This window comes from Kribbella sindirgiensis, from assembly GCF_004331435.1.
Lineage (GTDB): Bacteria > Actinomycetota > Actinomycetes > Propionibacteriales > Kribbellaceae > Kribbella > Kribbella sindirgiensis.
This window is the reverse complement of sequence record NZ_SJKA01000032.1, coordinates 1-53558: the sequence shown is the minus strand read 5'-3', so window position 1 is coordinate 53558 and position 53558 is coordinate 1. Positions and strand designations below refer to the sequence as shown.

General features: G+C 67.9%; 51 protein-coding genes, 1 tRNA gene, 1 pseudogene and 1 riboswitch. Of the genes and pseudogenes, 35 read left to right on the top strand and 18 right to left on the bottom strand.

Features of this window, described 5'->3' with window-relative positions; genetic code table 11:
- Window positions 1-521: 521 nt before the first annotated feature.
- The 5 genes and pseudogenes from mobF to E0H50_RS41705 all read left to right on the top strand — a co-directional run bounded on the left by mobF (window position 522) and on the right by E0H50_RS41705 (window position 7689).
- Window positions 522-4211 carry a MobF family relaxase gene (gene mobF / locus E0H50_RS44360; RefSeq protein WP_337590398.1) on the top strand — a complete coding sequence of 1230 codons (3690 nt, stop codon included), beginning with the start codon at window positions 522-524 and terminating at the stop codon, window positions 4209-4211.
- 183 nt (window positions 4212-4394) lie between these two features.
- A pseudogene (locus E0H50_RS44675) lies at window positions 4395-4722 on the top strand (DUF3024 domain-containing protein).
- A 367-nt stretch (window positions 4723-5089) separates the two neighbouring features.
- A complete protein-coding gene (locus E0H50_RS41715) occupies window positions 5090-5623 on the top strand; it encodes a helix-turn-helix domain-containing protein (protein ID WP_131296767.1) in 534 nt (177 codons plus the stop codon).
- Window positions 5624-5635: 12 nt separating this feature from the next.
- Complete coding sequence (locus tag E0H50_RS41710; protein ID WP_131296765.1) at window positions 5636-6211, top strand: PIN domain-containing protein; 576 nt, start codon at window positions 5636-5638, stop codon at window positions 6209-6211.
- Window positions 6212-6477: 266 nt separating this feature from the next.
- Window positions 6478-7689 (top strand): hypothetical protein, encoded by a 1212-nt coding sequence (locus tag E0H50_RS41705; RefSeq protein ID WP_131296764.1) that lies wholly within the window; start codon window positions 6478-6480, stop codon window positions 7687-7689.
- Between the two features lie 268 nt (window positions 7690-7957).
- On the opposite strand, the gene E0H50_RS41700 is transcribed toward E0H50_RS41705, so the two are convergent.
- Window positions 7958-9388 (bottom strand): helix-turn-helix domain-containing protein, encoded by a 1431-nt coding sequence (locus tag E0H50_RS41700; RefSeq protein WP_131296762.1) that lies wholly within the window; start codon window positions 9386-9388, stop codon window positions 7958-7960.
- Window positions 9389-9633: 245 nt separating this feature from the next.
- Window positions 9634-9706 (bottom strand) — tRNA-Lys (locus tag E0H50_RS41695).
- 261 nt (window positions 9707-9967) lie between these two features.
- On the opposite strand from E0H50_RS41695, the gene E0H50_RS41690 reads away from it, so the two are divergent.
- Complete coding sequence (locus E0H50_RS41690; RefSeq protein ID WP_202868574.1) at window positions 9968-10507, top strand: G5 domain-containing protein; 540 nt, start codon at window positions 9968-9970, stop codon at window positions 10505-10507.
- Window position 10508: 1 nt separating this feature from the next.
- Here E0H50_RS41690 and E0H50_RS41685 read toward each other — a convergent pair whose 3' ends face one another.
- A complete protein-coding gene (locus tag E0H50_RS41685; RefSeq protein WP_131296758.1) occupies window positions 10509-11009 on the bottom strand; it encodes a YceI family protein in 501 nt (166 codons plus the stop codon).
- A gap of 31 nt (window positions 11010-11040) precedes the next feature.
- Window positions 11041-11445: a pyridoxamine 5'-phosphate oxidase family protein gene (locus E0H50_RS41680; protein ID WP_165547481.1), complete on the bottom strand. Its 405-nt coding sequence runs from the start codon at window positions 11443-11445 to the stop codon at window positions 11041-11043.
- An 86-nt stretch (window positions 11446-11531) separates the two neighbouring features.
- Here E0H50_RS41680 and E0H50_RS41675 point away from each other — a divergent pair, with 86 nt between their 5' ends.
- The 3 genes from E0H50_RS41675 (at window position 11532) to E0H50_RS41665 (ending at window position 13578) form a co-directional block, all read left to right on the top strand.
- On the top strand, window positions 11532-12476 hold the full coding sequence (locus E0H50_RS41675; protein WP_131296754.1) for a DUF5937 family protein: 945 nt from the start codon (window positions 11532-11534) through the stop codon (window positions 12474-12476).
- 16 nt (window positions 12477-12492) lie between these two features.
- Window positions 12493-12605, top strand: a riboswitch (TPP riboswitch).
- Window positions 12596-12799, top strand: a complete 204-nt coding sequence (gene thiS, locus E0H50_RS41670) for a sulfur carrier protein ThiS (RefSeq protein WP_131296752.1) — start codon at window positions 12596-12598, stop codon at window positions 12797-12799. Its footprint overlaps the riboswitch before it by 10 nt.
- A gap of 5 nt (window positions 12800-12804) precedes the next feature.
- Complete coding sequence (locus E0H50_RS41665) at window positions 12805-13578, top strand: thiazole synthase (RefSeq protein WP_131296751.1); 774 nt, start codon at window positions 12805-12807, stop codon at window positions 13576-13578.
- On the opposite strand, the gene E0H50_RS41660 is transcribed toward E0H50_RS41665, so the two are convergent.
- Entirely contained in the window at window positions 13553-15415 is a 1863-nt protein-coding gene (locus E0H50_RS41660; protein WP_202868573.1) for a DUF6807 family protein, read from the bottom strand. The two genes, E0H50_RS41665 and E0H50_RS41660, sit on opposite strands and share 26 nt — an antisense overlap.
- A gap of 60 nt (window positions 15416-15475) precedes the next feature.
- Here E0H50_RS41660 and E0H50_RS41655 point away from each other — a divergent pair, with 60 nt between their 5' ends.
- Window positions 15476-15862, top strand: coding sequence for a RidA family protein (locus tag E0H50_RS41655; RefSeq protein ID WP_131296749.1), 387 nt, complete (start codon window positions 15476-15478; stop codon window positions 15860-15862).
- Here the strand turns inward: E0H50_RS41655 and E0H50_RS41650 are convergent.
- Window positions 15859-16731 carry a serine hydrolase gene (locus tag E0H50_RS41650; RefSeq protein ID WP_131296748.1) on the bottom strand — a complete coding sequence of 291 codons (873 nt, stop codon included), beginning with the start codon at window positions 16729-16731 and terminating at the stop codon, window positions 15859-15861. The genes E0H50_RS41655 and E0H50_RS41650 overlap by 4 nt on opposite strands.
- Window positions 16728-17600 carry a LysR family transcriptional regulator gene (locus tag E0H50_RS41645; protein WP_131296746.1) on the bottom strand — a complete coding sequence of 291 codons (873 nt, stop codon included), beginning with the start codon at window positions 17598-17600 and terminating at the stop codon, window positions 16728-16730. The genes E0H50_RS41650 and E0H50_RS41645 overlap by 4 nt, the downstream gene beginning before the upstream one ends.
- A gap of 109 nt (window positions 17601-17709) precedes the next feature.
- Here E0H50_RS41645 and E0H50_RS41640 point away from each other — a divergent pair, with 109 nt between their 5' ends.
- The gene (locus E0H50_RS41640) at window positions 17710-18645 is read left to right on the top strand and encodes an MBL fold metallo-hydrolase (protein ID WP_238151703.1); all 936 of its coding nucleotides are present in this window, start codon (window positions 17710-17712) and stop codon (window positions 18643-18645) included.
- Here the strand turns inward: E0H50_RS41640 and E0H50_RS41635 are convergent.
- Together E0H50_RS41635 and pdxR are read right to left on the bottom strand one after the other, a co-directional pair.
- Complete coding sequence (locus E0H50_RS41635) at window positions 18635-19366, bottom strand: GNAT family N-acetyltransferase (protein ID WP_131296744.1); 732 nt, start codon at window positions 19364-19366, stop codon at window positions 18635-18637. The two genes, E0H50_RS41640 and E0H50_RS41635, sit on opposite strands and share 11 nt — an antisense overlap.
- A gap of 55 nt (window positions 19367-19421) precedes the next feature.
- Window positions 19422-20807 (bottom strand): MocR-like pyridoxine biosynthesis transcription factor PdxR, encoded by a 1386-nt coding sequence (pdxR, locus tag E0H50_RS41630; protein ID WP_238151702.1) that lies wholly within the window; start codon window positions 20805-20807, stop codon window positions 19422-19424.
- A gap of 84 nt (window positions 20808-20891) precedes the next feature.
- Between pdxR and E0H50_RS41625 the strand changes: the two genes are divergently transcribed.
- The 3 genes from E0H50_RS41625 to E0H50_RS41615 are packed head-to-tail and all read left to right on the top strand — an operon-like array spanning window position 20892 to window position 22897.
- A complete protein-coding gene (locus E0H50_RS41625) occupies window positions 20892-22178 on the top strand; it encodes an FAD-binding oxidoreductase (RefSeq protein ID WP_131296741.1) in 1287 nt (428 codons plus the stop codon).
- Between the two features lie 16 nt (window positions 22179-22194).
- Window positions 22195-22386 (top strand): hypothetical protein, encoded by a 192-nt coding sequence (locus E0H50_RS41620; protein ID WP_131296739.1) that lies wholly within the window; start codon window positions 22195-22197, stop codon window positions 22384-22386.
- Between the two features lie 7 nt (window positions 22387-22393).
- Entirely contained in the window at window positions 22394-22897 is a 504-nt protein-coding gene (locus E0H50_RS41615; RefSeq protein WP_238151701.1) for a tetratricopeptide repeat protein, read from the top strand.
- Between the two features lie 20 nt (window positions 22898-22917).
- Here E0H50_RS41615 and E0H50_RS41610 read toward each other — a convergent pair whose 3' ends face one another.
- From E0H50_RS41610 to nhaA, 3 genes are all read right to left on the bottom strand, one after another.
- Complete coding sequence (locus E0H50_RS41610; protein WP_202868572.1) at window positions 22918-23760, bottom strand: SAM-dependent methyltransferase; 843 nt, start codon at window positions 23758-23760, stop codon at window positions 22918-22920.
- A gap of 112 nt (window positions 23761-23872) precedes the next feature.
- Window positions 23873-24310: a rhodanese-like domain-containing protein gene (locus E0H50_RS41605; RefSeq protein ID WP_131296737.1), complete on the bottom strand. Its 438-nt coding sequence runs from the start codon at window positions 24308-24310 to the stop codon at window positions 23873-23875.
- Window positions 24311-24368: 58 nt separating this feature from the next.
- Complete coding sequence (gene nhaA / locus E0H50_RS41600) at window positions 24369-26255, bottom strand: Na+/H+ antiporter NhaA (RefSeq protein WP_131296736.1); 1887 nt, start codon at window positions 26253-26255, stop codon at window positions 24369-24371.
- Window positions 26256-26396: 141 nt separating this feature from the next.
- Here nhaA and E0H50_RS41595 point away from each other — a divergent pair, with 141 nt between their 5' ends.
- From E0H50_RS41595 to E0H50_RS41585, 3 genes are all read left to right on the top strand, one after another.
- Window positions 26397-27095: a GAF and ANTAR domain-containing protein gene (locus E0H50_RS41595; protein WP_238151700.1), complete on the top strand. Its 699-nt coding sequence runs from the start codon at window positions 26397-26399 to the stop codon at window positions 27093-27095.
- A 142-nt stretch (window positions 27096-27237) separates the two neighbouring features.
- Entirely contained in the window at window positions 27238-28401 is a 1164-nt protein-coding gene (locus E0H50_RS41590; protein ID WP_131296732.1) for an ROK family transcriptional regulator, read from the top strand.
- A gap of 35 nt (window positions 28402-28436) precedes the next feature.
- Window positions 28437-29087 carry a GNAT family N-acetyltransferase gene (locus E0H50_RS41585; RefSeq protein WP_165547480.1) on the top strand — a complete coding sequence of 217 codons (651 nt, stop codon included), beginning with the start codon at window positions 28437-28439 and terminating at the stop codon, window positions 29085-29087.
- Here E0H50_RS41585 and E0H50_RS41580 read toward each other — a convergent pair.
- Window positions 29025-29567, bottom strand: coding sequence for a CGNR zinc finger domain-containing protein (locus E0H50_RS41580; RefSeq protein WP_131296728.1), 543 nt, complete (start codon window positions 29565-29567; stop codon window positions 29025-29027). The genes E0H50_RS41585 and E0H50_RS41580 overlap by 63 nt on opposite strands.
- Window positions 29568-29679: 112 nt before the next feature.
- On the opposite strand from E0H50_RS41580, the gene alr reads away from it, so the two are divergent.
- The 12 genes from alr to E0H50_RS41520 all read left to right on the top strand — a co-directional run bounded on the left by alr (window position 29680) and on the right by E0H50_RS41520 (window position 42426).
- On the top strand, window positions 29680-30816 hold the full coding sequence (gene alr / locus E0H50_RS41575) for an alanine racemase (RefSeq protein WP_131296726.1): 1137 nt from the start codon (window positions 29680-29682) through the stop codon (window positions 30814-30816).
- Entirely contained in the window at window positions 30813-31778 is a 966-nt protein-coding gene (locus tag E0H50_RS41570; RefSeq protein WP_165547479.1) for a D-alanine--D-alanine ligase family protein, read from the top strand. The genes alr and E0H50_RS41570 overlap by 4 nt, the downstream gene beginning before the upstream one ends.
- Entirely contained in the window at window positions 31775-32398 is a 624-nt protein-coding gene (locus tag E0H50_RS41565) for a M15 family metallopeptidase (protein WP_131296721.1), read from the top strand. The genes E0H50_RS41570 and E0H50_RS41565 overlap by 4 nt, the downstream gene beginning before the upstream one ends.
- Window positions 32399-32616: 218 nt before the next feature.
- Window positions 32617-33477: a phosphotransferase gene (locus tag E0H50_RS41560; protein ID WP_131296719.1), complete on the top strand. Its 861-nt coding sequence runs from the start codon at window positions 32617-32619 to the stop codon at window positions 33475-33477.
- Between the two features lie 75 nt (window positions 33478-33552).
- Window positions 33553-34047 carry an NAD(P)H-dependent oxidoreductase subunit E gene (locus tag E0H50_RS41555; RefSeq protein WP_165547478.1) on the top strand — a complete coding sequence of 165 codons (495 nt, stop codon included), beginning with the start codon at window positions 33553-33555 and terminating at the stop codon, window positions 34045-34047.
- Entirely contained in the window at window positions 34044-35576 is a 1533-nt protein-coding gene (locus tag E0H50_RS41550) for a formate dehydrogenase beta subunit (protein ID WP_131296717.1), read from the top strand. The genes E0H50_RS41555 and E0H50_RS41550 overlap by 4 nt, the downstream gene beginning before the upstream one ends.
- A complete protein-coding gene (gene fdhF, locus E0H50_RS41545) occupies window positions 35573-38395 on the top strand; it encodes a formate dehydrogenase subunit alpha (RefSeq protein WP_131296715.1) in 2823 nt (940 codons plus the stop codon). Before E0H50_RS41550 ends, fdhF begins: the two co-directional genes overlap by 4 nt.
- Complete coding sequence (locus E0H50_RS41540) at window positions 38392-38613, top strand: formate dehydrogenase subunit delta (protein ID WP_131296713.1); 222 nt, start codon at window positions 38392-38394, stop codon at window positions 38611-38613. The genes fdhF and E0H50_RS41540 overlap by 4 nt, the downstream gene beginning before the upstream one ends.
- A gap of 149 nt (window positions 38614-38762) precedes the next feature.
- On the top strand, window positions 38763-39959 hold the full coding sequence (locus tag E0H50_RS41535) for a molybdopterin molybdotransferase MoeA (RefSeq protein ID WP_202868571.1): 1197 nt from the start codon (window positions 38763-38765) through the stop codon (window positions 39957-39959).
- The gene (gene fdhD, locus E0H50_RS41530) at window positions 39947-40804 is read left to right on the top strand and encodes a formate dehydrogenase accessory sulfurtransferase FdhD (RefSeq protein WP_131296708.1); all 858 of its coding nucleotides are present in this window, start codon (window positions 39947-39949) and stop codon (window positions 40802-40804) included. The genes E0H50_RS41535 and fdhD overlap by 13 nt, the downstream gene beginning before the upstream one ends.
- Window positions 40801-41292: an SRPBCC family protein gene (locus E0H50_RS41525; protein ID WP_131296706.1), complete on the top strand. Its 492-nt coding sequence runs from the start codon at window positions 40801-40803 to the stop codon at window positions 41290-41292. The genes fdhD and E0H50_RS41525 overlap by 4 nt, the downstream gene beginning before the upstream one ends.
- An 18-nt stretch (window positions 41293-41310) precedes the next feature.
- Window positions 41311-42426 (top strand): MerR family transcriptional regulator, encoded by a 1116-nt coding sequence (locus E0H50_RS41520; protein ID WP_202868570.1) that lies wholly within the window; start codon window positions 41311-41313, stop codon window positions 42424-42426.
- 1 nt (window position 42427) lies between these two features.
- Here E0H50_RS41520 and E0H50_RS41515 read toward each other — a convergent pair whose 3' ends face one another.
- Together E0H50_RS41515 and E0H50_RS41510 are read right to left on the bottom strand one after the other, a co-directional pair.
- Window positions 42428-42853 (bottom strand): MerR family transcriptional regulator, encoded by a 426-nt coding sequence (locus tag E0H50_RS41515; RefSeq protein WP_131296704.1) that lies wholly within the window; start codon window positions 42851-42853, stop codon window positions 42428-42430.
- Window positions 42854-42862: 9 nt separating this feature from the next.
- The gene (locus E0H50_RS41510; protein ID WP_131296702.1) at window positions 42863-43903 is read right to left on the bottom strand and encodes an aminotransferase class V-fold PLP-dependent enzyme; all 1041 of its coding nucleotides are present in this window, start codon (window positions 43901-43903) and stop codon (window positions 42863-42865) included.
- 145 nt (window positions 43904-44048) lie between these two features.
- On the opposite strand from E0H50_RS41510, the gene E0H50_RS41505 reads away from it, so the two are divergent.
- The gene (locus E0H50_RS41505) at window positions 44049-45086 is read left to right on the top strand and encodes an aldo/keto reductase (RefSeq protein WP_131296700.1); all 1038 of its coding nucleotides are present in this window, start codon (window positions 44049-44051) and stop codon (window positions 45084-45086) included.
- A 16-nt stretch (window positions 45087-45102) separates the two neighbouring features.
- On the opposite strand, the gene E0H50_RS41500 is transcribed toward E0H50_RS41505, so the two are convergent.
- Window positions 45103-46224 (bottom strand): peptidoglycan-binding protein, encoded by a 1122-nt coding sequence (locus E0H50_RS41500; RefSeq protein ID WP_131296697.1) that lies wholly within the window; start codon window positions 46222-46224, stop codon window positions 45103-45105.
- 92 nt (window positions 46225-46316) lie between these two features.
- On the opposite strand from E0H50_RS41500, the gene E0H50_RS41495 reads away from it, so the two are divergent.
- The 5 genes from E0H50_RS41495 (at window position 46317) to arfA (ending at window position 52051) form a co-directional block, all read left to right on the top strand.
- Window positions 46317-47327, top strand: a complete 1011-nt coding sequence (locus tag E0H50_RS41495; protein ID WP_131296695.1) for a LacI family DNA-binding transcriptional regulator — start codon at window positions 46317-46319, stop codon at window positions 47325-47327.
- A 92-nt stretch (window positions 47328-47419) separates the two neighbouring features.
- Complete coding sequence (locus tag E0H50_RS41490; protein WP_131296693.1) at window positions 47420-48709, top strand: extracellular solute-binding protein; 1290 nt, start codon at window positions 47420-47422, stop codon at window positions 48707-48709.
- Between the two features lie 11 nt (window positions 48710-48720).
- On the top strand, window positions 48721-49662 hold the full coding sequence (locus E0H50_RS41485; protein ID WP_131296691.1) for a carbohydrate ABC transporter permease: 942 nt from the start codon (window positions 48721-48723) through the stop codon (window positions 49660-49662).
- Window positions 49659-50516 (top strand): carbohydrate ABC transporter permease, encoded by an 858-nt coding sequence (locus tag E0H50_RS41480; protein WP_131296689.1) that lies wholly within the window; start codon window positions 49659-49661, stop codon window positions 50514-50516. The genes E0H50_RS41485 and E0H50_RS41480 overlap by 4 nt, the downstream gene beginning before the upstream one ends.
- A 35-nt stretch (window positions 50517-50551) precedes the next feature.
- Window positions 50552-52051: an arabinosylfuranosidase ArfA gene (arfA, locus tag E0H50_RS41475; RefSeq protein ID WP_131296687.1), complete on the top strand. Its 1500-nt coding sequence runs from the start codon at window positions 50552-50554 to the stop codon at window positions 52049-52051.
- 19 nt (window positions 52052-52070) lie between these two features.
- Here the strand turns inward: arfA and E0H50_RS41470 are convergent, their stop codons facing one another.
- On the bottom strand, window positions 52071-52532 hold the full coding sequence (locus E0H50_RS41470; protein ID WP_131296685.1) for a GNAT family N-acetyltransferase: 462 nt from the start codon (window positions 52530-52532) through the stop codon (window positions 52071-52073).
- A gap of 89 nt (window positions 52533-52621) precedes the next feature.
- Window positions 52622-53558: HNH endonuclease signature motif containing protein (locus E0H50_RS41465; protein ID WP_238151699.1), on the bottom strand; the 937-nt coding region annotated here is incomplete at its 5' end.

Genomic DNA, 53558 nt, shown 5'->3' with positions numbered 1-53558 from the left:
CCACCCGCCGAAGCCGAGGCCGACTACTATGCACAAACCCGAGACGACCAACCGGTCGCACTCACATAACCGAGGGCGCACCAAACCCGGGACGGTTCAAGATGCGATCTGGCTACGGTGCGAGATGTGGCGGGTTTCTGACGTTCCTGCTGGTCAGCGGGGAGTCGTTTGTCGCCGCGCGGGTTTGACGTTATCGGACTTCGCGTCGGTCGGGAACCACGATCCTTTGCTGGGTTGAGGTTGTTCACAGCGACTCGCATCTGATGCGACGATCCCGCATCCGATGCGGGTAGGCGGAGAGTGGTTTCCGTCGCCGATCGCGGTGCGATCCCGGCACGACCGGCCCGGTTCTGGTCGATGGCGTGACGCTGTTTCGCAATGAGGAGCACGAACACCCCACACCACCACAGCAGCCCTGACAACGACCACAACCAACGCCAAACGTTGAGCACCGAGGATTGGTGACAGTCGAATAGGACTCACCACCGGTCGGCATTGCGAGCACCGTAGGGATCAGACTCGTGACCGCTCAGCCGTTGAGCCTGCATGACCGACTTGGCGAACCCACAGTACCGCGACGTTTTGGGCGGGCAACTGTGCTGAGTATCCACCGGTTGAACGCCGGAGAGGGCTACCAGTACCTGCTTCAGCACGTCGCTGCAGGAGACGTTGACCGGCGGATGGCCACGCCGTTGACGGCGTACTACACCGCGTCTGGATACCCGCGGGGCCGTTGGATGGGCCAGGGTCTCAGCGGCCTGGGCGATGGCAAGTTGCCGCCCGGAAACGAGGTGACCGAGGCTCAGATGGCTGCGCTCTTCGGGCGTGCGGAGGATCCGCTGACCGGCCGGCCTCTCGGCGAGCCGTATCGCGTTTTCAAGAGCCCTGAGGAGCGCATCCGCGAGCGGATCCGCGACCTCGCCCCAGCTCTGTCTGACTCCGAACGCGAACGTGCAGTGACGCAGATTCGCCAGGAAGAGATGCGGAAGAAGTCCCGACGGGCTGTCGCCGGTTTCGACCTCACGTTCTCGCCGGTCAAATCGGTCTCGGCGCTGTGGGCGACTGCCGATGTCGGCACGCAGGAGCAGATCGTTGCTGCCCATCACGAGGCTGTCGCTGACGTGCTGTCACTGATCGAGCAGCACGCGGCGTTCACCAGGAGCGGCGATGGCGGTATCGCGCAACTGGATACCCGCGGGTTGATCGCGGCGGCGTTCGATCACTGGGACAGCCGCAGCGGCGATCCCCAACTGCACACCCACATGGTTGTAGCGAACCGCGTACAGGGCCCGGACGGTGCTTGGCGGACCCTGGATGGGCGGGTGCTGTACCGAGCCGCGGTGGCGATGTCGGAGATCCACAACGTGCTCCTGGCCGACCACCTAACCAGGCGTCTGGGCGTGAATTGGGAGCTGCGCGAACGCGGTTCCCGGCGGAATCCGGCGTTCGAAATCGACGCCGTTCCCGACGAACTGATCCGCGAGTTCTCGGCCAGAACCGCACAGATCGAAGCCAACCTCGGCGCCCTTCTCGACGATCGCACCGACCAGATCCACCCACCCGACCGCCGCGAAATGTACGCCCTACGGCAGCAAGCGACCCTGATGAACCGCCCATCCAAGCACCTCGCCCAACCCCTTGCGGTGCTGATGGCGCAGTGGCGCAAACGCGCCGACCAAGCGATCGGGCATGACGCCGTCGCCGCCATCCAACGGTCCCTCAACGCAGCCGGCGAGCGCCCGTTGGCGGCGGCAGACCTGAGCCCGGAAACGCTCGACGCGTACGGCGCCGCGGCCGTCCTGACACTGCACACCAAGCGCGCGACCTGGACGCGCTGGAACCTCCTCGCCGAGGCCGCACGCCAAACCCGGCTGCTCAGATTCGTCTCCACGAACGACCGCTTCGCCGCGCTGCAGGCGATCGTCGAACGCGCCGAGCAACACTCGATCAGCCTCACCACACCCGACCTCGTGACCATCCCCGTCACGCGCGCCAGCGGCGAGAACGTGTTCACCGTCCACAACGGCCAGATCTACACCTCACCCGTCATCCTCGGCGCCGAAGCAATCCTGCTCGACCTCGCCTGCGACACCACCGGACCCACCATCGCCCTCGCCACTATCCACACGGCCGGTCTCAGCCCCGACAAGGCCGCCGCACTCCGCAGGATCGCCACCAGCGGCCAGAAGCTCGAAGCCCTGATCGGCCCAGCCGGCACCGGCAAAACCAGCCTCTTGTCCGCCCTCGCCGCCAGTTGGGAAGCCGAGTACGGCGACGGATCTGTCATCGCTCTCGCACCATCGTCAGCCGCCTCGACAGTCCTGGCCGACGCCATCGGCACCGCTGCTGAGAACATCGCGAAATGGATCTATGAATCCGCCGGGCTCGGAGCCGAACAACGCCGTGACCAGATCCTGCAGACCGAACACGCCGCCAGCCTCGCCCACCGAACTCGTCGCCGTCATCGGCATCAGCGATTGATCGGGCAGCTCGCAGCCCTGAGAGCCGACCGCGATCGATGGGGCTTCCACAAGAACCAGCTCGTCATCATCGACGAAGCTTCCATGGCGAGCACCATGGAACTGGCCACTATCGCCCGCGCAGCCAACACCGCCGGCGCCAAACTCCTGCTCGTCGGCGACGACGCACAACTATCCGCCGCCGACACCGGCGGTGCGTTCCGCCTCGTCGCCAAAGACACCCAGGCCGCCGAACTCACCGACGTCTGGCGCTTCTCCAACCCGTGGGAACGCGACGCCAGCCTCGCCCTCCGCAGCGGAGACCTCACCGCCATCGACGCCTACGACAACCACAGCCGACTCACCGCCGGCTCCAGCGACGAGATGGAGGACGCCGCGTACAAGGCCTGGCTCGCCGACACGCGCACCGGCCGAACCAGCCTGCTCATCGCCGCCGACAACACCACCGTCGCACGCCTCAACGCCCGCGCCCGCCTCGACCGCATGACCACCGGCGAGGTCGAACCCGACGGCATCGAACTCCACAACGGCAACCACGTCGGCCTCGGCGACCACATCGTCACCCGCCTCAACAACCGCCGCCTCCCCTACGGCCACCGCCAGTTCGTGAAGAACGGCGACCACTGGACCGTCATCCACCGCTGGTCCGACGGCTCCCTCACCGTCCAAAACCGCAACAGCGAAACTGTCACCCTGCCAAGCGCCTACGTCCAAGAATCTGTCGAACTCGCCTACGCCACCACGGCCCACCGAGCCCAAGGCGCCACCGTAGACACCGCCCACCTACTCGCGACTGAGCAGCTCACCCGAGCCCTGATGTACGTCGGCATGACCCGCGGCCGCAGGTCCAACAACGCCTACGTCGCTACCCACCAGACGAACTCGGACCTCCACGAACCTCACCCCGAGCAGACCATGCAGGACGTCCTCGAAGCCGTCATCAATGATCCTGGCGTCGAACGATCTGCGCACGAGGTGATGCGCCAAGAACTCGACAACGCCACGCGCCTCGACCGGCTCGTCCCGATCCACGAACACCTGTGCCAACTCGACGCCAAGAGGCGCTACCAACCCGCCATCGCCGCCTCCGGACTCGACCCAGCAGACCAGGCAGCGCTCCAAGCCTCCCCCGCCTACGGCCCGCTCATCGCCGAACTCCGCCGCGCCGAAAACGCCGGCCTGAACGTCGCCGACGTACTCCACCGCGCCGTCAACCAATCACCGCTCACAACCGCCGACGACGTCGCCGCAGTCATCCACAGCAGAGTGGAACGCCTGATCTACCGATCGCTGCGCCGCGCAGGGCGCCACTCGGCACAGATCGTCGGCCTCGTCACGCCGGCTACCCACGTCAGCAACCCCGAACTGATCCGGCCCCTCCGCGAACTCGAATCCCAGATCATCGAACGCGCCATCTGGCTCGCCGACGACCTCTTCGCCAAACCACCAGGCTGGTACGGCGAAATGAGTCGCCTTGCCGGCACGACGCCAGGTCGGGAACTCGCCGAGCTTGCCCGCGACATCGCCGCGTACAGGGAGCGCTACCAGATCCACGCTCACTCGATCCTCGGAGACGCGCCACCTGCGAAGGCAGTCGAACGATGTCGTCAACACGCCCGGCTCACGAAGATGGTCGCCACCCTGACATCCGAGATTGCCGAACGATCGCCCGACGGAGCGGGCATAGCTGAGGTACCGGCACAGCCCGTCTCACTACCGCAGCCAGACTGACATCGCCACGTCCGGCGATCGGCCAGGCCCTACCGACCTCGTCGGGTCGGGCCTGACGTATGACGGTCGCCCACCTGCATGGTTCCATCGACGCTGCCAGCCAGACTCCTGCTCTCCGCTAACCGATCAGCCAAGTCGCCGAACGCCGACTGCTGAGGCACGTCCGACAATTGGTGATCTGAAATGCCTCTTCCCGAAATGGACATCGCACGAGCACAGCGATGGTGCGCCGCACGAGTCCCGGCGCACGTCCGTGACCAATTGCGCATCGAGTGCGAGCTCGCTCCGCGCCACCTGACGCTCGTGGAACGACGCCCGCCATCGCACGAGAACCTCGGGCCGGTTTGGACTAGCTCGTCTGCAGTACAACGCCGCTGACAAGTCGTGGACGTTGTACTGGGCCGACCGCCACCAGCACTTCCACACCTACGGCCGACTCGCCCCGTCGCGAAGTATCGATGACCTACTAACCGAGATCGACCGCGACCCCACGAACGTCTTCTGGGGCTGACCGCAACCCAGCGGCGAGATTGTTCTGTTCCAACGAGAGACGTATCACTCCGCGTGACTGATCGATAGGCCTCGTCTAGATCGAGCGTTCAGCAAGCAGACCGTGTCTCGCATGGCCCCTATCGTGCGTCTGTCCTGTAGCACCGCCTGTGTCTAGCACGCCGTCCTGCATCGCCAAATCGGCTGCCTGCGTCAGGTGCTACATCAAATCTGACACCTTACAACCGACTCAGCTGGCATACAGTATCAACGGGCGCTAGTTGCGGCACCGACCCCACGCTCAGCAGCTTGTTTAAACACCTCAAGGTGTGCGATGATATTCGCACGTTGCGAAAGGTGGTTCGCAACGTGCGAAAACGGAGGTCGTCATGGCTGCTGAACTACTCGAGTCGCAGACGTACCTGCCCGAAGAGCAGGAGCAGTTGGCGACGGTCGCCAGCTTCCTCAGCGCACACGAAGGAAAGACTGGAGAGCGCCCGGAGCCTCGGTACTTCCTTGCGGGCGCCGAGGAGCACGACCAGATCGAGCTTCCCGAGGCGCTCCATAAGGTGCTTGTACAAGCGGTGGCAGCGCTGACCGCGGGCAAGGCGGTCACGATCTCACCGACCGTGCCGAAGTTGACGACCCAGCAAGCCGCAGATCTGCTCGGCGTCAGCCGGCCCACTGTTGTGAGGTTGACCGATTCCGGGGACCTTCCCTTCGAGCGGGTTGGTAGCCGCCGCAAGATTCTGCTGAAGGATCTGCTGGCCTATCGTGAAGCACGTCGCCAGCGGCAGTACCAGGCGATCGCGGACACATCGCTGGATGTGAGCGACGACGAGGATCCAGCAGCCGTGAACGAGCGGCTTAAGCGGATCCGGAGGCAACGCGCCGAACAGAGGCGGCAGGCCGCCGGTCTCTGAGAGTATCGAGGAGTGTTCACCGCACTCCTCGATACTTGCGTCCTCTGGCCCAGCAGACAGCGAGACTTCCTCCTCAGCCTTGCCGTGGAGAATCTCTATCGCCCGCTCTGGAGTAGCGCGATCCTCGATGAGCTCCACTATCACGAGATCGAGAAGCTCGCGGAGGACCGCGGTTTCGCTCGGGCCGAAGCGCAGCGACGCGCAGCACATCTCATCGAGCAGATGCGTAGCAATTTCGATGATGCCGAGGTCCCGAACTGGGAGCCCTACGAAGGCACGTTCGGGCTGCCAGACCCCGATGACGAGCATGTCGTCGCGGCCGCTGTCGCAGGTCATGCAGGCGCCATCGTGACGGTCAATCTCAAAGACTTCCCACAGGACAAGATCCCGCACGGCATCGAGATCGCAGTACCGAGCGAGTTCGCAGCCAACACAGTGGCTGTCTCGCCGCAGGCGGCATTGGAGGCGGTGGTCAAACTGACCCAGCGCCGGCAGAACCCACCGATTTCGATCGACGATTTCCTCACAACACTACGAGACCTGTACGGGATGCACGAAGCTGTCGAGCTCATCCAAGACGTCCGATAGTCGCTGGTCAGTGACACAGCAGTTGCGCCGCATGCTGCAGGTCACCACCTGAAGGTCGAGTTGGCTGTGATGCCGGTCGTGTCCAGCAAAAGCCAACAGCATACGAACGAGCGCGCTCCCCAGACGGCGATCCTTACCGCCCACAACCGTCAACTCGTGCTCCTCGAGGGCTGAAGTTTCGGCTATCCAGAAGAAGCAACTGCCGATCCCTCGATCGATGTCGGCGGGTCCCGATACGCTGGCCGCAGGGCACGAAGGGGCGGGAAATGGCAGGCCAAATCGAACTGTTCAGCGACGGCGACGGTGTCGTGGTGGCCGGTCAACGGACTGCCGTCGAACGCTTCCTCGATCACGCTGGCTTGTTGATGCAGGCGCAGGAGTTCGGCCTGAGCAGGCTAAGCGGTGTTCTGAAGGCGGGCGCTGACGTCGCGACGACGGCCTCTGGCGTCATGGCGCAGTCGGCACTCTACTTGAAATTGACCCCCGAGTCCGCACAGCGACTTAGGGACGCGGGCGGTCTGATGAAGACCAAGACTGAGGGCATCAGCCACGCCATGCTCGGTGAGACGGGCAAGCATTCACTCAAGTGGCTCCAAGTCGAGGATGGCCTGGGCTCTCGGCTGACGAATCCGGCGGTGCTCTCCGGCATCGGTGGGCTCATGAGTCAGTTTGCGCAACAGTCCGAAGCGCAAGAACTCAGAGCACTGCTCGTCAGGATCGACGAGAAGCTCGATGACGTACGACGTTCCCAGCGTGATGCCGTGCTCGCCAAACTGAAGAGCGCAGTAGCAGCAATCGAGGAGGCCATGACGATCCGCGGGTATGGCGGTGATCCGAAAACGCTGTGGGACAAGGTGAGCGGTGTATCCGAGACGATCCTGAACGTGCAGGAGGAGGCCTTGCTTGCGCTCCAGGCCCTCGCCGACAAAATCGACGGCAAGAGCAAGACCGGAGAGTTGAAGAAGGCGACACAACAGATCGCGCGAGAGGCGGCGATCCAGCTCTCGATCCTCGCGCGTTGCTTCGAACTTCAAGACGAGTTCCGAGTCGTCGAGCTTGATCACGTGCTCGCCACAGCGCCGGAGAGGCTTGAAGGGCATCGGCTCGGTGTAGCAAATGCTCGCGAGATTCGACGGGCGATCGTCCTTAAAAGCACCGAGCGACTCATGGCTCAGATGGATGTCGCGGGTGGCCTCGCAAACGAGAACGTGATCCTTCACGCGAGTGCAGCACGGTCCGTGATCCACTCACTCAACTCGACGGCGGCGCTGCTCGATGAGTTCCATGCCCCGCTCGGCATCGAATCCACGCGCGCCCCACTCAGTGCTACCTCCTGGCGAGACGCGTTGCGTGATCCTCAGCAGCTGAAGGTCGCTGGCAAAGAAGCCGGAACTAAGGCACTCATCGGCACAGTGGGAGCCCTTGGGGTGTCCGCTCTCGCTGTGGTTGCGAAGAATGGCTCCAAGCCTGGAGCGTGAACGCCGGTCAGGCGGCACCGACGGCTCGCGTGGGAGTACAGGTTCGCCGTGTTCAGACCTCGCGTGCCCGGGAACTCAGCGCGCATGTCGCGTGCGAGCTGCAGGATGCCTAGCAGGCAGCCCGGGGGCCTGCCGTCGAAGGATTTCGCTGCCGATCGCCCAGATGACGTGAACACTTCGGTGTTGACGGCCAGTTGCGCCCGGGTCCGCCGGCGCGGACCTCGACCTGCGTGGGGCCACGGGTGCGCGGGGCGGCCGACAGCGGTTCTCACCAGAGGTCGAGGTCGGCGAACTCCTGGTCCAGGGCGGTTGCTGCGGAGGGGTTGTGGATTCGGCGGCCCATGTAGACGTCTTGGGTTATGGAGACTTGGGCTTGGCCTAGGTGGTCGGCTATTTGGCGGGCGGATTGGCCTCGGCGGTCTAGGGCGGTAGCGGTGGTTTTGCGGAAGGTGTGCGAGCGGATCCAGGTGAGGGCGTCTGAGGGTGAGGGCTGGGCTGCTTGGTCGACTTGGGCGCTGAGGGTGGGGGATGCGTCGAGGTTTATGCGGTAGGTCTTGACGAGGATGGCTACGAGTTCGCGGTCGAGCTTGATGCGGCCGTTCTCGATGAGTTCGAGTCTGGTCTTTGGCCAGCCGAGCTTCGTGACGACCTGTTTGCGGGTGAGGCCGGCTTGGAGGCGGGCGGATCGGAGGGTATTGCCTAGGTCGCGGCGGGCGGTGCTGGCTACGGGGGACAAAGCGCGGCGGAGGGCTCGGCGGACGTTGGACGGGTCTCGGAAGCCTCCGAGGGAGTCTGCGAAGATGGGTTCGTCGGGGAGGACGCCGGCCGCGTGGCGTCGGCGGAGCATGGTGACGGCCCAGTCTGGGAGGGGTAGGGCGCGTACGCCGGCCTTGGACTTCGGGGCCTTGCGGATCAAGCCTTGGCCTGGGACGCGGACCATGGTGTGAGTGATCTCGACTGCGCTGGACTCGAGGTTCACCTGGGACCAGAGGACTGCGAGCGACTCGCCGATTCGGACGCCTGTGCCGAGCATGAAGATCACCAGGTCAGGAAGGTCGGCTCGTACGGCGGCTTCGTCGGTGGTCAGGAGTTGCCGTAGGCCGGCGATCTCTTCGTTGGTGAGTGCTCGGGGCGGGTCCTTCGGGCGGGCCTCGATCGCTTCGACCTCGCGGACCGGGTTGACGGTCAGAGCGCCGTACCGGACGGCGAGTTGCATCATGCCGGACACGACTGCGCGGCAGGTCTTCGCTGTGGATCGACCGGCGTTGCGCTTGATGGTTCCGATGACTCTGTCGATGCGTGGTGTGGTTGCCTCACCGATCAACAGGTCGCCGAGGGCGGGGCGTACGTGGTTCTTGATGGCTGTGCGGTACGTCGTCAGCGTCGTCGGTGATCGACGGCCGTCTTCGATACGTTCCTCGAGCTTCTCGATCCACAGATCGATGAGGTCGTTGATCTTGTCCGTCGGGCTCAGCTCGCCGTACTGCGTGATCTTTGCCCGGTCTCGCAGCTTCGTGAGTAAGCGGTGCTCGGCTGCGCCCTTGGTCTTGGCGGACGCGGTGACCTCACGGGTACGTCCGTCGTGGTCACGGAAGTACGCGGACGCGCGCCAGGAGACGACCTTGCCCTCGGCGTCCTTCCTCTCAGCACGGGATCGGACGTTGCCCCACGTTCCGATCGGAAGGTGCGGTCTGCTCATCTCAGCCCTCCACAGTCCAGCTGCGTGTGGAAGCTCAACGGCTGGGCGGGCCGGAGATCGGGCAAAACGAGAGCAGTGCGACAGGATGCGATACGTCGCTCAGCAACGCGCCGCCAGCTGGCTACGCGGAGCCGCCGATCCCCGTCAGATGGGCATGCATCGGCCACTCTGAGTATTGGCAGAGTTTGCGCAGACCCAACTTTCCAGACCGAGGCGCCGATGTGCGCCTGACCTGCGGAAAGAGGTAGGCCCCGTGGGACTCGAACCCACAACCCGCGGATTAAAAGTCCGCTGCTCTGCCAATTGAGCTAGAGGCCCTCATCTGGTGAGGGGAACAGTGTGTCAGGTTTGGTGGGGGTTTGCTTGGTTGGGGGGTTGGGGTGAGGGGTTGTGCGGGGGGTGGGGTGGTGGTACAGATCGAAGTTCGCTCGGGTTGTCCGGGTGCTGGCAATCCTGCCGCGGGGGGAACCGACGGCGGGTTTGGGGGGATGGATCGTGTTGTTGTTGCGTGCTGCGGTGGGGACGTTTGCGGTGGTGGGGCTGGTTGTGGGGTGTGGGGCGGATTCGACTACGTCGGGGGTGGGTGAGCCGGCTGCGATTGCCAGTGTGCGGGTCAGCGTGACGCCTACGCCGGTCAGGACGGCGACATCCGCTCCGGTGACGACGCCGAAGACGACGCCCAAGGTGAGCGCCAAGCCGAAGGTCACGACCAAGGAGGTCGTGGAGGTTCGGGTGATTCCGTTCAAGAAGAAGACTGTGACGGATGACTCGTTGGCTAAGGGTGAGCGGACGATTCGTACGGCGGGGGTCAACGGGACGCGGCGGCTCATCTACCGGGTCACGTTCGTGAACGGCGTGCAGACGGGTAAGCGGTTGGTTCGGCAGGAGGTGGCGAAGGAGCCTCGGTCGCAGGTGACGGCGGTGGGGACGAAGGTTGAGGAGCCGGAGGAGTCCGGCGGGTGTGACTCTAACTACTCCGGTTGTGTGCCGATTGCCAGTGACGTCGACTGTTCGGGCGGGAGCGGGAACGGGCCTGAGTACGTCGACGGTCCGATCGAGGTCGTCGGCACCGACATTTACCGCCTCGACGCCGACGACGACGGGATCGCCTGCGAGTAGTTCACGCGCGGCGGGTGGCGGTGAGGGATAGGGACAGGGCCACGTGCGGGTGGATGAGCGCTGTGGTCAGGGGGTTCCAGTTGGCGTTCCAGGTGTGGCGGTTGATGGGGTGGGACGTCTCCAGAAGGACTTCGTCGGGGGTCGCGGTCAGAGTGAAGGGGATGGTGACGGGGTGGGTTACGCCGCGGATTGTCAGGTCGCCGGTTACGTCGACGTGGTCTGGGTCGGTCGGTACGACGTCGGTTGCGACGAACGTCATCGCCGGGTACGTCGACGTACCGAAGAAGTCCTGGCGTAGTTGAGAGTCGCGGCGGGCGTTGCCGGTGTCGACGCTCTCCAGCTGAACGGTGAGCCAGCCGGTCGACGCCGCCGGGTCCGTGGCGTTCACAAAAAACGCGCCTTCGAACGTCGTGAATCGGCCGTGCACCTTGCCGCCCACGCGGTGCGCGGCCACGAACCCGATCCGGGTCCGCTCCCCATCGAGTACGTAATCGTCGCTCATACCCCGTACGACGAGGTAGCCCGCGGAACTGTCAGTCGATCACCGCTGTGGTGATGCGCCGTGGCGTGATGTCGAACATAGAGTCCTCGGGTGGGTGCGCCAGGTACGCCGCGCGGGCTTCCTCCGGGAGGTACTTCGAAACCATCGCGTTCAGCAGGTCCGGGTCGAGGGGGAGGAAGCGCGCCACGCCCTGCATGTTGACGTACCGAGCCGTCGCCCCCTCGACCGACTGGATCGAGAGGGACAGCTCGCCGGTACCAGTCCGGTGGAGCCTGGTCTTCCTAGAAGAAGACGGTGTCATCACCTGGAATCTGTTCTCGTCAGGCAGGTGGTGGAACCACACCGGCGTCACATGCGGCGACCAGCCCGGGTCGTCGACGGCCAGCACGGCCACCAGCGGCTGCGCCAGGAACTCTGCTACTTCCTCGTCTTTCATCGCTCGAAACCCCATGAAAACCACGTTCCCACCAGCCACCGACACTATTCGGCCATACTTCGTGTCGTGACGGAAAGCGAGGCGCGGTGCTCACCTATGTCCTGAACTCACAGGACCTGGCGGACGTCAGGTTCGCGGTGTCGCCCGTCGCAGAGATGGTGCTGTCGTTGCGCGCGCTGAAGGATCCCGGCCGGTTTCCGCTGCAGCTCGGCTGGGTTCGCGCCGTTCAGCCGCAGGTCGCCGCGCTGGATTGGTCCGTACTGCGGTGGCTCGTCAACGACACCATGGGCAGCCCGGACTTCCTGACACCACGACCGACCTCACCGCTGACCCAGCTCTCCGACGAGCTGGAGGTGATCGCAAACGTAAAAACAGACACGTTCGAGCGCCAACTCGCAGCGGTCAACGGAGAAGTCCCGCAAGATCTGACCATCGACAAGGTGGTCCAGACCCTGAGCCAGTACTGGGACGCCGTCATGGCGCCGTACTGGGGCCGCATGCGCACCCTCCTCTCCGCCGACATCAGCTACCGAGGACACGTCGTCACCCAGCAAGGAACCGGCGCGATGCTCAACGGTCTGGGTCCGGCGATCACGTACGCCGACGGGCTGCTCGAGGTCGACCGCGTGGCCGAGCAGAGCCGCACCGAACACGTCGACGGTCGCGGGCTCGTACTGCAGCCGACCCTGTTCGGGCCGCACGCCGTCATCCCGTTCGATCCCGGCGCCGAACCGCTGCTGGGCTACCCGCCTCGCGGTCAGGCCCATCTGTGGTCGGTCGTCGAGCCGCCGTCCCGCCATGACCTCGCCCAGTTGATCGGTACGCCGAGAGCGCACATCCTCGCGCTCCTCACCCATCCCCGGACGACGACCGACCTGGCCAGCGAGCTAAAAGTCACCCCGTCCGCGGTTAGCCAGCACCTGCAACTCCTCCGGCGTACCGGTCTGGTCGAGCCGCAACGCACCGGAAAACAGGTCCTCTACCGCCCCACCGAACTGGCCGTCCTTCTGACTGGTGAGACCGTCGACTGACCCGTCAGCTATAGTCGAAAGCGTCCGCGGGAGCTCGCATGGGAGTGGGCTGAGAGGGTGACCGATCTGTCACCGACCGCTGAACCTGAATCGGGTAATTCCGGCGTAGGGAGGAAGCGATGGAATCGGTCTGGGTGAACGGTGCGGCGGTCGACGTACCGCCCGGCAAGTCGGTGGCCGAGCTGATCGCGGAGTACTCCGATCGCGCCACCGGGATCGCGGTCGCGGTGAACCAGAACGTGCTGACCAAGGCCGAGTGGGCGCAGACCACGCTCGAGCCGGGCGACCGGGTCGAGATCGTCAGCGCGACGCAGGGAGGCTGACTGGCATGGATGATCCACTGGAGCTCGGCGGGCGGACGTACACGTCGCGGCTGATCATGGGGACCGGCGGTTCGGCCAACCTGGAAGTGATGGAGGAGGCATTGATTGCCTCTGGCACCCAACTGACCACGGTCGCGATGCGCCGGCTCGGCACCGGGCACGAGGGCTCGGTGCTCGACGTACTGAAGAAACACAGCATCGACGTCCTGCCGAACACAGCCGGCTGCCACACCGCGGCCGAGGCTGTGCTGACCGCGAAGCTGGCCCGTGAGGCGCTCGGGACCGACCTGATCAAGGTCGAGGTCGTGGCCGACGACCATCTGCTGCTGCCGGACCCGGTCGAGCTGCTCGATGCCGTGGATGCCTTGGTGGCCGACGGTTTCACCGTGCTGCCGTACACGAACGACGACCCGATCCTGGCCCGCCGCCTGGAGCAGGCCGGTTGTGCGGCCGTGATGCCGTTGGCCGCACCCATCGGTTCGGCGCTCGGGATCCGGAACCCGCACAACATCGCGCTGATCGCCGAGGCGGCGAACGTCCCGGTGATCGTGGACGCCGGCATCGGTACGGCGAGTGACGCCGCGCTGGCGATGGAACTCGGCTGTGCCGCGGTCATGCTCGCGACCCCGGTGACCCGCGCGGAGAAGCCCGCCCTGATGGCGGCCGCGATGCGCGACGCCGTCTCGGCAGGCCGGAACGCGCGCCTCGCCGGCCGCGTGCCGAAGAGGTGGCAGTCGGCGCTGGCGTCATCGCCTACAACTGGCCTGCCAACGTTTTAGCCTCCGCCGCGTCCACCGCACGGTCCAGCAGGAGCGCGGTGAGCGACAGCGTCAGTTCCTGGTTCGGCTGCAGTGTCAACGGCTCGTCCCACGCGAGCGCCGGGCACGCGCCGACGTACTCGGCGGTGCGCAGGAACCACGGCCGCACCCGCTCCGGCTGGAACAACAGCAGGCTGACATCGCCCTGAACGAGGGCGAGCCACGGACTGCTCGATCCGAACGCCGCGTCCCGCCCGTCGCCGTCGGCGCTCAGCACGGTCGTCGCTCCGGACGGCAGTCGCCAGAAGATCCCGCCGTACCCTGCGCCCTCGCGTCCACAGGTCGCCGGGCTGTCGATCCGGATCGAGCCGTACCGGGCGGTCAGCACGCTGTGCCAGTCGAGGCGCCAGCCACCGAAGGCGAGGTCGCCGGTGAGGCGCCGGCGTTCGACCAGTTGGGGCCGGCCCTGTTCGTCGTACCAGGTGATGTCGTCGACCAGCTCGTGACGGTCGACGGTGACGCCTCGGCTGCGTTGCTGACCGTGGTTCGTCAGGAAGGTCGGGCCTTGACCGCGGACGTACGTCCGGCCGCCCCAGTGCGACGTGCCGTTGACCTGCGCGATCGACAGTGAGAGCCCGTAGTGGTGCCGATGGTCGACCGGGCTGACCTCGGTCAGCGGGTGCCCGCCGAGCGTCCGGACCGGGTGCAGGTACGGCCGCGGGGCATGCACCTGCGGCATCCGCCGGCCGAACTCGTACCGCGCAAGCAGCCCCGCCGAGCTTCCGAGCGCGAAGATGTCCCCCTGCTGCTGCCACCCGATCCGGTCGGCCGCACCGTCGCCCTGCATCCGCGGCTCCGGCGGCACCGGACCGGTACTCGCCCGCACCGCCAGCCGCAACTCAGGTACGGCGCCCTCGTCGTCAGACCCTGCCGTGATCGACGCGTGCATCCGCTGCCACGCGAGCTCGCCGAGGTCCGTCTGCGGCACCCGCACGGTCGTCAGCGACGGTACGGCGAACCGCGCGAGGCCGATGTCGTCCATCCCGGTCACGGACAGATCGTCCGGTACGGCGACCCCGACCTCGTTCAACCGCGCCAGCAACCCGAACGCCACCAGGTCGTTGAACGCGACGACCGCGGTGACCTGCGCGTCGAGCACCCGCTCCACGGCGGCGTACCCGTCCTCGATCGACCGGCCGCACTCGAGCCGGACGAGCTCCAGCCCCGGGATCTCCCGCTCGGCGACGGCAAGCGCCTGCAGCCGCAGCACGTTGGACGCGCTCGCCGCCGGGCCGGACAGGAACGCGAGCCGCCGGTGTCCGAGACCGACCAGGTGATCGACGACGATCCGTACGCCGCGGCCGTAGTCGACGACCACCGACGCCACCTCCGCCGGGCCTTGACGGTTGACCAGGATCACCGGCTGCACCTGCGGCAGGAGCTCGAGCAACGCCTCCTCGTCCATCCGCGGCGAGACCATGATCAACGCGTCGCAGCGGCGCCGCGCCTCGATCGCGATCGCCGCCTCGGCGTCCGGGTCCTCGTCCGTCTCGGCGACCAGCACCTTGTAGCCGGCCGCCGCGGACGCGTTCGTGATGCCGCGCAGGATCTGCTGGAACAACGGGTTGCCGAGGTCCGGGACGACCAGCGCGACCATGTTCGTCCGGCCCAGCGACAGGCTCCGGGCCAGGTCGCTCGGCCGGTAGTTGAGCCGCTCCGCCGCGGCGCGCACCCGGGCGACGATCTCGGGTGCGACACTGAGCCGTCCGTTCATCACCCGGGACACGGTCGCCCGCGACACCTCCGCCGCCCGCGCGACGTCGGCAATCGTGATCGAGTCCTTCGGTGTCCGTCCCACCCCCGTATCCTCTCCCGATGGAAACCGGTTTCTCAACCCCGCCCGGGGTATATCTGGTCCATGACTGAGTTGGAATATCCGCAGGTGGCGGTGGTTGCGCCGGGCAACGGGTACAGCCACGTGGTGACCGGAACCGGCCAATGGGTGGCGATCTCCGGGCAGGTCGCACTGGACGCGAACGGGCAGTTCGTCGGCCGCGACGACCCGGCGGCGCAGGCAGAGCAGGTGTTCGCGAACCTGGCACGCTGCCTGACAGCGGCCGACGCGACGTTCGAGAACGTGGTGAAGCTGACGTACTTCGTCACCGATATCAACTATCTGCCGGAGATCCGGATCGTCCGCGACAAGTACATCCCCGGCCCGAAGCCCGCGAGCTCGGCCGTGCAGGTGGCGGCGCTGTTCAGCCCACTCGCCCTGCTCGAGATCGAGGCGTTCGCGATCATCTAGCGCAATACGTCGACCGCGACGCGAGCCGCCTCGCCGATCGCGGCCTCGACGCGTGGCTGGCGGAAGTCGCCGCGGGCGGCGAGTGTGAGGATCGCGATCGCGAACGCCGCCCCGTCGGGCAAGGTGACCACCGCGGCCTCGTGCCGCAGCGCGCCGAACGTTCCGGTCTTCCCCGCGATGCGTACGCCGTCGTGCGGGAAGCCGGACGCCACCCGCTGCAGGAAGATCTGCCGGTGCATCGTCGCCTTGACGAACTCGGTCTGCTCGGCCGACAGCAGCTCCCCCGCCCACAACCGTCGCAGCAACAGCGTCAGGTCGCGCGCGCTGGCCGCTGACCCGCTCGCAGCCTCGTACACGCCGACCGGGTCGGTTCGGTCGTTGTCCGCGAGTACGGCGAGCGCCGCATCCGCGTTGTCGGCGCCCGTACGGCGCTGCAGGTCGCGCAGGTTGGCCGCCGTACCGCGGCGGACCCAGGTGCGGCGCAGGCCGAAGGACTCCAGGATTCCGGCCAGCCGGCGCAGCCCGACGATGTCCAGCAGCGCATCGGCGGCCGCGTTGTCCGACACCGTCGCCATCGACAGGGCCAGATCGCGCAGCGACACCGTTACTGGGTCCGCGAACATGGACAGCCCGGTCGGTCCAGCGGTCCGCGACGACGGCTCGAGTGTCACTTGCTCGCGCGGATCGAGCTCACCGAGGTCCACGAGCCGGCTGAACCCGGCGAGCAGCGGCAGCTTGTAGACCGATGCCAGCGGTACGACGACGTCCGCGTCGAGCTCGACACGCGCCTCGGGGTCGTCGAGCGAGATCGCGTGCATCCAGCCGCGGACACCGGCGTCCTCGAAGATCCCACGGATCCGGGCGTTCACGAGGCCAGCGCTTCCGTGAGCTGAGCCATCACGTCGTTCGGGCGAAGGAACGGCGTACGCGTCCTCGACCACACGAGGCGGAGACGCAGCGGCAGCGGATCGTCGGCCAGTCGATGCCGCCCGACGCCCGGTGCGATCAGTGCCGGGTCGGCCGTCACCACGATCGCCTGGCCGGCCGCGGCCATCGCCAGTCCGGCGCGTTCGTCCGTCACCACGACCGTCCCGCCGTCGGGCCGGTGCAACGCCAACGTGTCCAGGAACAGGTCCCGCGCGGCCGGCGCCTCGGCCCGGGGCCGCACCGCGATCGGCAGCCCCTTCAACTGCCGTAACGCCACGACCTCGGTGCCGACGGTCGCTGCCGGCACGAGCGCCCAGGTCGGCAGGAGCGACACCGGCCCGGCCTCGAGCCCATCCAGGACCGCGGGATGCAGTACGGCGGCCAACGTCAACCGGCCCGTACCGACTTGATTGACCAGCGAACTCGTCGGCGCGGTCACCACCGTCACCCGACTGCCCGGAATCACCGACCCGCAGGCCGCCGCCACCGCCGCTCCCGCTGACGGCGGGACCTCAGGCGCCAGACCGAGGCGGATCTCGGGACCTTCCGGATCGCGCGCGATCGCCGCCTGGTGCAGTTCCTCGATCGAGGTCAGCGCACGCCGGGCGTAGGGCAGGAGCGCGACGCCGGCGGGCGTGAGCGCGACGCCGCCGGCACCGCGTTCGAAGAGCTTCGCGCCGACCAGTGCCTCCAGGCGCCGCAGGCCCTGGGAGAGCGGCGGCTGGGTGATGCCGACGGCCCGGGCCGCGTCGCCGAAGTGCTGCTCCTCGGCGAGCGCGATGAAGATCTGTAGATGCCGTTCAGTGATCATGACGTGACTGACCTGCGGTGATATCCCCAGCCAATCGCTCCATACCCAAGAGCATATTCGACATGCGCGGCGCAGCTCACTTTGACTGATGGCAACGAAAGGAGACAGCGTGAAGGTGAGTCGAAGAGGGATGCTGGTCGGCGCGGCGGCGGCCGGAGCCGCGGGCGTAGCTGGGGCGGTCGGTCTGGAGAACCGGAGCGAGGCGGCGACAAGCACGGCAACAACCCAGGCGGCGCGGGAGTCCGTCGAGCTGACCTGGTTCGGGACGCACGCGTGGCAGATCCGGTGCGGCAAGAGCGTCGTACTGACCGATCCGTGGCTGACGCGCTTCCACACCGGGACGTTCACGCCCGAGGGCGCCGATCCGAAGACGAAGCTGGTGATCAAGCCCGACGTGATCGACCGGCACCTGAGCACCGCCGACGCGATCCTGGTCCACCACGGGCACTACGACCACATGGCCGACGTACCGTACGTCGCGAAGAAGACGCAGGCCACCGTGCTCTGCACCGAGACGCACGCGAACATGCTGCGCGCGATGAAGACGCCGAACGACCTGCTCTCAGCGGTCCGCGGCGGCGAGTACCTGCCGTTCGAGGGCTTCACGATCGAGGTGTTCCCCTCGCTGCACTCCTGCGGCGGCAAGCGGCACACGTACGCGTACCCGGGTTACCGGTACGCCGTCCCGCCGCGCCCGCGCCACATCGAGGACCTGGTCGAGGGCGGCACGCTCGCGTTCGTGATCACGATCGGCGGCCTGCGCATCCTCAGCCTCAGTACGGCGAACTTCGACCCGAACGCGTTGCGCGGTCTCCAGGTCGACGTCGTACTGGCCGCTCCGGGCGGCGAGCCCGGCATCACCGATCGGCTGCTGCAGACGATCAAGCCTGTCCGGAAGGTGATCGCCACACACTGGGACGACTTCGACAAGCCCCTCGACGATCCCGGCATCCCGTGGACGGACCTGACTCCGCTCCGTACGTCCGTCGAGAAGACCGGCGCCGAGTTCGTCGTCCTCGATCACCTGCAGAAGGTCACGCTTTGACGCGGTAGTGGTAGCGCGAGACGGTCTGGAATCCGAGGCGGTCGTACAGCGCGCGGGCCGGCGCGTTGTCCTCGAGCACGCTCAGCCACACCCACTTGGTTGTTGCCGCCTGCAACAAACCGTGGATCACCGCGGAGGCGAGGCCCTGGCGGCGGAAGCGTTCGTCGACGGCGAGGCAGTAGAGACCCGCCGTGTCGTCGACGAGCGCGAGCCGGCCGATCGCCTTCGCCTGGGCGCCGTCCGGGACCATCGCGTAGAGCGCCTTCCCGCGGACCAGGATCTGCTCCGCGATCGGCCGGGAGTCGTCCCCGCGACCGTCGACGCTCCACCAGCGGTCCGTCCAGCCGGTCGACGGCGTCGTGGATATATCCACCTCGAACGGCGGCGCGGGCAGCTTCGCGAGTACATCGGAGATCGCCGCGCACTGCACCAGCGTCGGGTTGCGGAGCTCGTACCCGCGCGCTGCGAGGTGGGCGTCCAGGTCGCTCGGCTGGACCGCCGGGCTGATCTGGAACGACGGCCTGATGTCGTGCGCGACGTACAGGTTCTCCACATATTCCAAGGCCCTGCCGAGGTCGAACGGCGCACTCGCGGGCAGCACCGAGTTGGCTCGCAGGGTGACCCCCGCGTTGTGCCGGACCAGCCAGCCGTCCAGCTCGGTGCTGTGCGCGGCGGGCCAGCCTTGGTTCATCAGGGCATCCATACGAGCTTCGGCGATCACTCCACCAAGCGTAGAACCGTCCGGATTGAATTGCAACAGGTTGGATAATTATTCATCAACCGCGGATGGTGGCAACCACGTCCGCGAGCAACTCGATGCCCTCGACAACTTCCTTCTGGGAGAGCGACCCGTACCCGAACACCAGCCCGGCAGGCCCTTCGCCGGACACCCAGTACGGCGCCAGCCCGTACACGCCGAGCCCCTGCTGCAGAGCCGCAGAGCGCAACGCATCCTCGCTGAGGTCCGGCGGCAACCACGTCATCACGTGCAGCCCGGCCGAGATGCCTACCGGCTCGAGTTCCGGCAGCCGCGCTGCCAGTCGTTCGACCAGCGTGTCCCGCAGCGTCCGGTACCGCGGCCGCATCCGCCGCAGGTGCCGGTCGAACTCGCCGCGCGCCACGAAGTCCGCGAACGCCAACTGATCGAACACCGGCGACCCGCGATCGTCCATCAGCTTCGCCTGCGCCATCGGCTCGACCAGCCACGTCGGCAGGATCAGCCACCCCAGCCGCAGCCCGGGCGCCAGCGTCTTGCTCGCGGTCCCGGCGTACGCGACGTTGTCGGGCGCGAGTCCCTGCATCGCGCCGATCGGCTCCCGGTCGTAGCGGTACTCCGCGTCGTAGTCGTCCTCGATCACCAGTCCGCCCCACGCGACCAGTGCCGCCCGCGTCTCCGCCGACGCCACCGCTCCGGTCGGGAACTGATGGGCAGCCGTCACGAGTACGACGTCCGCACCCGACCGCTCCAACGCGTTGACGTCGATGCCCGTCTCCAGCATCGGTACGCCGACCACCTCGAGCCCCGCCGCCCGCGCGACGTCCCGCAGGTCGTTGTCGGACGGGTCCTCGACCGCGAGTCGCCGGCATCCGTGCGCGGCGAGCACCTGCAGCAGGAGCCGCGAGCCCTGCGCGAACCCGTTGCAGATCAGCATGTTCTCCGGGCGCGCCGCCGTACCGCGGACGCGATTCAGGTAGTCGGACAGCGCCGTACGGAGCTCGACCGTGCCACGTCCGTCGATGTAGGCGAGGCTGCGGTACGGCGTCTCGTTGAGTACTCGCCGTACCGATCGCAGCCACGCGGCGCGGGGGAACTCGGAGACGTCCGGGCGGCTGTAGCGGAAGTCGATCCGCGGCGGACCTGCATCGCTTTTCAGAGCGCTCGCGGCCTCGACGACGGCGATGTCGGCGACCTGCGTGTACCCGCCGGCGCGGCTGATCAGGTACCCCTCCGCGACGAGCTGCTGGTACGCCTCGACGACCACGCCGCGGGACAGGCCGAGGTCCTGCGCGAGGGCACGCGTCGACGGCATCACGGTCTCGGCGCGCAGCAGACCGGCCCGGATCCTGGTCCGGATCCCGCTCTCGAGCTGCTGGTGCAGCGGGACGCCGCTGTCCCGCTGCAGCTCGACCAGGAGCTCGCCCGCCCCGGAACTGGTCCTCATTCGGCTCACAGAACTGGACCTTATCGACGGACCGCTGTGCTGTCAGGGTTATGGGACAGACCAAAATCACCCAGGAGAGCTCCCATGACCGAGTTTCTGCGCACCGGCGACGCCGGGTACGACGAGGCGCGCACCGTCTGGAACGCGATGATCGACCGCCGTCCCGCCGTGATCGCGCGCTGCGCTTCGGCCGCGGATGTCGCCGAGGCGGTGCGCTTCGGGCGCGCGGCCGGGCTGGAGATCGCGGTCCGCTGCGGCGGGCACAACATCGCCGGTCTCGCCGTACCTGAGGGCGGGTTGATGATCGACCTGACGCCGATGAACGCGGTCCGCGTGGATCCGTCGGCGCAGCGGGCCTGGGTCCAGGGCGGTGCGCTGCTGGGCGAGCTGGACAAGGCGACGCAGGAGTACGGGCTGGCGACGACGGCCGGGAACGTCTCACACACCGGGGTCGGCGGGCTGACGCTCGGCGGCGGGATGGGTTGGCTGGCGCGGCGGTTCGGGCTGTCCTGCGACAACGTCGTGTCCTACGAGGTCGTGACCGCGGACGGTGACGTCGTACGGGCGAGCGCGGACGAGAACCCCGAGCTGTTCTGGGGACTGCGCGGGGGCGGCGGAAACTTCGGAATCGTGACGTCGTTCGAGTTCCAGCTGCACCAGGTGGGGACGCGGGCGCTGATCGTCGAGTTCACGTATCCGATCTCGGCGGGGTTCGACGTACTGCGCGCGTGGCGGGAGCTGAATGTCGACGCGCCGCGGGAGGCGACGTTCACCGCCAACATCACGGGAGACTCGGTGACGGTCGGGTACGTGTGGGTCGGCGAGGGCGGGTACGACCTGCTGCCGGCGTTCCGCGCGCTGGGGCCGGTGACCGGCGAGGTGGTCGAGGAGACGACGTACCTGAAGCTGCAGACGCGGGACGACAACGTCCAAGGACACCGTTTTCGGCGGTATTGGAAAGGTCACTACTTCAAGTCGCTGCCCGACGAGGCGATCCGCGCGTTGGTGGACAATCCCGGGATCTCGGCGAGCCTGCAGGCGTACGGCGGGGCGATTGCCGACGTACCGGAGGAAAACGCTGCATTCAGCCACCGGGATACGCTGTTCGAGTTCGTGACCGCGGCGCGCTGGGAGGACCCGGCCGACGACGCCGAGCAGATCGGCCGGCTGCGCGGGTACGCCGCGACGGTCGCGCCGTACGCGAGCGGGGCGTACGTCAACGTGCTGAACGACGACCCGATCAACCGCGCGTTCCCACCCGCGACGCTGAAGCGGCTGATCGCACTGAAGACGGCGTACGACCCGGACAACGTGTTCCACCTGAACCAGAACATCCGCCCCGGCGAGCCGGACGACGAGTCGGCGGCCTGACTGGTAACTGTGAGGAATGGACTTCGAGGAGGTCTTCGCCGATGTCGCGCGGGTGATCGAGGGCGCCGGCGTGGTCATCATGGCCATCGGACTCGCCGTCGTCCTGGTGCGGTACTGCGTCGACGTCCGGACCGTGCTCAGTTTCGCGCTTGAAGTCGAGATCTCCGGATCATGGCCGTGGCAGACCCGCCGGGCCGACGCGGCATGATGGACACGTGACAACTGAACTGACACCGGAACTGGCCGCGACGATCGAGGAAGCGTTCGCGCGGCGCGACCGGGCGAACATGGGGCCGACGATCGCCTTCTTCGAGAAGCTGCTGACCGAGCACCCGGACAATCCCTACGTGCTGTACGAGGTCGGCGGGTCGTACGACACCGCCGGCGACGAGGAGACGGCGGTCGGGTACTACGAGCGCGCGCTGCCCGGACTCACCGGGGAGACCCGCCGCAAGTGCCTGCTGCAGTACGGCAGCACGCTGCGCAACCTCGACCGCTTCGACGAGTCGCTCGCGATGTTCAAGAGCGCCTGCGCGGAGTTCCCCGAGTCGGACTCGCTGCGCGTCTTCAAGGCGCTGACCCTGCACGCCGCCGGGATGAAGGACAAGGCGCTCGCGACACTCCTGCTGGTGATCGCCGACAAGGTCGACTCCGCCGAGATCAAGCGCTACGAGGCCGCGATCCGCGGCAACGCCGACTACCTGGCGGGCCTGAGCTAGACCACCGCATTTGGTCCGTGTCAGGACTTGTGGGCGACGCCGCCGAAGATGATGTCGCGGACACCGGTCGGCGGGTCGTCCTCGACCCGGCCGTCGGGAATGTGCCAGTCGGCCAGCCGGACGACCCCCGGCTCGAGGATCTCCAGCCCGCAGAACAGCGACGAGATCTCCGCGACCGACCGAAACGCCAGCGTCGGGAACGCGCTCCGCACCTTCTCGGCCAGCTCGGTCACCAGCTCGTCCACCGGGCCGCCGTCACCCGGTTTGCACGCGTGCGTGATCGCCAGATAGGACCCCGGCGGCAGCGCGTCGACGTACGTCTGCGCGATTGCCCGCGTCTGCTCGTAGTCGGAGATGTGGTGCAGCATCAGCGCCATCACGAGCGCGACCGGCTCCCCGCCGGCCAGCAGCTCGGCGACCGCCGGGTCCGCCAGCACCTCGTCGGGCTTGGTCAGATCCGCGGCGGTGAACTGCGTCCGGTCGTTGTCCACCAGCAGTGCCCGGCCGTGCGCGACCACCGACGGGTCGTTGTCGATGTAAACGACCGACGCTTCCGAGTTCGCCTTCTGGGCGATCTGGTGCGTGTTCTCGGCGGTCGGCAGGCCGGAGCCGGCGTCGATGAACCGCCGTACGCCGACCTCGCCGGCCAGCCAGGTGATGACCTGGCTGAGCCAGCGCCGGTTGGCCCGCGCCCACTCCGGCGCCTCGGGCGCGATCTTCATGATCTGCTGGTACAGCTGACGGTCGGACTCGTAGTTGTCCTTGCCGCCGAGGAAGTAGTCGTAGACGCGAGCGACGCTCGGTCGGGTGGTGTCGATCCCGTGCGCGACCAGCCCGCCGTCGTACATCGGCTGATCGGTCACACTGTCTCCTCGCGACGCGGGGGCGCACGTTCATCACGAGGGTAACGCACGGAGAGTCAGCGTTTCACCACGACGAGTTCAATCTTTGTAAAACTCAACCCTCACAGGGATTTCAGCACGCGCACGCGATCCCGCGCGGCGCCGTCAGCGGGTCGGACTCGCGGCGCTCGATCCCGTCGGCCGTCTCCACCGGCAGCCCCTCACGGACCCAGTACTCGAACCCGCCGATCATCTCTTTCACCGGGTACCCGAGCTTGGCGAACTCCAGAGCCGCACGCGTCGCCCCGTTGCACGCGGGTCCCCAGCAGTACGTCACGACCGCGACGTCGTTCGGTACGACGCTCGCCGCCCGCGCCGCGATCTCCCGCGTCGGCAGATGAACGGCACCCGGCACATGCCCCTGGTCCCAGCTCTCCTGACTACGGCTGTCGATCAGCACCCATCCCTGCACCTCGGCCCCGATGTCGGCGGCTACATCGGACACGTCCGTCTCGTACGCCAGCCGCCCGGCGAAGTGCGCGACGGCGGCCTGATCGATCTGCTTGGTCATGGGGCCTAGCTTCTGCGACCTGACACACCGGCAACAGTGGCAGAAATGCCCTAGTGCATCAAGATTCCGCCACGCCGATCTTCGCCCGCGCCCGCGCCACCTTGATCGCCTGCTTCAGCGTCTCCGCGTCGTACGCCCCGTAGTGCCGCTGCCCGTTCACGAAGAACGTCGGCGTACCCGACACGCCGCTCGTGTCCGCCGACTCCACGTCCTGCGCGACCCGCGCCGCCACCACGTGCCGCTTCACGTCGTCGTGCAACCGGTCGGCGTCCAGACCGAGCTGTTCCGCGTACCCGATCAGGTCCTTCGGTTGCAGCTTCTCCTGGTTCGCGAGCAGCAGGTCGTGCATCTCCCAGAACGCCCCCTGCGCGGCCGCCGCCTCCGCGACCTCGGCCGCGATCTGGGCCCGCGGGTGCACGTCGGACAGCGGCAGGTGCCGCCACACGAATCTCAGGTCGTCGTCCTGCAGGATGTCCCGAACGACGGGCTCGGCCATCCCGCAGTACGGGCACTCGAAGTCGCCGTACTCGACCAGCGTCACCGACGCGGTCTCCGGGCCGCGGATGTGGTCCCGCTCGGGATCCACCGGGTCCGTCAGGTCCTGTAGCTGCTCCGCCTTGCCCAGCAGCGCCAGTGCCTTCTTCGGAGGGGACAGCAGCTTGGCCGCGCGGAACACCGCCCAGGTCAGCGCCGACGCGACGATCACCGCGGACAGCAGACCGACCTTCGCCTCGGCCAACTGCGGTCCGTCGAACGCGATCGTTGCGATCAGCAACGACACCGTGAACCCGATGCCGGCGATCGTCCCGCTGCCGACCACCGCGGCCCAGCCGACCCCCGGCCGGATCCGCCCACCGCTCAAACGTTCGAGCAGCCAGGAGACCGTCGTCACCGCGAGCGGCTTGCCGACGACGTACCCGAGCAGGATGCCGAGCGTGATCGGCGACGTGAACGCCTGCCCGAGGAACGCGGCGTCGATCGTGACCCCGGCGTTCGCGAGCCCGAACAGCGGGACGATCAGGTAGCTGGTCCACGGGTGGTACAGGTACTGCAGGCGCTCGTTCGGTGAGATCGTCGTGGTCAGCCCGACAGTCGCGGACCGTGCCAGCTCCGGCGTCGGCTGCTCACGGAACAGCCGGAACAGGCCGGTCGCCTCCTCCAACTGCTCCCTGCCCGGCGAGTACGCCGGTGCCGTCAGCCCGATCGCGAGCCCGGCGACGACCGGATCCACTCCGCTCTCCAGGAGGGCCGCCCACATGAGTACGCCGAGGATCACGTAGATCCAGGCTTTGCGGACGTGGAACAGGGAGAGCACCAGGACGATCGCGAACGCGACGACGGCTGCGGTGAGTGGCATCACCCTGATGTCCGCGCTGTAGACGACCGCGATCACGATCAGCGCGAGCAGGTCGTCGACCACGAACACGGTCAGCAGGAACACGCGGACACGGTCCGGCACCCCACGGCCGACCAGCGCGAGCAGACCGAGCGCGAGCGCGGTGTCGGTCGACATCGCGACACCCCAGCCGTGCGACCCGGGACCGCCGGCGTTGAACGCCAGGTAGATCAGCACCGGCGCGACCATCCCCGCGATCCCGGCCAGCATCGGCAGTACGAACCGGCTGCGATCCCGCAGGTCGCCCAGATCGAACTCGCGCCGCGCCTCCAGGCCCACGACCAGGAAGAACAGCGTCATCAACCCGCTGTTGATCCACTCGTGCAGCGGCAGACTCAGCACATCCGGCCCGAGCCCGACCGACAACTCGGTTCGCCACACCTCGTCGTACGACCCCGGCGCCACATTCGCCCACACCAACGCCGCCACGATCGCGGCCGCGAGCACCCCCGAACTCCCCGCCTCGGTCCGCAAGAACGCCCGCATCGGCGCCGCAAATCCCCGCCGCCAGTCAGTCCGCCCACCCAACAGACCCACGACGTCCGCCATGCCGCTCACTGTAATCGGGACCGCCGTAGCGGCGGGTCTCGCGGCGCCGAGTGGCGGGTTTTCGTGGCGGCTAACGCTGGGGGCGGGTTGGGCTGCATGATTGCTGTGCCCTTACTGCGTGACCATGCCCTGGAGCCTCCAGTGACTGAGCCTGAGCTTGCCCATTCGGCGGATACGTTTGCCCGGCTGGCGATCGAGTTACACGATGCGCCTGGTGTCGAGGAGACCCTCGACGCCGTGGTGCAGTTCGCCTTGCAGGCGGTGAACTGCACGTACGCCGGTGTGGCTTTCTACACGCGTGGTTCACAGGCCGAGATCGCGGCAGTCACGGATCAGGTCGTCACGGACATCTACGAACTGCAGATCGCTGCGGACAGTGGCCCGCTGGTCACGGCACTGCGCGACAGCGCCACAGTCCTGATCCGGGACACGACCAGCGACGGGCGTTGGCCCGACTGGAGTACGAAGGTCGCCGCGCTCGGGATCCGCAGCGTGCTCGACGTACCGCTGGCGACCGGTGACGCGCCTCGGCGTACGGTCGGCGTGCTCGGGCTGTACAGCACGGAGCCCGACGCGTTCGGCACCGATGACGAGGCGATCGCGCACATTCTCGCGCGGCACGCGTCCGTGGCGGTCGCGTCCGCGCGGCACGAGGAGACGATGGCGGAGGCCGTCGACGCGCGGAAGCTGGTCGGTCAGGCGATGGGCATCCTGATGGAACGCTTCGACGTGGACGGCGACCGGGCGTTCGCGATCCTCAAGCGGTACTCGCAGGACACGAACACCAAACTGCGCGACGTCGCTCAGCAACTCATCGATACGCGCAAGCTTCCGCACTGAAGCGAATCTGACAGCGTTGTCCCGCCGCCACCCACCTCAAACGGCTGCATACTTCGGGGTGAGCCTGACGCCGGGGCTTGTGCGGCCAGTACCGCGGACCGGGTCACGTCCCGGCGTCTCGAGCCCAGGCTAGTCTGACCGAATGGGTGAGTGGCGGCCGTTGGCGGGGCCCTCTCGGCAGGTCGCGTTGGAGATCCTGCTGGACGGGCCGTTGTCGCGCGCCGAGCTGTCGCGCCGGGTCGGCCTGTCGCCCGGCAGCCTGACCCGGCTGACGAAACCGATGGTCGAGTCCGGTCTGCTGGTCGAGGTCGAGGGCGGCCCCACGGACGCCCGCGTCGGCCGGCCGTCGCAGCCGCTCGACCTGGACGCGCACGCGCACCACTTCGTCGGCATCAAACTCACCGGCGACTCCGCGATCGGCGTACTGACGACGCTGCGCGCGGACGTCCTCGCGACCGTCGAGCGCCCGATCACCGACGCCACGCCGTCGGCGGTCGTCGACCTGGTGCTCGCGCTGACCGACGAGCTGGCGATCCAGGTCCCGGGCGGACAGCATGGGATCAAGGATTTGGCGATCAGCGGCCTCGGCGTCTCGCTCGGCGGCCGGGTCGTCGACCGGTCCGAGGTCCGCCTGGCGCAGTACCTGAACTGGGTCGACGTACCGTTCGGTGAGCTCCTCGCCGCGCACACGAACGTCCCGATCGTGATCGCGAACGACCTGACCTCGCTCGTCGAGGCCACCCACTGGTTCGGCGCCGGCCGGAACTCGGACCGCTTCGTCCTGCTCACGATCGGCGCCGGCGTCGGGTACGGGCTCGTCATCCACAACAGGGTGGTCGACAGTCCCGACATCACGCTCGGCCTGGTCGGCCATCACCCGTTGCTGCACGACGGCCCGCGCTGCGACCGCGGCCACCGCGGCTGTGCACTCAGCCTGCTGACGGTCGGCGCCGTCACGAGCCAGGTCGGCGCGGCGCTCGGCCGGGAGGTCGGGTACGACGAGGCGCTCGATCTCGCGGCGAAAGGCGACCCTGCGGCGCGCGAGATCGTGGGCCGGGCCGGTCGCGCACTGGGCAAGCTGATCGCGGCGTCCGCGAACTTCACCATGCCCGAACTGGTCGTGCTCGGCGGCGAAGGAGTCCGGCTGGCCGAGGTCGCGCACGACGAACTCCTCGCGGGCCTGCACGCCAACCGGCACCCGTCCGCCGCCGAGCTGTCGATGGTCCTGCAGCCCGCCGACTTCGGCGAATGGGCCCGGGGCGCGGCCGTGGTCGCGATCCAGACCTTCGTGCTCGGCATCGAGTAACTGGCTATTTCCAACTAGCCAGTTACACTGGCGTCATGATGAGGCGATGGCTGGAAGGCTGGCGGCTGTGCCGCGGCCTGGCGCCGGTGATCGAGTACGACGACGCGTACGCCGCCGTACTGCGACTCCCCGGGCGCGACCGCGAACTGTTCACCCGCACCGACGACCCGACGACGCTGGACCGGCTGGCGCGGAACCTGCCCGCGGACACCTGGCTGACCGTCACCACGCAGCACGGCGCGGAGATCGCCCGCCGCCTGGCCGCTGCCGGGACGCAGCCGTTCGAGGAACAGAAGACGCTGATGTCGATCGACCTGCTCGCGCACCCGCGCGCGACGGCTGAGGCCTCGACGGACGGCCCGCTCGAGTACGTGAAGGTCCTGGTGGACGGCACCGTCGCGGCGCACGGCATGGTGGCGATCGTCGGCGATGACGCGGTCATGCACGACATCCAGACCGTTCCGGCGTACCGGCGACGGGGACTCGGCAGCGTGGTGATGGGCGCGCTGGCCGGACGAGCGCTCGAGCGTGGGGCCCGGACGGGACTGTTGATGGCCACGACCGACGGCTTCCATCTCTACCGCAAGCTCGGGTGGTCGCGGGAGGCCACCATGGTCACGGCGTCAGGAGGTGCGGGCCCGCGCCCGGTGAGCGGCGACCTTGGCGCGGTTCTGACACGCGGTTGAGCAGAACCGCTGGTTCCCGTTTCGCGTCGAGTCCAGGAACAAGTCGTCGCACCGGTCGGCCCCGCACCGGCGGAGCCGTTCCGCCTCGTCGCTCCCGAGCAGCGTCGCGACGGCGGTGGCGAATTCGGCCAGCCAGCCGTTCGCGTCGTCGGGGCTGCCGAAGTGCAGGTGCCACGGCGCTCCCCCGTCGCGGGTCAGCTGCGGCGCGGCCTTGGTGTCCTTGAGCAGCGCGTTCACCAGTTCGACGGCCCGATCGACGGCGGGGAGGCTGCCGAGGGCGTCGTACAGCGTTTTCCCGCCGATGGCATAGTCGGCGGGATCGACGGCCGGCGGGCGGTTGGTGGTCAGCCGCAGGATGGCGTCGACCGCCGCCGCGTCCGGCGGAACCGCTGGGCGACCCTGCCGCTCGGCGGATCCGAAGCTGTTGGCCAGCGCGATCGCGGCCTGCAAGGACGCCTGCAGATGATCGGTGGCTTGCACCCGCCCAGTATCGCTCATTCTTGTGGAGGAGGTCCGTCATACCAGGGTCGTAGGCAGACATCCGTCCGCACTCCGATGATCCCGATCGTTGCCAGAAACAACAATGACGGGTATGACCCTGGTTCAGTCCCGCCACCGCCCGGCAGCACGTGGGATCACCGGACTGTCGGAGGCCGTCGTCGACCTGTCCGCCGTCCGCGACAACGTCCGCAGCTTCAGAAAACGTGTTCCGCAGCAGGTTCTGGCGGTCGTGAAGGCCGACGCCTTCGGGCACGGCGCCGTACCGGTGGCCCGGGCGGCTGTCGAGGCCGGCGCGACCTGGCTCGGCGTCGCGCACGCCGACGAAGCGCTGCAGTTGCGCGCGGCCGGACTGACCGTCCCCATCCTGACCTGGCTGTACGACGCAGGAGAACTCGTGCTGCTCGGCGATCTGGACGTCGACGTCAGCGTCTCGACGGTCGCCGAACTGCAGCATGTCGTCTCCATTCCGTCCGTCCACTCCGTGCACCTCAAGCTGGACACCGGTTTGCACCGGGCCGGCAGCGCACCGGATCAGTGGATCGAGCTCACCCGAACGGCGGCGCACTACGAGGCGCTCGGCGCCGTCACGGTCCGCGGGATCTGGTCGCACCTCTCGCACGGCGATTCCGCCGACGCCGTGCAGAGCGGGCGGCAACTCCAGCTCCTGCGGACCGGGGTGGGTCTCGCGCACCGAGCCGGCCTGCGGCCCAGCGTCGTCCACCTGGCCAACTCGGCCGGGGCGATCACCCTCGACGCACCGGACACGAGCCTGGTCCGGATCGGCGCCGGCCTGTACGGGATCGACGAACTGGGGATCGGGTTGCGGCCGGCGATGCGGCTGCTGAGCAAGCTGACCCAGGTACGGCGGATCCGCGCCGGCGAAGGGGTTTCGTACGGGCACGACTTCGTGGCGGACCGGGACACCACGATCGGGCTGGTTCCGATCGGGTACGCCGACGGTGTCCCGCGAGCCGCCGTACGGCAGGCGAGCGTGCTGTGCCGCGGCGTACGGATGCCGGTGATCGGACGCATCGCGATGGACCAGTTCGTCGTCGACGCCGGTGACCTCGGGGTCGAGCCCGGCGAACCGGTGACGATCTTCGGCGACGGCTCCCACGGCGAGCCGACCGCCGCCGAATGGGCCGAATGGGCCGGCACGATCCCGCACGAGATCTACTGCGGCATCGGTTCCCGGGTGCGCAGGACGTACGAGGAGGGGGAGCGATGAAGGTCGCGGTGGTGATGGGTGGGGCGAGTCCGGAGCACGATGTCTCGCTGGCCAGTGGCAAGGGCATCGTGAAAGCGGTCGAACTGCTCGGCCACATGGCGATCCCGCTGGTGATAGATGCTGACGGCAACTGGTTGGACGGGCAGCACGAGGCGATCGAGATCCTGCAGGCGTGCGATGTCACGATCCCGGCGTTGCACGGCGAGGGCGGCGAGGACGGCAGCCTGCAGGGTTTCCTCGACCAGCTGCACGTCCCGTACGTCGGCAGCGGGATCGCCGCCAGCGCGGTCGGGCTCGACAAGCGCCTGACCAAGGCGGTCCTGAAGGCCCACGGGATCCCGGTGACTCCCGGTGTCACGCTGCGCGGCGCCGAGCTGACCGACACCGAAGCGGCACTGCAGAAGCTGAAGGTAGCCGGACTGGACTTCCCGCTGTTCGTGAAACCGGCGAACGGCGGCTCGAGTTTCGGCGTGACCCGCGCGACGAACCTGCCGACGCTGCTGGCCGCGATCGCGGAAGCCGCCGCGTTCGGTCCGCAGGTCCTGGTGGAGCGCGAGATGGCCGGTCGCGAGATCGACCTCGCGGTACTGGAGTTCCCGGACGGACGGGTGGAGACCGCGCCGGCGCTGGAGATCCACGCGGACCCGGAGCAGCCGTTCTTCAACGCGACCGCGAAGTACGACAGCAGCGCCACGCGGTTCGTCGTACCGGCCCGCATCGATCCAGAGCTCGCGGTGCGACTGCGGCGTACGGCGATCGATGTGTTCGAGGTACTCGGCTGCGAAGGGTTGGCCCGGGTGGACTTCTTCGTACCGCGCGACGGCGAGCCGGTCGTCAACGAGATCAACACGTTCCCCGGATTCACACCGGCATCGCAGTTCCCACGGATGTGGGCCGCGGCCGGCCTGTCGTACGCCGAGGTCGTCAACACCTTGATCCGTACGGCGGTGGCGCGCGCATGACCGTCCTGCTGAGCGACGACCGCATCACCAGCATCCCGGCAATCGAGAACGGCGAGCGGTTGGTCGACCTGTACACGCGGGATCTGGCGACGACCGGCCGCCAGTTCGCGCGGGAGACCGTCGCGGACCGACTCGCGCTGGCCGACACGTTCTTGCCGGTGGGCATCCGTCTGCAGGTCGTCGAGGGACTGCGGCCGGTCGAGAGCCAGCAGGAAATCTGGGACGGGTACTGCTCGGAGCTCGAGCGGCTTCATCCCGGGATCTCCGTGGACGACGTACACGTGCTCGCCAGCCGCTTTGTCTCGCCGATCGAGGTCGCCCCGCATGTGGCCGGTGCGGCGGTCGACCTGAGGCTGATAGGCGCCAACGGCCCCCTCGACCTGGGCACCCCGATCGACGCCACCCCCGAACAAAGCAACGGCGCCTGCTTCTTCGCAGCCACCAACATCACCCGCGAGGCCCGCACGAACCGCTCACTGCTCGCCGACGTACTGTCTGCCGCCGGCCTGGTGAACTACCCAACCGAGTGGTGGCACTGGTCCTACGGCGACCGCTACTGGGCCTACACCGAGAACCACCCCGCCGCGCTCTACGGCCCACAATTCGGCTCTTGTGACTGATGTGCGGCCCCGCGCCACCGAACCCACCACTCGCTGCACCCGACCGACAGCGGCAACCGGGAACAGGCAATGGTGACTGAGGACACGTAATACCAGGTGCCTACCCACCATTGCCTGTTCCCTGATCCCGGACCGAGTTGATCGCCGCCCACACATCGGACAGGGGAGCCCACAATTCCAGTCGCCCGAGCTGCACCAGCTCTGCTAGACAAGGCAACATGGCGGCGCTGACGGCAACCTATGTGCACGAGGTACTCCGCCGGGATCTCGACGCCTCCGGCTGGCAGGTGTCTGAGCCGCTGGGGAGCCTGGGCACCACCAGGATGGCGCAGCGGGGGCAGGATGCGGTCGTGGTGAAGCTCGTCGACACACCGCTCGACATCATGACGCGGCTGTCCGAGCTCGGTGTGACTCCACCGGTCGTCGCAGCAGGCGAGCACAAGCGCGTGCGGTACATGATCCAGCAGGTCGTCTCCGGGCCCCATCCGGATCATGACTGGTTCGGATCCCATGTCGCGGAGTGGGCCGAGATGGTTCGGTGCTATCTGGACGACATACCGCTCCGGCAGATGCTCGCCACTGTCCCTGGCCGATGGCGAGTGACTGTGGATGACGCGGTGACGTTCTTCGATGACGCTCCAGCGGCCCGATCCGCGGCGCTTCAGGAAGCGAGCTTTCAAGCGGCGTTCAAGCTCTGGCAACAGCAGTCCGAGGCAATCGTCAGGCTCCCGCTGCGTCCGATCCACCCGGACCCGCATTGGAACAACTACGTCATCGCTGCCGGCCGGCCGTACCTCATCGATTGGGAGCACATCGACCTTTCGGATCCGATGCGGGATGTCGGCTACCAGGTCTGGGGCTTTCTCCGGCAGCGGCGATGGGTGGAGTTTCTCGAAGGCGTTGGACTGAGCGATGCCGGCAGTCTCGAGGCGGCGGTCTGCTGGTGGGCCGGTTTCAAGGTGCTGATGAATGCCTTCTGGAACGACAGCCAGGGCGACGAGCGTGGCGCAGCGTTCCACGCGGAGCTCTTCCGTGCTGCCGTCGAACAGCGCCCTTGGGTCGACCATCTGACCCGGTAGTTGATAGCTGGTGTCTATCAGCTGATAGGCAGCATTGCTTTGACCGGGATGGATTGGCGACGGAATGTTGTATACATGACGAGTGAGGTCGTGGCCGCCGCCCCCGTCCCGGTTCCCGGGCGTGCCCAGCGCGTGCGGGAGATCGCGGAGGAACTGCGCGGTCTTCGCGGTGCGCTGATACCGATCCTGCATGCGGTGCAGGAGGAGTTCGGGTACGTCGACCAGCCCGATGTCGCGGTGATCGCCGACGTACTGAACCTCGCGGTCGCCGAAGTGCACGGCGTCGTCACGTTCTACAAGGACTTCCGGCGTACGGCGGCCGGCCGCACGACCGTCGCGATCTGCCAGGCGGAGGCGTGCCGTTCGGTCGGCGCGGTCGAACTCGCCGAGCACGCGCGACGCACCATCGGGTGCGGGTTCGGCGAGACGACGTACGACGGTCGCGTCACTCTCGAAGAGATCTACTGCTTCGGCAACTGCGCCCTCGGCCCAGCCGTCCAAGTCGCCGGCAAACTCCACGGCCGCGTAACCCCCACCCGCCTCGACGCGCTGCTGGGAGAAACCCGATGACACCTGAGCCGCCTTCCCACGTCACCCGCGTGTTCGTCCCGCGGGACTCCGCGGCCTGTTCGGTCGGGGCGGATGAGGTCGCGGAGCGGATCTCTGCTTCCGGTGCGGTGGAGGTGGTGCGGACCGGGTCGCGGGGGATGTTGTGGTTGGAGCCGTTGGTGGAGGTCGAGACGGCGGCTGGGCGGATCGGGTACGGGCCGGTCGCGCCGGAGGAGGTCGACGGGCTGATCGCGGGCGGGATGCTCGATGGTGCGGGTGACTCGCTCGGGTTGGTGGAGGAACTGCCGTGGATGAAACGGCAGCAGCGATTGACGTTCGAGCGGGTGGGTGTGGTCGATCCGCTGTCGACCGCGGACTACGAGACCCACGGCGGTATGAGTGGGTTGCGCAAGGCGCTCACGATGGCGCCGGCCGACGTGGTCGAGACCGTCGTGGACTCAGGCCTGCGCGGACGGGGCGGGGCCGGGTTCCCGACCGGGATCAAGTGGCGGACCGTGCTCGGCGCCGAGGCGGACATCAAGTTCGTGTGCTGCAACGCGGACGAGGGCGACTCCGGCACGTACGCGGACCGGATGCTGATCGAGGGTGACCCCTTCACCCTGATCGAGGGCATGACGATCGCGGCGTACGCCGTCGGCGCCGCGGAAGGCTACGTGTACCTGCGCTCGGAGTACCCGGACGCGGTCGCCACGCTCACGGACGCGATCGCGCGAGCGCGCGACGAAGGCTGGTTGGGGCCGGACATTCTCGGCTCAGGGTTCGGCTTCGACCTGCACGTCCGGGTCGGCGCGGGTGCGTACATCTGCGGCGAAGAAACCTCGATGCTGGAAAGCCTGGAAGGAAAACGCGGCATGGTCCGCGCGAAACCTCCGATCCCTGCCCTGGAAGGGCTTTTCGGCCGCCCGACCGTCGTCAACAATGTGTTGTCCTTGGCAACCGTTCCGACGATTCTGGCGAACGGGGCCGCGGCGTACGCGGCGTACGGAACTGGCCGCTCACTCGGCACCAGCGTCTTTCAGCTCGGCGGGAACGTCGCCCGCGGCGGCATCGTCGAGACCGCGTTCGGGATCACGCTCGGCGAGCTGGTGAACGACTTCGGCGGCGGTACGTCGTCGGGTCGGCCGGTGCGGGCCGTGCAGGTCGGCGGTCCGCTCGGCGCCTATCTCCCGGTCGAGCAGTTCGACCTGCCGATGGATTACGAGGCGTTCGCCGCGGCCGGCGCGATGGTCGGGCACGGCGGGATCGTGGTGTTCGACGAGACCGTGGACATGGCGGCGATGGCGCGGTTCGCGTTCGAGTTCTGCGCGGCCGAGTCGTGCGGCAAGTGCACGCCGTGCCGGGTCGGCGCGGTCCGCGGCGTCGAGACCATCGACCGGATCGTCGCCGACGAGGACCGCACGCAGAACCTGGTCCTGCTCGAGGACCTGTGCGAACTGATGACCGACGGCTCGCTCTGCGCCATGGGCGGCCTCACCCCGATGCCAGTACGCAGCGCCGTCCGCCATTTCGGAGAGGACTTCACCGCATGAGCCTGCTCAAGGAACCTGACTTCGGTACGCCGGCGCGCGCCGGTGCGGCCACGATCGAGCTGACCGTCGACGGCGTTCCGGTGAAGGTCCCACCCGGTACGTCGGTGATGCGCGCGGCGAAGGAGGCGGGCGTCGACGTACCGAAGCTGTGTGCGACCGACAACCTGGAGGCGTTCGGGTCGTGCCGCCTGTGCGTGGTCGAGATCGACGGCGTGAAAGGTACTCCGGCCTCGTGTACGACGCCGTGCCGGGACGGCATGGTCGTCCGGACGCAGAACGAACGGCTCGGGAAGCTGCGCCGCGACGTGATGGAGCTGTACATCTCCGACCATCCGCTCGACTGCCTGACCTGCTCGGCGAACGGCGACTGCGAACTGCAGGACATGGCCGGCGTCACCGGGCTGCGCGAGGTGCGCTACGGCTCCGGCGTCGAGGCCGGCGCGAACCACATGGACCTGCCGACCGACACCTCCAACCCGTACTTCGACTTCGAGGCGTCCAAGTGCATCGCGTGCTCGCGGTGCGTGCGCGCGTGTGACGAGGTTCAGGGAACGCTGGCGCTGACGATCGAGGGGCGTGGGTTCGATTCCAAGGTCGCGGCGGGTGCCGGGGTGTCGTTCTTCGAGTCGGACTGTGTGTCCTGCGGCGCCTGTGTGCAGGCCTGTCCGACCGCCACGTTGCAGGAGAAGTCGGTGGTCGAGCTCGGGATGCCGACCCGGACCGTACTGACGACCTGCGCGTACTGCGGTGTCGGGTGCTCGTTCAAGGCCGAGCTCCGGGGCGACGAGCTGGTCCGGATGGTGCCGTACAAGAACGGCGGCGCGAACGAGGGCCACTCGTGTGTGAAGGGCCGGTTCGCGTTCGGGTACGCCTCGCACCCGGACCGGGTGCTGGAGCCGATGGTCCGGAACACGCTTTCGGAACCGTGGCGGAAAGTCTCCTGGGACGAGGCGATCTCGTTCACCGCGCGCCGGCTCCGGGAGATCCAGACCGCGCACGGCCAGGGCTCGATCGGCGCGATCACCTCGTCGCGGACCACGAACGAGGAGGTGTACGCGGTCCAGAAGATGGTCCGCGCGGTGTTCGGAAACAACAACGTCGACACCTGCGCGCGGGTCTGCCACTCGCCGACCGGGTACGGGCTGAAGCAGACCTTCGGGGAATCCGCCGGAACACAGGATTTCCGTTCCGTCGACTCCTCCGACGTGATCCTGGTGATCGGGTCGAACCCGACCGACGCGCACCCGGTGTTCGCCTCCCGGATGAAGCAGCGGATCCGCGCCGGCGCCCAGCTGATCGTGATCGACCCGCGGCGGATCGACCTGGTCCGGTCGCCGCACATCGAGGCGGCGTACCACCTGGAACTCGCGCCCGGGACGAACGTCGCGATCATCAACGCGCTGGCGCACGTGGTGGTCACCGAAGGCCTGGTGGACCGGGAGTTCGTCGCGAGCCGGTGCGAGGACTTCGAGACCTGGGAGACGTTCATCGCGCAGCCGGAACACAGTCCGGAAGCGGTTTCCGAAATTTCCGGCGTACCGGCGGAAAAGATCCGGCAAGCGGCCCGGCTGTACGCGACCGGCGGGAACGCGGCGATCTACTACGGTCTCGGCGTCACCGAGCACAGCCAGGGCTCGACCATGGTGATGGGGATGGCGAACCTCGCGATGGCGACCGGCAACATCGGCCGGGCGGGCGTCGGGGTGAACCCGATGCGCGGACAGAACAACGTGCAGGGCTCGTGCGACATGGGTTCGTTCCCGCACGAACTGCCCGGGTACCGGCACGTGTCGAACGAGGACGTCCGCGACATCTACGAGAAGTTGTGGGGTACGCCGATCCTGAACGAGCCCGGGTTGCGGATCCCGAACATGTTCGACGCGGCGATCGAGGGCTCGTTCAAGGCACTGTTCGTGCAGGGCGAGGACATCGCGCAGTCCGACCCGAACACGCAGCACGTGTTCGCCGCGCTGGGTGCGCTGGAGTTGCTCGTCGTCCAGGACCTGTTCGTCAACGAGACCGCGAAGTTCGCGCACGTGCTGCTGCCGGGGACCTCGTTCCTGGAGAAGGACGGCACCTTCACGAACGCGGAACGGCGGATCAACCGGGTGCGGCCGATCATGGCCCCGCGGACCGGGAAGCAGGAGTGGGAGATCATCTGCGAGATCGCGCAGGCGATGGGGTACCCGATGCACTACGACTCGGCGGCGCAGATCATGGACGAGATCGCGATGACGACGCCGACGTTCATGGGGGTGTCGTTCGGCAAGCTCGACGAGCTCGGGTCGATCCAGTGGCCGTGCAACGTCGAGCACCCGGCGGGGACGCCGATCATGCACGAGGACGAGTTCACCCGCGGCAAGGGGCGGTTCATGGAGACCGTGTACGTGCCGACGTCGGAGCGGTCGACGCGGAAGTTCCCGTTGATCCTGACCACCGGGCGGATCCTGTCGCAGTACAACGTCGGGGCGCAGACCCGGCGGACGGCGAACGTCGCGTGGCATGCCGAGGACGTGCTCGAGATCCATCCGCACGACGCCGAGGTGCGCGGCATCACCGACGGGGACACGGTCGCGTTGTCGAGCCGGGTCGGGCGGACCGAGCTGCGCGCGACGATCTCGGACCGGATGCCGGTGGGCGTTTGCTACACGACGTTCCACCATCCGGTGAGCGGCGCGAACGTGGTCACCACGGAGAACTCCGACTGGGCGACCAACTGCCCCGAGTACAAGGTCACCGCGGTCCAGGTCGACCTGATCCCGGAGCCGCTCGCCGACGAGTCCGCCCGTGAGCCCGTCGTTGCCGGCGGCAATCGATGAGCGGCGGCGTACCGTCGTACGTGCGGTTGGCGAACGAGATCGCGGCCCAGTTCGCGCACCGCCCACCCGCGGAGGCCGCCACCGCTATCGCCAACCACATGAACGCCGTCTGGGACCCGCGCATGAAGCAGGCCCTGATCGCCCACGCCGCCTCCGGCGCCACCGACCTCGACCCAGCCGCGGCCCTGGCCGCCCAGCAACTCCAGGCCCGCGCATGACCCAACCCGACACATCCAAGCCGGATGGGTCACCCGACGTGCGGGATCGGTTCGACAAGTGGGGGCCGGTCGGAGAGGGTGGGCCTGTGGAGGACAGGCCTGGGCGTACAACTGCTGAAGGCCGTGCCGCGAGGGCGCGGCGGGATCTGATGGCGTGGGACGTGGCTCGGGCGTTGGCGCACGCGGCGGCGCGACCGGGAGCGGTCGTGCGGCGTGGGCTGGACGAGGCGGACGGGTGTGTGCTGGCCACGCCGTTGGTGTCGCCGGTCGCGGTGCCGCCGGTGGATCGGGCGGCGATGGACGGGTACGCCGTGCGCGGCGCCGGCCCGTGGCGCGTAATCGGCCAGGTGAAGGCCGGGACCGCGGACCCTGGCGAGCTGGCAGACGGCGAAGCAACCGGCATAGTCACCGGCGCAGCAGTCCCCGCCGGAACAACCTCCATCCTCCGCTCAGAAGACGCGATTGTGACGGGCGCGCGGTTGGAGGGGCCGGCTGAGGACGGGCGGCATATTCGGCGGGCGGGTGAGGAGTGTCGGGCTGGGGATCAGCTGTTGCCGGCTGGAGTTGTTATCGATCCGGCGGTCCTGGGGCTCGCGGCGACCGTCGGGCTCAACCGACTCACCGTCATCCCGCCACCCACCGTCGCAGCCCTCATCACCGGCGACGAACTGGTCCGTCAGGGCCCGTCGTCCCCCGGCCGAGTGCGCGACGCCATCGGCCCCATGCTCCCCGGCCTGATCACCAGAGCCGGCGCCACCCCAGACACCACCACCCCAGACACCACCACGCCAGACACCACCTCGGTTCGGCATTTGGGGGATTCGTTCGAGGGGTTGGTGGGGGCGTTGCGGGAGACCCGGGCGGATCTCATTCTCGTGTCCGGTTCCTCTGCCTCGGGGCCGGCCGATCATCTCCGGCCGGCTCTCAACGCGCTTGGGGCCGAGATGATCGTCGACGGGGTTGCCTGCCGTCCCGGCCACCCGCAGGCGCTCGCGCAACTACCGGACGGACGCCTGGTGATCGGCCTCCCGGGCAACCCGTTTGCCGCCCTAGTCGCGTTCCTGACGCTCGGAGTCGCAGCCATCACCCGAATGCGCGGTCTCCCGCTCCCCGAGCTCACCAACATCGCGGTCCCCGGTGGCCTCCCCTGCCACCCCACCAGCACCCGGCTCGTCCCGATCCGCCTCACCCCACAAGGCGCCGTACCAGTCGGCCACGGCGGCGCCGCAATGCTCCGCGGCCCCGCCTCCGCCGACGCCCTCGCCGTCGTAGCCCCCGGCCCCAGCGAGGCCATCGCCGCCCGCCTCCTCCCTCTCGATCCCGGGTCCCGTCCATGGGGCGGCTGATCGCCCGGCGGCCGGTGGTGAGGGTCACCCCGGCCGGCAGTCGCTCCAGGCCGGACTCGATCGCGGTCGAGGAGCCGCTCGAGTTGCGGGTCGACGGGAAGCCGCTCGCCGTGACGATGCGGACGCCCGGACACGATGTCGAGCTCGCACACGGTTTCCTGCACACCGAAGGCGTGATCGGAAATGCCGAGGAAATCCGCGACGCACGGTACTGCGACTCCCGCGACGACGAGGGCCGCAACACGTACAACGTCCTCGACCTCGGTCTCGCGCCCGGCGTACCCGCGCCCGTGACCGGTGTCGAACGCAACTTCTACACGACCTCGTCCTGCGGCGTCTGCGGCAAGGCGTCCCTCGACGCGGTCCGCACCAAGACGCGCCACTCCCCGGCCGCCGACGACGTGACGATCAGGTACGACGTACTCGCGACCCTCCCCGACGCGCTCCGCGCCAGGCAGCAGGTCTTCGACCGGACCGGCGGACTGCACGCGGCCGGTCTGTTCACGCCGGCCGGCGAGCTGCTCGTCGTTCGCGAGGACGTCGGCCGCCACAACGCCGTCGACAAGGTCGTCGGCTGGGCCCTGCTCAACGGCCGCATCCCGGCCCGCGGCCTGATCCTGATCGTCTCCGGCCGGACCTCGTTCGAGCTCGCCCAGAAGGCGGTGATGGCCGGCATCCCGATCCTCGGCGCGGTCTCGGCCCCCAGCTCCCTCGCCATCGACCTCGCGGCCGAGTCCGGCCTGACCCTGGCCGGCTTCATCCGCAACGGCAACCTGAATCTCTACAGCCATCCCGAACGTGTCAATGTCGAGGACGCCGAGGTGCACACGACGTACCGGTCATGAACGACTACGGAGTGACCGGTGCGACCACCGGCGTCGAGGTACTGATCAAGCTGCCGATCCACAAGGTCTGGTCCGGCATCACCGCGATCGACAGGTACGGCGAGTGGAGCCCGGAGTGCATCTACGGCGCCTGGCTGGAGAAGGACGTCCGCTTCGAGGCACGAAACCGTTTTCCGAACGGGTTGGAGACCTACGTGACCTGCACGGTCACCGTCCTCGAGCAGCCGAGGCGGTTCGGGTGGGACGTGTACGGCGACGAGTCCGTCCCGTTCGCGCACTGGGAGTACGAGTTGGAGGACCGCGGCGCCGAGACCCTCGTGCGTCAGTCGTTCACCCACGGGCCCGGCAACAGCGGAATGCGGATGCACGTCGTACAGCACTCGCACCGGGCACCACAGGCCATCCAAGGCCGGCTCGACCAGCTGTCGGCGAACATGCGCACCACCCTCGCCGCCATGGAGTCGGCACTTGACCCTGACGTGGCGTGAGGCTCCATAGTCGGTGGCGTGAACGATCACTGGACCGTGGGGCGGGTGGCCGATCTGGCCGGTGTGAGTGTCCGCACGCTGCACCACTACGACGAGATCGGGCTCGTTCGGCCGTCGGCACGGACGTCGGCCGGCTATCGGGCCTATTCGGCGGCTGACGTCGAGCGGCTGCGGGAGGTCCTTGCCTATCGACGGCTCGGCTTCGGGCTGCAGGAGGTCGGCGAGCTGGTCGGCGACCCGTCCACCGATGCTGTCGCGCGCCTGCGCCAGCTGCGCGGGCTGCTGGTGGAGCGGCGTGATCGGACGGACGCCATGGTGCGGGCCATCGACAGGGAACTCGAGACGCGGGCGAAGGGACTGAGCGTGACACCGGAGGAGCAGCTGGGGGTACTCGGTGCGCGGCTGTACGACGTGATCGGCGGCGCGTACCCGGCGACACGGCGTACCGAGCCGCGGATCGCCGCGCGGATCTGGGAGGCGCTCGGGGATGCCGAGACGGTGCTGAACGTCGGAGCGGGCACCGGATCGTACGAGCCCGCCGACCGCGAGGTGACTGCGGTCGAGCCGTCGGAGGTCATGCGGGGCCAGCGACCGGCCGACGCGGCGCCGTGCGTGGCTGCCGCCGCGGAGAGTTTGCCGTTCGAGGACGACTCGTACGACGTTGCGATGGCTGTGTCGACCGTTCATCACTGGGCGGACCCGATCGCGGGGCTGCGTGAGATGCGCCGGGTGGCTCGTCGGGTGGTGGTCTTCACGTTCGATACCGACGAGCCTGGGTGGCAGGACCGGTTCTGGCTCACTCGGGACTATCTGCCGGAGTTCGCGTCGGTTCTCGAGGGCTTCCCCTCGATCGCCGGGATGGGCGACGCGATCGGGGCGCGCGCCGAGCCGGTACTTGTGCCTTGGGACTGCGCTGACGGGCTGTTCGAGGCGTACTGGCGGCGGCCGGAGGCCTACCTGGAGGAGCACGTGCGGCGGGCGATGTCGGTGTGGACGCGAGTGGGCCCGGAGGCCGAGCAGCGGGCGGTACGACGCCTCGACGAGGACCTAGCGTCGGGCCGGTGGGCCGAGCGCAACAACGAACTCGTCGACCTCGACGCGGCAGACCTCGGTCTCCGACTGCTGATCGCCTGAATCAGGAGGCTTCGCTGGCTGTCTGTGTGGATGGAGCTACCCACAGGCAGTCGGCGGTGCCGGCGTCTACGTGCTGCTGGTAGATGTCGACCTTCCAGGTGATCACGTTGAGGCACTCGTTGAGTTCCTCGATCTGCGCGCGCACATAGTCCTGATGGCTCTTGAGCAGGGCCAACCGGTCCGCCTCGTTGCCGGCCCCCTTCCGGACCAGCTCCGTGTACTTGCGGATGGTGTCCAGCGGCATCCCGGACGAGCGGAACTTGATGCACATGTTCAGCCAGTCGACGTCGTCCTCGGTGTAGACGCGCCGCCCGTTCGACTCCCGCCGTACCGCGTCCGCGAGCAGCCCCTCACGCTCGTAGAACCGCAGCGCGTGCACGCTCAACCCGGTCCGCTCCGCGACCTGCCCGATGCTCAGTCCGTCCATGCCCGCACCCTAACCTCGGATCAAAGGCTTCAGCGCGGACAGAGCCTGCTGTACGTCGTCACGGGTCGAGTAGATGTGGAACGACGCGCGCAACTTCCCGCCCCGTACGGCGGCCCGGATCCCGGCCGCCGCGAACGCCTCCTGCGCCCCGGGCAGTCGCGTACTGACGATCGCGCTGTTCGACGGCTCGAGCCCCAGCCCGGCGCGGAACTCGTTCGCCAGCGCGAGGTTGTGCCGGTTGATCGTCTCGACGCCGATCTCCTCGATCAGCTCGAGCGCGGGCGCCGCGCCGACGAAGCTGAACCAGGCCGGCGACTGGTCGAACCTCCGCGCGCCCGGGTCGAGTTCCATCACCGGCCCGTAGTACGACCCGTGGATGTCGCGTGCGGCGTACCAGCCCGCCGCCGACGGCCGGCAGCGCTCCTGCAACCGCGGCGACAGGTACCCGAGCGTCGCGCCGCGCGGTGCCATCAACCACTTGTAACTGTGGGCGATCAGCGCGTCGACGCCGTCGACCGTGATCGGATGCCAGCCGACCGCCTGGGTCGCGTCGATCACCACGAGCGCGCCGATCTGCTTGCTGGCGGCAACCACTGCGGGCAGGTCGAGGACGGCACCGGTCGACGACTGCACCGCACTCACCGCGACCAGGTCGATCCCCGGTGTGATGCGGCCGACCACGTCGTCACCCGGTACGGCGATCACCTCGATGCCACGATCCGCGTGCACCTGCCACGGGAACACGTTGGACGTGAACTCGACGTCGTCGGTCAGCACCTTCGCACCGTCCGGCAACGCGGCCGCGATCGGCGCCAGCGCCGCGGACACCGTGCTGCCGACGAACACGTTTTCCGAATCCGCACCGATCAGCCGCGCGAACGACTCCCGGGCCCGCGTCGTCGACCCGTCCCACGGCTCCCAACTCGTCGCACCGACCCGCCAGTCCGACAGCGCGGCCTGCAAGGCCTCCCACGCCGGCCGCGGCGGCAGCCCGTACGACGCGGTGTTCAACCAGCCGGGCTCCGGATCCCAAAGCTCCGCAATCTCCACTCCCCCACCTTACGGACCCCACTTTGAGCCCCCACCAACCGTTCTGCGGGCTGGAACTTGGTTGGTGGGGACTCAAGGTGCGGACTTGACCTAGAGCGCGGTCTAGCTCCTACGGTGCGGGACAGCGACTACCAAGGAGATGTTCATGCGCTATCGCACGCTGGGTGGGACCGGGATCGAGGTCAGTACGCACTGTCTCGGGGCGATGATGTTCGGTGCGGTCGGAAACCCCGATCATGACGACTGTGTCCGGATCATCCACGCCGCGCTGGACCAGGGGATCAACTTCGTCGACACCGCGGACATGTACTCCGCGGGCGAGTCCGAGACGATCGTCGGCAAGGCGCTGCGGGATCGCCGCGACGACGTCGTACTCGCCACCAAGGTGCACTTCCCGTTCACCGAGGGCCGGAACCGGAGCGGGAACTCGCGGCGCTGGATCACCCGGGCCGTCGAGGACAGCCTGCGCCGGCTCGGCACGGACTGGATCGACCTCTATCAGATCCACCGGCCGGACCACACCACCGACATCGAGGAGACGTTGTGGGTGCTCAGTGACCTGGTGAGTGCGGGCAAGATCCGCGCGTTCGGGTGCTCGGCGTTCCCGGCGGAGGACATCGTCGAGGCGTACCACGTCGCCGACCGGCGCGGGTACGGGCGATTCCGGACGAACCAGCCGCCGTACTCGATGATGGCTCGCGGCATCGAACGCTCGGTGCTGCCGACCTGTCGCCGGCTGGGGATGGGCGTGCTGACGTACAGCCCGCTCGCGTTCGGGTTCCTGTCCGGGAAGGTCCGCAAGAACCAGCCGCTCGGCCTGTCCGCGCGGGCCGCGCTCGCTCCGGATCGGTTCGACCCCGCACTGCCCGCGAACGCGGCGAAATACGACGCGGTGGAGCAACTGGTCGAAGTTGCCGACGGCATCGGTACGACGTTGCCCGAACTCGCACTCGCCTTCGTCACAACGCATCCCGCGGTCACCTCGGTCATCACCGGCCCCCGCACGATGGAGCAACTGGAGGGCCTGATCACCGCCGCAGACCTGACCCTCGACGACAAGACCCTCGACCGAATCGACGAAATCATCCCACCCGGCACCGACGTCTACCGCGCCGACGCCGCCTGGCAACCCCAATCCCTCACCGACATCACCCACCGCCGGCGCCCCCTCGCCGACCGCTGAACGCCCGGGTCATCGTCTACTTGCCTGCCTGGAGGGCTGTCCAGGTGACGGGGCCGACCACGCCGTCCACCACCAGTTGCCGGGTGCTCTGGTAGTCCTTGGCGGCGGCTTCGGTGAGGGGCCCGAACTGGCCGTCGATGACTACCGTTCGGGCGAGGGCGGCGGTGAGGGTTCGTTGGAGGCGGCGGACGTCGGGGCCGGTGGCGTTGAGGCGGAGGGTGGGTTGTGTGCCGGCCGCGAGTAACGCCGTCCAGGTCTTGGCACCGATGATGCCGTCGGCCGGCAGACCCACCTTTGTTTGGAAGGCTTTTGCGGCGTCTACCGTCGTGGAGTCGAAGTTGCCGGACGGCTCGTTGGTGCCGCCAAGGAGGCACTGGGCGGCGCGTACGGCGGGGCCGGTTGAGCCGGACTGGATTGTTGGGTACGACGTGAAGTCCAGGTTCGTGCTCGCGCAGGTCGACGTGCTGTTCACGAAGGCCTGGGCGGCCGCCTCGCCCTTGCTGACCGCGTCCGCCGCGTTCTCGATCGGCGTGGACGTCACGCCGGGGAACAGGATGTAGGTGACCACCGCGCCGTCTACTCCACCGGACGCCGGATTCGGATTGATCCCGAGCTGCTGCGCCAGTTTGTACGAGCCCTCGCCGACGATCCCGGTCGGGCCCTGGTCGCCGACGACGGCGTACGCGACCTTGTCCTGATACACGACCGCGGCAACGGTCGCGCCGCCGATGCCCGCCGTACGGTAGTCCCAGATCGAGCTCGGCAGCGGTACGACGATGAACGGCAACCCGGCCGAGTTCAGTGGACGTCCGTCGGACTGGTGCCACGAGGTGTCCGGCTGGAACGACGGATCGGTGTTCTCGTTGCACTGTGTCGTGCGCTGCCCGTCGCAGTCGATGTCGAAGTCGGCGGTCCAGTGCACCGCGTCCCCGGACCGGCAGACCGCGGCCGTCCTGGATCCGCCGGAGTCGTGGGCGTACTTCCCGTTCGACACCTGGGACTCGCAGGCCGCTCTGGACCGCAGCTGGTCGGCGGTCGGACCGGCCAGCTCGTCGGCCTGAGAATCACGCAGCGGCACCAGCAACGCCAACCCGGCCAGAGCCAGGGCAAGACAAAGCACGATCGATCGGCGAACCATCGCAACCTCCGAGGGGCGGAACGGAAGATGAAGGTTTTCGCCCATCACGGTACAGCTGATGGTTACTAATTGACAGCCCTTAGTCTGTGGCCATGGCGGTGACGATGCGCGATGTCGCGCGAGAGGCCGGGGTGTCCCCGAAGACGGTCTCGAACGTGATGAACGGGTACCCGTACATCCGCGAGGCGACCCGGGTCAAAGTGCTCGCCGCGATCGACGCCCTCGGCTACCGGATGAACTTCTCCGCCCGGAACCTCAAGTCCGGCCGGACCGGCGTGATCGGGCTGGCCGTCCCGGAGCTGAGCAACCCGTACTTCGCGGAGCTCGCCGACGCGGCGATCGCGGCCGCCGGAGAGCACGGCCTGACGGTGATGATCGAGACCACCGGCGCCGACCGCGAACGGGAGCTGACCGCGCTCACCCGGCCGCGCGGGCACCTGGTCGACGGCCTGCTGTACAGCCCGCTCGGTCTCGGCCCCGAGGACGTCGACCTGCTGCGCACCGAGACGCCGATGGTGCTGCTCGGCGAGCGGATCTTCCACGGCCCGGTGGACCACGTGATGATCGACAACGTCGCGGGCACCAAGGCCGTCGTACGGCACCTGCTCGACCAGGGCCGCCGGCGGATCGCGGTGATCGGGATCCGGCCCCGCGAAGGCGTCGGCACCGCGGCCATCCGGTACGGCGCCTATACCGAGACGCTGGCGGAGTACGGCGTCGAGGTGCCGGAGGGGCTCGCCGTCTCGGGCGGGAAGTGGCATCGGTCGAGCGGCGCGGACGCGATGGCGGAGCTGCTCGCGACCGGGGAACGGTTCGACGCCGTCTTCGCCCTCAACGACACGTTGGCGCTCGGCGCGATCCGGGCTCTGGCCGCGCACGGCGTGCGGATCCCGGACGACGTGGCGGTCGCCGGCTTCGACAACATCGACGAGGCCAGCTACAGCAGCCCGACCCTGACCACGGTCGACCCCGACCGCGTCCAGATCGCCCGGACCGCGGTCGAGCTCCTGGTCCAGCGGATGGCCGGTGACGACTCCGAGCACCACGAGATCGTCGCCCCCTACGAGCTCCACACCAGGGAATCCACGCTCGGCGCGAACTGACACCTTGACGGTCCCCGAGCACTCGGGCATCCTCTCTACACCGATGTAGTACACCGATGTAAATCCGTGCTCCACTTCCGCCTGGAGGACAGATGCCCCCTGACCCAGCCCTGTTCCGCCCGGGGCGTCGAGCAGTACTTGGTGGCCTGCTCGGCACCCTCGCCCTCACCGGGTGCGGCGCCCTCCGCTCCCAGCCCAAGGTCCGCGAATGGAACCTGTTCGGCGGCGGCGACGGCGCCCGCCTCCTGCAGATCCACCAGCAGTACGTCGCCGAGCACCCGGATGTCCTGTTCGAGGCGCACACGCTGGCCTGGGGCCCGCCGTTCTACACCAAGCTGGCGATGTCCGCGGCCGGTGGCCGGGCGCCCGAGGTGGCGACCCTGCACCTGTCCCGGCTGAAGGGTTTCAGCCCGACGACGATGCTCGACCCGATCCCGGTGGACCTGCTGGCGGACGCCGGCGTCACCGAGTCCGACTTCCTGCCGACGTCCTGGAACCGCGCGGTCGTCGACGGCAAGCTGTACGCCGTACCGCTGGACACTCATCCGTTCGTTCTCTACTACAACACCGAGATCTGTCAGAAAGCCGGGCTGCTCGGCGCGGACGGGAAGATCAAGACCGTCAAGGGCGTCGACGCGTTCCTCGACATGCTGAAGGCGGTCAAGGACGTGACCGGCAAGTTCGGCGCGTCGGTCGAGACCACCAACCCGTGGCGGCTCTGGTGGACGCTGTACGGCCAACTCGAAGGGAAGTTCTTCGACGAGACCGGCACCCGGCTCGTCCTCGACGACGCCAAGGCGCTGGAAGCCCTGACCCTGATGGCCAAACTCGCTGCCGACGGGCTCACACCACGGTCGTCGAACTACTCGGCGCTGGTCGCCCAGTTCACCAACGGTGACGCCGGCCTGAGTTTCAACGGTGAGTGGGAAGTCACGACGTACCAGACCGCGAAGATGCCGTTCAGTATGGCGCCGTTCCCGGTCGTGTACGACGTTCCGAAGTACGCCGGTGACGCGCACACGTTCGTGCTGCCGCACCAGAGCAACCGGAACAAGGACGACACGAAGGCGACGGTCGAGTACATCGCCTGGATGCTCAAGCACAGCGCGGAATGGGCAGCCGGCGGCCACGTTCCGGCGTACCAGCCGGTGGCGAAGAGCGACGAGTACCTGAAGCTCAAGCCGCAGGCGGAGTACCGCAGCGTGGCGCCGGACGTGCTGTTCGACCCGGACGCGTGGTTCAGCGGATCCGGTGCGCAGCTGCAGAACGAGGCCGCCGCGGCGTTCAGCGGTGTCTTCTCCGGTCAGGCGACGCCGAAGGACGCGCTCGCGCAGTTCAAGGCCGCCACCCAGAAGCTCCTCGACACCCCGTCCCCGGTCTAAGGAGGTCGGTCATGGCCGTAGAGACACCCCCACGCGTCACTGCCGGTACGCCGTCGACCACGGCGAAGCCGGAGACCGGACAGCCCTGGAAGGAACGCTGGGGCGGGCTGTTCTTCGTGGCGCCGTTCCTGCTGCTGTTCGTCCTGTTCATGCTCTGGCCGATCGTCTCCGGCCTGTGGAACAGCTTCTTCAACACCAGCCTGGCCGGCGTCAAGCAGGAGTTCCTCGGCCTGCAGAACTGGCGGGACCTGTTCGGCGACCCGGCCGTCTGGTCGTCGCTCAAGAACACCCTCGTCTTCACCGCGATGAGCACGCCGCCGCTGGTGGTCATCGCGCTCGTGATGGCGTTGCTCGCCAACCGCAAAGGCCTGCTCGGCTGGCTCCTGCGGTTCTCGTACTTCGCTCCGTTCGTCCTGCCGGCCACTGTCGTGACACTGATCTGGGTGTGGATCTACCAGCCCGGATTCGGCCTCGTGAACGGCCTGCTGACGGCCGGCGGGTTCACCGAGATCGACTGGCTGAACACCGAGAACCGGGCGATGCTCGCCGTGGTGATCACGACCGTCTGGTGGACGGTCGGGTTCAACTTCCTGCTCTATCTGGCCGCTCTGCAAGGGATTCCGGCCCAGGTGTACGAGGCGGCCGCGATCGACGGAGCGAACGGACGGCAGCAACTGTTCCGGATCACGCTGCCGTTGCTGAGCCGTACGACCGGGCTGATCGTCGTACTGCAACTCGTTGCGTCGTTGAAGATCTTCGACCAGATCTACCTGATGACGACCGGCGGCCCGAACCACGCGACCCGGCCGATCATCATGTACATCTACGAGACCGGCTTCACCAGCTACCGGATCGGTTACGCGTCGGCGATCTCGTACCTGTTCTTCGCGATCATCGTGATCGTCGCGGTCGCCCAGTTCAAACTCTTCTCCGGCCGAGGGGAGGCGGAATGACGACCGCTACGTTGCCAGCGGCAACAAAGCCGCCGCGCTGGAACTTCCCGAAGACGGCGAGCGCCGTCGGGGCGGTGATCCTCGCCGTCATCTGGCTGGTTCCGTTGCTCTGGGCCCTCGACACGTCGCTCAAGCCGGAGCCGGAGACGACCCGCGCCCCGATCACCTGGCTGCCTGAGTCTCCGACCACCGACGCCTACCGGAGTGTGATCGACCAGGGCGACCTGATCCGCTGGTTCTTCAACAGCACGATCGTGTCGGTGCTCGTGACGACGCTGACGCTGATCGTGTCGGTGCTGGCGGCGTACGGCTTCTCCCGGACCAAGTTCCCGGGGCGCAAGGTGCTGTTCGGACTCATCATCGCCGGCATCCTGGTACCGCCGCAGGTGCTGATCGTGCCGTTGTTCCAGGAGATGACCGGGCTCGGCCTGGTCGACACGTACTGGGGCATGGTGCTGCCGCAGGTGGTCGCGCCGGTGATGGTGTTCGTCCTGAAGAAGTTCTTCGACGGCATCTCCCGCGACTACGAGGACGCCGCCCGGGTCGACGGCGCGTCCCGCTGGCGGATCGTCTGGAGCGTGATGGTCCCGATGTCGCGACCGATCCTGGTCGCCGTCGGCATCTTCACCTTCATCGGGGCCTGGAACAACTTCCTCTGGCCCTTCATCGTGACCACCGACCCGTCAATGATGACGATTCCGGTCGGCCTGGCCAACGTGCAGGGCTCGTACGGCCTGCGCTACGCCCAGATCATGGCCTCGGCCGTCCTGGGTGGCCTTCCCTTGCTGATCGTCTACGCCTTGTTCCAGCGCCACGTCGTCCGCGGTGTGGGTGACGCGGGGATCAAGGGCTAGACACTGCTTTTGAACACCAAGACAGGAGCAACCTGGTGCCCGCTGCCACTTTGACCATCGATCCGGCGTTCACGATCGCGCCTGTGAACCGCCGGACCTTCGGAACCTTCGTCGAGCACATGGGCCGGTGCGTCTACACCGGCATCTACGAGCCCGGCCATGCCACCGCCGACGAGGACGGTTTCCGCAAGGACGTCCTGGAACTGACCCGTGAGCTGGGTGTTTCCGTGGTCCGTTACCCGGGCGGAAACTTCGTTTCCGGCTACCGCTGGGAGGACGGCGTCGGCCCGCGCGAGGACCGGCCGCGCCGTCTCGACCTCGCCTGGCACAGTGTCGAGACGAACGAGTTCGGGCTGGACGAGTTCAGCCGCTGGTGCGCGAAGGCCGGCGTCGAGCCGATGATGGCGATCAACCTCGGGACGCGTGGCGTCCAGGAGGCGCTCGACCTGCTCGAGTACACGAACCATCCGGGCGGTACGACGCTTTCCGACCTGCGCGAGCAGCACGGCGCGTCGCCGTACGGGATCAAGTTGTGGTGTCTCGGCAACGAGCTGGACGGCCCGTGGCAGGTGGGCCACAAGACGCCGACGGAGTACGGGCGGCTCGCGGCGGAGACCGCGCGGGCGATGCGGATGATCGACCGGGACCTGCAACTGGTCGCGTGCGGCTCGTCGTCGTCGAAGATGCCGCTGTTCGGGACCTGGGAACGGGACGTGCTGCGGGAGACGTACGAGTTCGTCGAGTACATCTCGTGCCACGCCTACTACGGCAACGACGACGGCGACACCGCGTCGTTCCTCGCGTCCGCGGTGGACATGGACCACTTCATCGAGTCCGTGGTGGCGACCGCCGACCATGTCGGCGCGGAACTCAAGAGCAGCAAGAAGATCGGCATCTCGTTCGACGAGTGGAACGTCTGGTACGGCGAGCGCTCCCGCCGCACCGACGGACCGGGCGACCGGTGGGAGGTGGCGCCGCGCCGGATCGAGGACGAGTACAACGTCACCGACGCGGTGGTGGTCGGCAACCTGCTGATCTCGTTGCTGCGGCACAGCGACCGGGTCGGCGTGGCCTGTCTCGCGCAGCTCGCGAACGTGATCGCGCCGATCATGACCGAGCCCGGCGGCGCCGCCTGGCGGCAGCCGACGTTCCACCCGTTCGCGATCACGTCCCGGCTCGCGGCCGGCCAGGTCCTGCGGGTCGAGACCGACTCCCCCACGGTCACGACGGCCAAGTTCGGCGAGGTCTCCGCCGTCGACGCGGTCGCGACCTACGACGACGGCAAGCTCGCGGTGTTCGCGGTCAACCGGTCGACCGAGGGCCCGATCGAGGTCACGATCGACGTCAGCCGGAGCGGGGCGTCGACCATCGACGAGGCCGTCATCGTCCATGACGCGGACGGACTGGCCACGAACAGCGCCGAGCAGCCTGACCGCGTTACCCCACAACAGGCCGACGCACAGCTCGTCGACGGCCTTTTGACGATGACGCTTCCGGCGATCAGCTGGGTCGCGCTGTCACTGTCCGCCGACTGAGCCTGGTTGCAGGTCCGGCTCAGCGCTGTGCTGAGCCGGACCTGCGGAACTGGGTAATCTGGATGCCGGGGGCAACTTCCACCTCGCCCACCGGGGCGTAACCGCGGGACTTGTAGAGGTTGACGGCCGGAAGGTTGGCCGAGCCCGTGGAGACCAGGCTGACCGGTCGCGGTGCGATCCGGTCGAGATGGTCGAGGAGGGCTCGGCCGTGGCCACGACGGGCGTGCGCGGGGTCGACGATCAGGCGGCTGATCTCCACCGAGTCCGCGGACAGTTCGTACGCGATCGCGCCGACGAGCAGCGGGCCGTCGTACCGGCCGAGCCAGAGTTCGGTCGAGGACATCAGGCCGTCGAGGTCTTCCTGGAGCGGCGGGATCCCGTCGAAGCCGATCAGCTCGGCCTCCACGGCGTACGCCGCGTGCTGGATCGTCAGCACTCGCGCCGCGAGAGCGCGGTCGGTCAGGTCGAGCGGCGTGATCACGGGTGCCAGGTTACCGCCGATCGGACAGTCAACGCATCGAGCATCGAAGTCCAGAACACCGCCGCCGGAACACAGTAGATGCGGAGAAGTCAGAATGGCGGCGGATCGTCCGGCGGTGGCCGGTTGGGGCATTTGATGATGGGGCCACGGGCCGGTGGGACGGTGGTGTAGCGGTGGCCGGTGGGCGCGGTCAGGGTGACCGAGCCGTCGGCGTGGGCAGTGGTTGACCATCCCCAGGCCTTGGTGTCCTTGATGACGTGGTGGTACTCGCAGTACGGCACCAGCCCGGCGAGGCTTGTCTCGCCGGATTGCGCGAAGGGTGTGGCGTGGTCGCGGTCGCATTCGCGTGAGGTGCGGTTGCAGCCGGGCCAGGCGCAGACGGGGTGGCGTGCGAGCAGGGTTTCGCTGACTACGGCGCCGGGGTCGTGGCGGTGGGTGGATGCTTCGAGGACGGTGCCGTTGGTCGGGTCGGTGAGGAGTCGTCGCCAGGTGCCGTCACGCGCGATCTGGCGTGCCATTTCCGCCGGAACAGGTCCGTATCCGCTCAGCTCGCAGGGGTCGTCGTCCATCCCGAGGAGGGTGGTGATCGGGATGAGGACTTCGATGTGGGGTCGTCGTCGGTGCCGGTCGGGCAGGCGGCGGCCGAGCCAGTCGAGGCCGTTGTGCAGCATGTGGTCGAACACGTCGGCCACGACGTCGGCCCGCCGCTGCTCAGCGGTCCGCTTGTCCTTGGCCGGCTCGTTCCCGACCAGCTCGTCCCTGATCCGTTGGTCCGGCTCAGCCGGTGGCTCGTCCGGCTTCTCAGCAGGCTTCGTGGTGGCCGGGTCGTTCGTGGGGGTTCCGTTCGCGGGTGCTGTCGGGACGGTGCCGGCGGTGTCGAAGGGGATGCTCTTGCCGGTGGTCTCGGTGGTCTCGGTGGGGGTTGGGGTGGGGCGTTTGGCGAGGTCGGCCATGGCTTGGATGACGATCCACATTTGCTGGATTTTGTCGGCGGTGTGGACGACCCAGAGTCCGGCCATGCCGTCG

Excerpts from the sequence above, each read along its gene's own strand:
- E0H50_RS41480 (WP_131296689.1), top strand. The coding sequence starts at position 49,659 with ATGACGACCGCTACGTTGCCAGCGGCAACAAAGCCGCCGCGCTGGAAC.
- E0H50_RS41495 (WP_131296695.1), top strand. The coding sequence starts at position 46,317 with ATGGCGGTGACGATGCGCGATGTCGCGCGAGAGGCCGGGGTGTCCCCG.
- E0H50_RS41555 (WP_165547478.1), top strand. The coding sequence starts at position 33,553 with ATGACGAGTGAGGTCGTGGCCGCCGCCCCCGTCCCGGTTCCCGGGCGT.
- E0H50_RS41585 (WP_165547480.1), top strand. The coding sequence starts at position 28,437 with ATGATGAGGCGATGGCTGGAAGGCTGGCGGCTGTGCCGCGGCCTGGCG.
- nhaA (WP_131296736.1), bottom strand. The coding sequence starts at position 26,255 with ATGGCGGACGTCGTGGGTCTGTTGGGTGGGCGGACTGACTGGCGGCGG.
- E0H50_RS41605 (WP_131296737.1), bottom strand. The coding sequence starts at position 24,310 with ATGACCAAGCAGATCGATCAGGCCGCCGTCGCGCACTTCGCCGGGCGG.
- pdxR (WP_238151702.1), bottom strand. The coding sequence starts at position 20,807 with ATGAGGACCAGTTCCGGGGCGGGCGAGCTCCTGGTCGAGCTGCAGCGG.
- E0H50_RS41490 (WP_131296693.1), top strand. The coding sequence starts at position 47,420 with ATGCCCCCTGACCCAGCCCTGTTCCGCCCGGGGCGTCGAGCAGTACTT.
- alr (WP_131296726.1), top strand. The coding sequence starts at position 29,680 with ATGACCCTGGTTCAGTCCCGCCACCGCCCGGCAGCACGTGGGATCACC.
- E0H50_RS41535 (WP_202868571.1), top strand. The coding sequence starts at position 38,763 with ATGGCGTGGGACGTGGCTCGGGCGTTGGCGCACGCGGCGGCGCGACCG.
- E0H50_RS41700 (WP_131296762.1), bottom strand. The coding sequence starts at position 9,388 with ATGAGCAGACCGCACCTTCCGATCGGAACGTGGGGCAACGTCCGATCC.
- fdhD (WP_131296708.1), top strand. The coding sequence starts at position 39,947 with ATGGGGCGGCTGATCGCCCGGCGGCCGGTGGTGAGGGTCACCCCGGCC.
- E0H50_RS41655 (WP_131296749.1), top strand. The coding sequence starts at position 15,476 with ATGACTGAGTTGGAATATCCGCAGGTGGCGGTGGTTGCGCCGGGCAAC.
- E0H50_RS41665 (WP_131296751.1), top strand. The coding sequence starts at position 12,805 with ATGGATGATCCACTGGAGCTCGGCGGGCGGACGTACACGTCGCGGCTG.
- E0H50_RS41715 (WP_131296767.1), top strand. The coding sequence starts at position 5,090 with ATGGCTGCTGAACTACTCGAGTCGCAGACGTACCTGCCCGAAGAGCAG.
- E0H50_RS41560 (WP_131296719.1), top strand. The coding sequence starts at position 32,617 with ATGGCGGCGCTGACGGCAACCTATGTGCACGAGGTACTCCGCCGGGAT.
- fdhF (WP_131296715.1), top strand. The coding sequence starts at position 35,573 with ATGAGCCTGCTCAAGGAACCTGACTTCGGTACGCCGGCGCGCGCCGGT.
- E0H50_RS41620 (WP_131296739.1), top strand. The coding sequence starts at position 22,195 with ATGGACTTCGAGGAGGTCTTCGCCGATGTCGCGCGGGTGATCGAGGGC.
- E0H50_RS41680 (WP_165547481.1), bottom strand. The coding sequence starts at position 11,445 with ATGAAAGACGAGGAAGTAGCAGAGTTCCTGGCGCAGCCGCTGGTGGCC.
- E0H50_RS41685 (WP_131296758.1), bottom strand. The coding sequence starts at position 11,009 with ATGAGCGACGATTACGTACTCGATGGGGAGCGGACCCGGATCGGGTTC.
- E0H50_RS41515 (WP_131296704.1), bottom strand. The coding sequence starts at position 42,853 with ATGGACGGACTGAGCATCGGGCAGGTCGCGGAGCGGACCGGGTTGAGC.
- E0H50_RS41565 (WP_131296721.1), top strand. The coding sequence starts at position 31,775 with ATGACCGTCCTGCTGAGCGACGACCGCATCACCAGCATCCCGGCAATC.
- E0H50_RS41705 (WP_131296764.1), top strand. The coding sequence starts at position 6,478 with ATGGCAGGCCAAATCGAACTGTTCAGCGACGGCGACGGTGTCGTGGTG.
- E0H50_RS41645 (WP_131296746.1), bottom strand. The coding sequence starts at position 17,600 with ATGATCACTGAACGGCATCTACAGATCTTCATCGCGCTCGCCGAGGAG.
- E0H50_RS41485 (WP_131296691.1), top strand. The coding sequence starts at position 48,721 with ATGGCCGTAGAGACACCCCCACGCGTCACTGCCGGTACGCCGTCGACC.
- E0H50_RS41500 (WP_131296697.1), bottom strand. The coding sequence starts at position 46,224 with ATGGTTCGCCGATCGATCGTGCTTTGTCTTGCCCTGGCTCTGGCCGGG.
- E0H50_RS41525 (WP_131296706.1), top strand. The coding sequence starts at position 40,801 with ATGAACGACTACGGAGTGACCGGTGCGACCACCGGCGTCGAGGTACTG.
- E0H50_RS41570 (WP_165547479.1), top strand. The coding sequence starts at position 30,813 with ATGAAGGTCGCGGTGGTGATGGGTGGGGCGAGTCCGGAGCACGATGTC.
- E0H50_RS41540 (WP_131296713.1), top strand. The coding sequence starts at position 38,392 with ATGAGCGGCGGCGTACCGTCGTACGTGCGGTTGGCGAACGAGATCGCG.
- E0H50_RS41590 (WP_131296732.1), top strand. The coding sequence starts at position 27,238 with ATGGGTGAGTGGCGGCCGTTGGCGGGGCCCTCTCGGCAGGTCGCGTTG.
- thiS (WP_131296752.1), top strand. The coding sequence starts at position 12,596 with ATGGAATCGGTCTGGGTGAACGGTGCGGCGGTCGACGTACCGCCCGGC.
- E0H50_RS41625 (WP_131296741.1), top strand. The coding sequence starts at position 20,892 with ATGACCGAGTTTCTGCGCACCGGCGACGCCGGGTACGACGAGGCGCGC.
- E0H50_RS41550 (WP_131296717.1), top strand. The coding sequence starts at position 34,044 with ATGACACCTGAGCCGCCTTCCCACGTCACCCGCGTGTTCGTCCCGCGG.
- E0H50_RS41505 (WP_131296700.1), top strand. The coding sequence starts at position 44,049 with ATGCGCTATCGCACGCTGGGTGGGACCGGGATCGAGGTCAGTACGCAC.